Origin of the sequence: uncultured Paracoccus sp., assembly GCF_947487305.1 — a bacterium.
Taxonomy (GTDB): Bacteria; Pseudomonadota; Alphaproteobacteria; order Rhodobacterales; family Rhodobacteraceae; genus Paracoccus.
Window position 1 is genome coordinate 1 of record NZ_CANKWH010000010.1, and the last position, 57,671, is coordinate 57,671.

44 protein-coding genes (1 of these 44 running past the window's edge) are annotated in these 57,671 nt (G+C 65.6%); 23 read left to right on the forward strand and 21 right to left on the reverse strand.

Going from position 1 to position 57,671, the window contains the following annotated elements; all coding sequences use genetic code 11:
• Positions 1-160: 160 nt before the first annotated feature.
• The 4 genes from Q1A36_RS12975 to Q1A36_RS12990 form a co-directional block, all read right to left on the reverse strand.
• Entirely contained in the window at positions 161-3,688 is a 3,528-nt protein-coding gene (locus Q1A36_RS12975; RefSeq protein WP_299844637.1) for a hypothetical protein, read from the reverse strand.
• A gap of 25 nt (positions 3,689-3,713) precedes the next feature.
• Positions 3,714-8,486 carry a hypothetical protein gene (locus tag Q1A36_RS12980; RefSeq protein WP_299844640.1) on the reverse strand — a complete coding sequence of 1,591 codons (4,773 nt, stop codon included), beginning with the start codon at positions 8,484-8,486 and terminating at the stop codon, positions 3,714-3,716.
• 75 nt (positions 8,487-8,561) lie between these two features.
• The gene (locus Q1A36_RS12985) at positions 8,562-12,563 is read right to left on the reverse strand and encodes a CshA/CshB family fibrillar adhesin-related protein (RefSeq protein WP_299844643.1); all 4,002 of its coding nucleotides are present in this window, start codon (positions 12,561-12,563) and stop codon (positions 8,562-8,564) included.
• A 3-nt stretch (positions 12,564-12,566) separates the two neighbouring features.
• Entirely contained in the window at positions 12,567-12,797 is a 231-nt protein-coding gene (locus tag Q1A36_RS12990; protein ID WP_299844646.1) for a hypothetical protein, read from the reverse strand.
• A gap of 843 nt (positions 12,798-13,640) precedes the next feature.
• Between Q1A36_RS12990 and Q1A36_RS12995 the strand changes: the two genes are divergently transcribed.
• From Q1A36_RS12995 to Q1A36_RS13025, 7 genes are all read left to right on the forward strand, one after another.
• A complete protein-coding gene (locus Q1A36_RS12995; RefSeq protein ID WP_299844649.1) occupies positions 13,641-14,690 on the forward strand; it encodes a phytanoyl-CoA dioxygenase family protein in 1,050 nt (349 codons plus the stop codon).
• Between the two features lie 256 nt (positions 14,691-14,946).
• A complete protein-coding gene (locus tag Q1A36_RS13000) occupies positions 14,947-15,801 on the forward strand; it encodes a transketolase (protein WP_299844652.1) in 855 nt (284 codons plus the stop codon).
• Positions 15,798-16,832, forward strand: a complete 1,035-nt coding sequence (locus Q1A36_RS13005) for a transketolase family protein (protein ID WP_299844655.1) — start codon at positions 15,798-15,800, stop codon at positions 16,830-16,832. The genes Q1A36_RS13000 and Q1A36_RS13005 overlap by 4 nt, the downstream gene beginning before the upstream one ends.
• 24 nt (positions 16,833-16,856) lie before the next feature.
• Entirely contained in the window at positions 16,857-17,609 is a 753-nt protein-coding gene (locus Q1A36_RS13010) for an SDR family oxidoreductase (protein WP_299844658.1), read from the forward strand.
• A gap of 63 nt (positions 17,610-17,672) precedes the next feature.
• Complete coding sequence (locus Q1A36_RS13015; RefSeq protein ID WP_299844661.1) at positions 17,673-18,641, forward strand: TRAP transporter substrate-binding protein; 969 nt, start codon at positions 17,673-17,675, stop codon at positions 18,639-18,641.
• Positions 18,638-19,201 (forward strand): TRAP transporter small permease subunit, encoded by a 564-nt coding sequence (locus Q1A36_RS13020; protein WP_299844664.1) that lies wholly within the window; start codon positions 18,638-18,640, stop codon positions 19,199-19,201. The genes Q1A36_RS13015 and Q1A36_RS13020 overlap by 4 nt, the downstream gene beginning before the upstream one ends.
• Before the next feature lie 12 nt (positions 19,202-19,213).
• Complete coding sequence (locus Q1A36_RS13025) at positions 19,214-20,470, forward strand: TRAP transporter large permease subunit (RefSeq protein ID WP_299844666.1); 1,257 nt, start codon at positions 19,214-19,216, stop codon at positions 20,468-20,470.
• Positions 20,471-20,521: 51 nt separating this feature from the next.
• Here the strand turns inward: Q1A36_RS13025 and Q1A36_RS13030 are convergent, their stop codons facing one another.
• The 5 genes from Q1A36_RS13030 to Q1A36_RS13050 all read right to left on the reverse strand — a co-directional run bounded on the left by Q1A36_RS13030 (position 20,522) and on the right by Q1A36_RS13050 (position 26,383).
• Complete coding sequence (locus tag Q1A36_RS13030) at positions 20,522-21,505, reverse strand: LysR substrate-binding domain-containing protein (protein ID WP_299844669.1); 984 nt, start codon at positions 21,503-21,505, stop codon at positions 20,522-20,524.
• 114 nt (positions 21,506-21,619) lie between these two features.
• The gene (locus Q1A36_RS13035; RefSeq protein ID WP_299844672.1) at positions 21,620-22,747 is read right to left on the reverse strand and encodes an acyl-CoA dehydrogenase family protein; all 1,128 of its coding nucleotides are present in this window, start codon (positions 22,745-22,747) and stop codon (positions 21,620-21,622) included.
• Positions 22,747-23,934 carry an acetyl-CoA C-acyltransferase gene (locus Q1A36_RS13040; RefSeq protein ID WP_299844675.1) on the reverse strand — a complete coding sequence of 396 codons (1,188 nt, stop codon included), beginning with the start codon at positions 23,932-23,934 and terminating at the stop codon, positions 22,747-22,749. The genes Q1A36_RS13035 and Q1A36_RS13040 overlap by 1 nt, the downstream gene beginning before the upstream one ends.
• A 10-nt stretch (positions 23,935-23,944) precedes the next feature.
• Entirely contained in the window at positions 23,945-24,712 is a 768-nt protein-coding gene (locus Q1A36_RS13045; RefSeq protein WP_299844678.1) for a 3-hydroxyacyl-CoA dehydrogenase, read from the reverse strand.
• A 3-nt stretch (positions 24,713-24,715) separates the two neighbouring features.
• Positions 24,716-26,383: an acyl-CoA synthetase gene (locus Q1A36_RS13050; protein ID WP_299844681.1), complete on the reverse strand. Its 1,668-nt coding sequence runs from the start codon at positions 26,381-26,383 to the stop codon at positions 24,716-24,718.
• 130 nt (positions 26,384-26,513) lie between these two features.
• Between Q1A36_RS13050 and Q1A36_RS13055 the strand changes: the two genes are divergently transcribed.
• The 4 genes from Q1A36_RS13055 to Q1A36_RS13070 all read left to right on the forward strand — a co-directional run bounded on the left by Q1A36_RS13055 (position 26,514) and on the right by Q1A36_RS13070 (position 29,248).
• The gene (locus Q1A36_RS13055; protein WP_299844684.1) at positions 26,514-27,527 is read left to right on the forward strand and encodes an AraC family transcriptional regulator; all 1,014 of its coding nucleotides are present in this window, start codon (positions 26,514-26,516) and stop codon (positions 27,525-27,527) included.
• Between the two features lie 67 nt (positions 27,528-27,594).
• Complete coding sequence (locus tag Q1A36_RS13060) at positions 27,595-28,155, forward strand: hypothetical protein (RefSeq protein ID WP_299844687.1); 561 nt, start codon at positions 27,595-27,597, stop codon at positions 28,153-28,155.
• Positions 28,152-28,700, forward strand: coding sequence for a hypothetical protein (locus tag Q1A36_RS13065; protein WP_299844689.1), 549 nt, complete (start codon positions 28,152-28,154; stop codon positions 28,698-28,700). Before Q1A36_RS13060 ends, Q1A36_RS13065 begins: the two co-directional genes overlap by 4 nt.
• Positions 28,697-29,248 carry a hypothetical protein gene (locus tag Q1A36_RS13070; protein WP_299844692.1) on the forward strand — a complete coding sequence of 184 codons (552 nt, stop codon included), beginning with the start codon at positions 28,697-28,699 and terminating at the stop codon, positions 29,246-29,248. Before Q1A36_RS13065 ends, Q1A36_RS13070 begins: the two co-directional genes overlap by 4 nt.
• Here the strand turns inward: Q1A36_RS13070 and Q1A36_RS13075 are convergent.
• From Q1A36_RS13075 to Q1A36_RS13115, 9 genes are all read right to left on the reverse strand, one after another.
• A complete protein-coding gene (locus Q1A36_RS13075; protein WP_299844695.1) occupies positions 29,220-30,509 on the reverse strand; it encodes a hypothetical protein in 1,290 nt (429 codons plus the stop codon). The genes Q1A36_RS13070 and Q1A36_RS13075 overlap by 29 nt on opposite strands.
• 91 nt (positions 30,510-30,600) lie before the next feature.
• The gene (locus tag Q1A36_RS13080; protein WP_299844698.1) at positions 30,601-31,431 is read right to left on the reverse strand and encodes a sulfite exporter TauE/SafE family protein; all 831 of its coding nucleotides are present in this window, start codon (positions 31,429-31,431) and stop codon (positions 30,601-30,603) included.
• A 3-nt stretch (positions 31,432-31,434) separates the two neighbouring features.
• Positions 31,435-32,184: a DUF1028 domain-containing protein gene (locus Q1A36_RS13085; protein WP_299844701.1), complete on the reverse strand. Its 750-nt coding sequence runs from the start codon at positions 32,182-32,184 to the stop codon at positions 31,435-31,437.
• A gap of 3 nt (positions 32,185-32,187) precedes the next feature.
• Positions 32,188-33,978 (reverse strand): gamma-glutamyltransferase family protein, encoded by a 1,791-nt coding sequence (locus Q1A36_RS13090; protein ID WP_299844704.1) that lies wholly within the window; start codon positions 33,976-33,978, stop codon positions 32,188-32,190.
• A 13-nt stretch (positions 33,979-33,991) separates the two neighbouring features.
• Positions 33,992-34,858 carry an ABC transporter permease gene (locus Q1A36_RS13095; protein ID WP_299844707.1) on the reverse strand — a complete coding sequence of 289 codons (867 nt, stop codon included), beginning with the start codon at positions 34,856-34,858 and terminating at the stop codon, positions 33,992-33,994.
• A complete protein-coding gene (locus Q1A36_RS13100) occupies positions 34,858-35,802 on the reverse strand; it encodes an ABC transporter permease (protein ID WP_299844710.1) in 945 nt (314 codons plus the stop codon). The genes Q1A36_RS13095 and Q1A36_RS13100 overlap by 1 nt, the downstream gene beginning before the upstream one ends.
• Before the next feature lie 73 nt (positions 35,803-35,875).
• Entirely contained in the window at positions 35,876-37,378 is a 1,503-nt protein-coding gene (locus Q1A36_RS13105) for an ABC transporter substrate-binding protein (RefSeq protein WP_299844713.1), read from the reverse strand.
• On the reverse strand, positions 37,375-38,502 hold the full coding sequence (locus Q1A36_RS13110) for a dipeptide ABC transporter ATP-binding protein (protein ID WP_299844716.1): 1,128 nt from the start codon (positions 38,500-38,502) through the stop codon (positions 37,375-37,377). Before Q1A36_RS13110 ends, Q1A36_RS13105 begins: the two co-directional genes overlap by 4 nt.
• A complete protein-coding gene (locus Q1A36_RS13115) occupies positions 38,499-39,509 on the reverse strand; it encodes an ABC transporter ATP-binding protein (RefSeq protein ID WP_299844719.1) in 1,011 nt (336 codons plus the stop codon). The genes Q1A36_RS13110 and Q1A36_RS13115 overlap by 4 nt, the downstream gene beginning before the upstream one ends.
• A 450-nt stretch (positions 39,510-39,959) precedes the next feature.
• Here Q1A36_RS13115 and Q1A36_RS13120 point away from each other — a divergent pair, with 450 nt between their 5' ends.
• The 5 genes from Q1A36_RS13120 to Q1A36_RS13140 are packed head-to-tail and all read left to right on the forward strand — an operon-like array spanning position 39,960 to position 44,841.
• Positions 39,960-40,940 (forward strand): TRAP transporter substrate-binding protein, encoded by a 981-nt coding sequence (locus Q1A36_RS13120; RefSeq protein ID WP_299844722.1) that lies wholly within the window; start codon positions 39,960-39,962, stop codon positions 40,938-40,940.
• A gap of 57 nt (positions 40,941-40,997) precedes the next feature.
• Positions 40,998-41,597: a TRAP transporter small permease gene (locus Q1A36_RS13125; RefSeq protein WP_299844725.1), complete on the forward strand. Its 600-nt coding sequence runs from the start codon at positions 40,998-41,000 to the stop codon at positions 41,595-41,597.
• Positions 41,597-42,883 (forward strand): TRAP transporter large permease, encoded by a 1,287-nt coding sequence (locus tag Q1A36_RS13130; RefSeq protein ID WP_299844728.1) that lies wholly within the window; start codon positions 41,597-41,599, stop codon positions 42,881-42,883. The genes Q1A36_RS13125 and Q1A36_RS13130 overlap by 1 nt, the downstream gene beginning before the upstream one ends.
• Before the next feature lie 4 nt (positions 42,884-42,887).
• Entirely contained in the window at positions 42,888-44,075 is a 1,188-nt protein-coding gene (locus Q1A36_RS13135; RefSeq protein ID WP_299844731.1) for a CoA transferase, read from the forward strand.
• The gene (locus Q1A36_RS13140; RefSeq protein WP_299844734.1) at positions 44,068-44,841 is read left to right on the forward strand and encodes an enoyl-CoA hydratase; all 774 of its coding nucleotides are present in this window, start codon (positions 44,068-44,070) and stop codon (positions 44,839-44,841) included. Before Q1A36_RS13135 ends, Q1A36_RS13140 begins: the two co-directional genes overlap by 8 nt.
• A gap of 7 nt (positions 44,842-44,848) precedes the next feature.
• On the opposite strand, the gene Q1A36_RS13145 is transcribed toward Q1A36_RS13140, so the two are convergent.
• Positions 44,849-45,532, reverse strand: a complete 684-nt coding sequence (locus Q1A36_RS13145; RefSeq protein ID WP_299844737.1) for a GntR family transcriptional regulator — start codon at positions 45,530-45,532, stop codon at positions 44,849-44,851.
• Entirely contained in the window at positions 45,529-48,429 is a 2,901-nt protein-coding gene (locus Q1A36_RS13150; RefSeq protein ID WP_299844740.1) for an FAD-binding and (Fe-S)-binding domain-containing protein, read from the reverse strand. The genes Q1A36_RS13145 and Q1A36_RS13150 overlap by 4 nt, the downstream gene beginning before the upstream one ends.
• Before the next feature lie 118 nt (positions 48,430-48,547).
• Here Q1A36_RS13150 and Q1A36_RS13155 point away from each other — a divergent pair, with 118 nt between their 5' ends.
• Entirely contained in the window at positions 48,548-49,738 is a 1,191-nt protein-coding gene (locus Q1A36_RS13155) for an aminotransferase class V-fold PLP-dependent enzyme (RefSeq protein WP_299844743.1), read from the forward strand.
• A gap of 8 nt (positions 49,739-49,746) precedes the next feature.
• Here Q1A36_RS13155 and Q1A36_RS13160 read toward each other — a convergent pair whose 3' ends face one another.
• Positions 49,747-50,172 carry a heme-binding protein gene (locus Q1A36_RS13160; protein WP_299844746.1) on the reverse strand — a complete coding sequence of 142 codons (426 nt, stop codon included), beginning with the start codon at positions 50,170-50,172 and terminating at the stop codon, positions 49,747-49,749.
• 1,209 nt (positions 50,173-51,381) lie between these two features.
• Here Q1A36_RS13160 and Q1A36_RS13165 point away from each other — a divergent pair.
• The 6 genes from Q1A36_RS13165 to Q1A36_RS13190 all read left to right on the forward strand — a co-directional run.
• Entirely contained in the window at positions 51,382-54,087 is a 2,706-nt protein-coding gene (locus Q1A36_RS13165) for a molybdopterin cofactor-binding domain-containing protein (RefSeq protein ID WP_299844749.1), read from the forward strand.
• Positions 54,084-54,605 carry a (2Fe-2S)-binding protein gene (locus Q1A36_RS13170; RefSeq protein ID WP_299844752.1) on the forward strand — a complete coding sequence of 174 codons (522 nt, stop codon included), beginning with the start codon at positions 54,084-54,086 and terminating at the stop codon, positions 54,603-54,605. The genes Q1A36_RS13165 and Q1A36_RS13170 overlap by 4 nt, the downstream gene beginning before the upstream one ends.
• A complete protein-coding gene (locus Q1A36_RS13175) occupies positions 54,602-55,540 on the forward strand; it encodes a hypothetical protein (RefSeq protein WP_299844755.1) in 939 nt (312 codons plus the stop codon). The genes Q1A36_RS13170 and Q1A36_RS13175 overlap by 4 nt, the downstream gene beginning before the upstream one ends.
• Positions 55,537-56,208, forward strand: a complete 672-nt coding sequence (locus Q1A36_RS13180) for a Crp/Fnr family transcriptional regulator (RefSeq protein ID WP_299844758.1) — start codon at positions 55,537-55,539, stop codon at positions 56,206-56,208. Before Q1A36_RS13175 ends, Q1A36_RS13180 begins: the two co-directional genes overlap by 4 nt.
• An 82-nt stretch (positions 56,209-56,290) precedes the next feature.
• Positions 56,291-57,187 carry a LysR family transcriptional regulator gene (locus Q1A36_RS13185; protein WP_299844761.1) on the forward strand — a complete coding sequence of 299 codons (897 nt, stop codon included), beginning with the start codon at positions 56,291-56,293 and terminating at the stop codon, positions 57,185-57,187.
• 86 nt (positions 57,188-57,273) lie between these two features.
• On the forward strand, positions 57,274-57,671 hold the 5' portion of the coding sequence (locus tag Q1A36_RS13190) for a formate dehydrogenase subunit gamma (protein WP_299844764.1). It continues 79 nt past the right edge of the window; 398 of the gene's 477 nt are visible here — the first part of the coding sequence; it begins with the start codon at positions 57,274-57,276; its stop codon lies beyond the right edge, outside the window.

Genomic DNA, 57,671 nt, shown 5'->3' on the forward strand with positions numbered 1-57,671 from the left:
TTCCGCTCCTCTCCCAGCCAGGAAAGCGTAGCGGAAAACTCCAGCTTCAAACGGTCCAGTTTCCGGGGATCAGATCACATGGCGGAGTAGCTCAATCCTCGAACGTCAAGCAAGCCTGATGGCGCGGTTTCGGTACCGCCGCGCATCAGCTCATTTCGGGTCAGAACTTCGCGATGACGTTCAGGAACAGCCCCCTGTCATCGGAGGTGAGATCCGCCAGATCGTCGGAATAGTCGCCGAAGTTGTAACCGACCCCGACCTCCATATTGTTGCCGAAATGGCGGTAGGCGGCGGCGAGGACGCCGAGCTCGGTGGTTTTCGCCTGTTCGAGATGCAGTGCGCGGGCTTCCATCAGGATGTCCCAGTTATGCACCAGGTGGTAGCGGGCGTTGACCACCGCCAGCCAGGCGTCATTGTCATAGAAGCCCGAGGAACTGGTCGAGGCGCTTTCCGACAGACGCCCGCCCAGCTTGCCGCCAAGCGACCATTGCTGGTTCAGGTCATATTCGGCATCGACGGTGAAGATATGGCTCTTCTGGCGCGGGCCGCGATTGTCGGTGCCGTCGACGGTCTGCCCATACATGTCGTAGTAGTAGCGATACTTGAACAACATGTTGAAGCGGTCATTGGTGATCGGCCGCACGGCGTACCCGACCACCACATCGGTCAGCCGCCCGTCGCGGATCGAGCTTTCGTCGGTATCGGTATCGGCGAGATCGACATAGCCCAAGAGCGTGCGGGACTCGTCGATCTTGTAGGTGGCGTTCGCGGTCAACAGGATGGTGTCGGCATCGCGGTCATCCACGCGGGGGGGAACGATCTCGTCACCGCGCTCGCGGCGGAATTCCAGCCGGCCCGAGGCTGTCAGCTGTTCGTCCTCGTACTTCGCGCCGAGGCTGATGGCATGGCGCTTGAAGTCGCCGCTGCGATCGTCACGGATCTGGCCCACATCCAGCCCGAAGCTGTAGGTCAGGAACTGATCGGGGCTGTAATCGACGCCATAGCTACTGGTCAGCGAATCGCGGTCGCTCTCGATGTCATAGGTGTTCTCGCCGAAGAAGGCGGTGGTGTCATTCACCTGCCGGCGGCCGCCAAAGACGAACTTGCCCTTGCTTTCGCTCAAGCTGTCGAAGGTGCCGGTGCGGTCGAAATCATCCGGGTCGAGCTCGTAGCCAAAGTAAAGGCTGCTGCCATCCTCGCGCTCGTATTCGGCGCGGATGTCGGCACCGACGCCAAGCGTACCATCCGAGACCTCGCCGGCGACGGTCCAGCCATTGCCGAAATCGCGTTCGATCCCGAGGCCGAGGCGGTTGTTCCGCTCCAGCCCCTCATTGGCCAGAGTGGCTTGCGCCAGAAGCGACCAGCTGAAGCGCGGGGTGACCTGGCGGGTATAGCGCAGCGCCATGTCGGTGCGATTGCCGGTCTCTTCAGGGCTGCGGCGCCGGACATGCTCGACGCCGAGCGCGAGCGTGTTCACGCTGTCCGGGCTCCACAGCACTTCCGCCCCGGCCTCGCTGTCGCGGCGGTCCTGATCGTTGCGGAAGTCCTCGGCATAGACCCGCCAGGCCAGCCGCTCGGAGGCCTGGATATCGGCGTCAAACCCCCAGAGCCGCTCGCCGGTGCCGACGGTATAGTCAAGCGAGGTGAAGCCCGCCTGACGGTCCTCGAAATAGGCCGAGACCGTGCCTTCGGTTGTCAGGCCCAGTTCCTGAAGGTCCAGCTCGGTCTCCAGCCGGATGGCGCGCCCGGTGCCGTCATCGGCATCGGTGCTGTCATAGATGAGCCCGCCATCGGTCGAGCTGCGGAAGCCATAGCCCGGCCCCTCGCTCTTGGCATATTCGGCCTCGACATAGCTATTCTCGCCGAGGCGATAGTGCAGGTCGGCACCGTAAGCCTTCTGGTCGGCGGTGCCGGTGTCCTCTTTCTGGGCGGTGGCGCCAAGGCGCAGGTCATCCGTCACCCAGCCCTCGACCCGCCCCCCCAGCGTGGCACCCTCGACCGAGAGGCCGACCGGGGTATATTCGTATTGAACCACAAGGTTCAGTTCCGCATCGCCGCCCGGATTGGTCACGACCACGCCGCCGCCCGAGGAGGATCGCAGCGGTTGCGCCAGGCGGATGCTGCCCTGCAGGTAATTCACCTCGTAATCGGTGCCGGCCACCAGATAGCGGCGGTCGATCACCCGGCCCGAATCCGGATCGCGCAGTTCGACGCTGACCACCTCCGAGCCGCGGGTGATGTCCTGCCGGCTGAGGAAATAGATCGAGCCGCCGGTGCCGCGCAGCACGTCGCGCTGCGGCAGGTTGTCGGGGCGCGCGGCATAGAACGTCGCCTGCGCGCGTGGCTCGCCATGCGTGGTCTGTGCCTGAGATTCCCAGTGGGCATTGGCACCATAGAGCACCCGCTCGTTGCGCAGATACTCGGTATTCTTCAACTCGGCCTGGGAGTTGCCCCAGACGGCGTAATTCTTGTCCTTCTCGACCCGGACATAGATCTTGCCCTGGGTTGGGGCGTCCTCGACGATGGACGACCCATCGCCATAGGTAGGGTAATATTCGTTCGGATCGATCCGGCGCAGCAGGCTCGAGGGGTCCTTCTCGTCGAAGCTGGAGAAGAGATCGCGGATGTCATTGTCACGCGTATCGGCGGCGACGGTGAACTCGACTCCGTTCGCGTTGTAGCCGTTCACATAGAAGGCCAGCCGCCCCTCGGTATAGGTGTCGCGGGTGCCGTCGATATCCTTCACCCCCACCGTGGCATCGGTCAGGGCGGTGTAGAACATGTCATAGCGCGGGATCTCGATATCGCGCGAGAAGCTGAGCTCCTGCACCGGATCGACGACCTTGACCTCGATGGCGTGCTCGCCGACCGGCAGGATGCGTTGCAGGGCGAAATTGCCTTTGGAGGCAGGACGGATCGCCTCGCCCAGGGCATAGACGGTGCCGTCGGGATCGACATTCTCGCCCGAGACGGTGACCGCCCCGCCCTGCACCGGGATGGCGCGGCGGGCGGTGGCGTCGGTGCCTTCCTCGGCCAGTTCCGACAGCCCGCGATCATCGGCGATGGAGAGCGGGATATCCACGGTCTCGTCATAGCGGCCCTGCGCGTCATAGACGCGGTGGACGATGACGACGCGGTCGCCCTCGGGCATGGTGAAGCTGGCCTGACCGTTCGGATCGATTGGCAGGATGGCCAGCGTGCGCCCGGACGAGCCGCGACCGGCCCGGTCGATGACCCGGATCTCGCCCCGGCTCACATAGGCGGGATAGTTCAGCCGGCTGGTGACGGTGACGGTCTCGCCGGGCTCCAGCGGACGATCGGAATCGCTGCGCTGCACATCCAGCCGCTTTCTGGCACCGAGGCTGTCGAAGCTGACCTTTATGTCGGCGGCGTCCAGGGCCAGGTCGGTCTGCCGGATCACGTCCTCGACATCGGGATCGCCCGAGACCGGGGCGCCGTCGATGACGATCTGGAAGCCGGTGCCACCCATCGAGGGCGGCGGGCCGGCAACCATCTCGGTATTCTCGCCCGCCGGCATGGTGACGGCGGTGCCGGCCTCGGGCCGCTCGCAGGATTCGGGTAGGGTGCCGCCCGAGAGCGCGCAATCGGTATCGGGGATCGGCTGCGCCAGCACGCCGCTTGCCATCAGGGTCAGCAGGGCAGTGCCGCAGAGCAGGCGCGTGATCATTCTGGGGTTCAACATGTGCCGTGCCTCACTGAATCTGCTTCGAGGTGCGCTCGATATTCAACTTGTAGCGCCCTCGATCCCGCCACAGCTTGGTCAGCAGCTGCTCGACCGCGTCCAGCCGCGCATCGATCAGCCGCCGGTCCTCGCCCCGGTGGTAATACGAGAGACGGATCACCCCCGGCGTGCTGCGGATACTTTCGACCAGCTGGGCGATGCCATCGCTGAGCGGTCGGGTCATCTCGGCCGAGCCGGGCTGGAAGGCGGCATCCATCAGATCCACATCGGTCACCTTGCCGACCCCGACGCCGAAGTTGATGCGCACCATCTTGCCCGCCGTGGCTCGCACGACGCGCGGGTTTTCCGTGGTGACGCGATAGCCCGTCGGCAGCGAGCGGGTGTCGAGCTTCAGCGAGATGTTCTCGCCGGTGCCGCCCGGCAGCGCCGCGCAGGGCAGGCTGAAGCGGCCATGCTCGTCCGTGGTGATCAGCTCGCCCGCCAGCGTCACGACCCGGGCGCCGGCCATGCCGGCCTCGCCCTCATCCTGATAGCCGTCCATGTCGCGGTCGTCGAAGACCTTGCCGATCACGTCGCTGCAATCGAAGACATGTTCGGCGCGCCGGGTGATCTCGGCCTCTGCCACGTCCGAGATGGTCTCGCCCTCGTCATCGGTGGCCCAGGTCCGGTTCACCGCCGTCTCGCCGGCCTCCATCGTTGTCACCCGCGCATCGAAGGTGATGACCAGGCTCTCGCCCAGGGCGATGTCCATGGGCGACCAGACCAAGCTGCGGCCGGCGACCTCGGGATCGACCTCCTCGCCCGCAATCCGGGCGCTGTCAGGCACGTATTGCACCGCCGGCGGCAGCTCATCGAGAATCCGGGCATCGATGGCATCCACCGTGCCGGTATTCTCGAAGGTCAGCGTATAGGTGATGATCTCGCCCATTTGCGGGTTCTGGTTGCTGACCGATTTCGAGGCATCAAGCTCGGGATCGTCGGTGATGAGCAGCATCACCGTCGGCCCGTCGGGGCCCGCATCCGGGTCGGTGGGATCGTGGGACAGGTCGGTCACACGTGCGCCCTGCGGATCGGTGCCCGAGGCGGTGGCGATGTTGTCCACGCGGCCACGCTCGAGATCGGCCTGGGTCAGCGCATAGACCGCCGTGAAGGTGGTCTCGTCGCGGTCGCCCGGCGCCATGCTGGCGATCGGCCCGCCGGTGACGGCGACCAGATCGTCGTCGATGCTGACGTCGGTCAGGGTGACGTTGCCGGTGTTGATGACGGTGAAGCTGTAGCTGATGGTATCGCCCAGCTCGGCAATGCCATCGCCGCCATCGTTCAGGGTCGCAGTCTTCTCGACCGACAGTTCGGGCATGGCGGGCAGCAGGACGATGGTCGGATCATCCGGGTTGCCGTCGCCATCCGGATCGGCATTGGTCGGGTTAGCCGGATCGTCCGAGACATCGATATAGGTCACGCCCGTGGGATCGGTGCCGCTGACGCTGGCCGAGTTCTCGAACTCGCCGGCATCCAGATCCTCCTGCGTCAGCACATGGACGGCACTGAAGGTGGTGCTGTCCGTGGCCCCGGCCGCAAGGCTGGCGATCGGGCCGCCGCTGACCGTCACCTGCGGGTCACTGACCGTCACATCGGTCAGCGGCACGGTGCCGGTATTGCGGACGGTGAAGGCATAGGTGATGCGGTCGCCGACATTGGCCACCCCGTCACCGCCATCATCCAGCGTCGCGATCTTGTCGAGCGAGATCCCCGAAGCGGTAACCAGAATGGTCGCCGTCGCCGTCGAGCAATTCTCGGGGTTCAGGATCTCGCAGATCGTATACTCGTAGGAATAGGTGCCGGCAGTGGTTCCGGCGGCGATGGTGATGGTGCCGTCGGGGTTCATGGTGATCGAACCGGCGGCAGGGGTCGGCGCGGTACCCGGAGTCAAGGTGATGTCCGCCGGATCCAACGCCACGCCGTTCAGCGTGTCATTCAGCAGAACCGAGGGCAGGTCGCCGCCGCTCTCGCCCGCGATGGGCTGGTCGGACAAATCATCATCCACCGCCGCGATGACCGACAGGCCGATGGTTATGGTGGCCGTCGCCGTCGAGCAGTTCTCGGGGTTCAGGATCTCGCAGATCGTATAGGGGTAGGTATAGGCGCCGGCGGTGGTGCCGGGGGCGACCGTGATGGTGCCGTCCGCGTTCATGGTGATAGACCCGGCAGCCGGAGTTGGAGCCACACCCGGGGTCAGGGTAATCGCCGCCGGATCGACCGGCGCGCCGTTCAGCGTGTCGTTGCCCAGAACCGAGGGCGTATTCCCACCATCCGCGCCGTTGATCGGGTCGAAGGGATCATCCTCTGCCACGAGCGGCGCGACATCCACGGCCACGATGGCCACGGCCGCCGAACAGTTCTCTGGGTTCAGGATCTCGCAGATCGTATACTCGTAGCGATAGGTGCCAGCGGTGGTTCCGGCGGCCACGGTGATGGTGCCGTCCGGGTTCATGGTGATAGACCCGGCAGCCGGAGTTGGGGCCACGCCCGGGGTCAGTGTGACCGCAGCCGGATTGACCGCCACGCCGTTCAGCGTGTCATTGGCCAGCACCGAGGGCGTGGTCGACTCTACAAATCCGTTCAGCGGACCAAAGCTGTCATCCACCGCCAGGATCGGTGCAGGTTCGACCACAATGGTCGCGGTGGCGGCCGAACAGTTCGACGGGTTCAGGATCTCGCAAATCGTATAATCGTAGGTATAGCTGCCTGCGGTGGTTCCAGCGGCGACGGTGATGCTGCCATCCGCGTTCATGGTGATCCTGCCGGCAGCCGGGGTTGGCGCCACGCCAGGGGTCAGGGTGATCAGCGCCGGATTGACGGGCGCACCGTTCAGCGTGTCATTGCCGAGCACCGAGGGTGTGGTGGTGGTGACAAAGCCGTTCAGCGGACCATAGTCGTCATCCACGGCATCGATGGGCGCTGCCTCGACCACAATGGTCGCGGTGGCTGTCGAGCAGTTATCGGGGTTCAGGTTCTCGCAGATCGTGTAGTCGTAGCTATAGGTGCCTGCGGTGGTCCCGGCGGCGATGGTGATGAAGCCATCGGCATCCATGGTGATCGAACCGGCAGTCGGCATCGGCGCCGCACCCGGGGTCAGGGTGATGTCGCCGGCATCGACGGGCACGCCGTTCAGCCGGTCATTGAGCACCACCGGGGCCGTCCGCGTCTCGACAAAGCCGTTGACCGGGCCATAGCTGTCATCCACCGCCAGGATCGGTGCCGGCTCGACCACGATGATCGCAGTGGCGGTGGCGCAGTTATCGGGGTTCAGGTTCTCGCAGATTTCATAGTCGTAGCTATAGGTGCCGGCGGTGGTTCCTGCGGCGACGGTGATGGTGCCATCGGCGTTCATGGTGATCGACCCCTCGACCGGACTCGGTGCCGTCCCCGGAGTGAGGGTGATTGCTGCCGGATCAACCGCCGCGCCGTTCAGCGTGTCATTGTCCAAGACCGAGGGCGTGGTGGTCTCGATAAAGCCGTTCAGCGGGCCATAGCTGTCTTCCACGGCCACGATCGGTGCAGGTTCGACCACGATGGTCGCGGTGGCGGTCGAACAGTTCAGCGGGTTCAGGTTCTCGCAGATCTCATAGTCGTAGGTATAGGTACCTGCGGTGGTTCCGGCCGCCACAGTGATCGTGCCGTCGCCATTCATGGTGATCGAGCCATCGGCCGGGCTCGGGGCCGTGCCCGGGTTGAGGGTGATGGCCGCCGGATCGACCGCCGCGCCGTTCAGCGTATCGTTGTCCAAGACCGAGGGCGTGGTGGTGGTGACAAAACCGTTCACCGGACCATAGCTGTCATCCTCGGCCTCGATCACGGCGGGGGCGACCACCACGGTGGCGATGGCGGTGTCGCAGTTCGTCGGATTCAGGTTCTCGCAGAGGGTATATGGATAGGTATAGGTCCCTGCCGTGGTCCCTGCGGCGACGGTGATGGTGCCATCGGCGTTCATGGTGATCGAGCCGGCGGCCGGGGCGGGGGCCGTGCCGGGGGTGACGGTGACATTGCCCGGAATGACGGGCTCGCCGTTCAGCGTGTCATTCGCCACGACCGAGGGGGTGGTGGTCGTCACGAAGCCGTTGATCGGGCCAAAACTGTCTTCGACGGCATCGATCACCGCTGGCACGACCGTGATTGTCGCTGTGGCGGTGTCGCAGTTCGTCGGGTTCAGGTTCTCGCAGACGGTATAGGCGTAGGTATAGGTCCCCGCCGTCGTCCCTGCGGCAACGGTGATGGTGCCGTCCGGGTTCATGGTGATCGACCCCGCCGCCGGCGTGGGCGCAAAGCCCGGCGTGACGGTGACATTGGCCGGAACGACCGGCACCCCGTTTAGCGTGTCATTCGCCACGACCGAGGGGGTGGTCGTCGTCACAAAGCCGTTGATCGGACCAAAGCTGTCATCGACGGCATCGATCACCGCCGGTGCGACCACGACGGTCGCGGTGGTGGTCGAGCAGTTTGTCGGGTTCAGGCGCTCGCAGATCGTATAGGGATAGGTATAGGTCCCCGCCGTGGTGCCGGGCGCGACGGTGATGGTGCCATTGGCATTCATGGTGATCGAGCCGGCGGCCGGGGTCGGCGCCACGCCCGGGGTCAGGGCGATCTCCGCCGGATCGACGGGATCGCCGTTCAGCGTGTCATTGGCCAGCACCGAGGGCGTGGTCGCGCCCACCAAACCGTTCACCGGGCCATAGCTGTCGGTCTCGGCCACGATAGGCGCCGGGGCGACAATGATGGTGGCCATTGCGGTGTCGCAGTTCGTCGGCGTCGACCGTTCGCAGATCGTATACTCGTAGGTGTAGGTGCCGGCGGTAGTTCCTTAGGCGATGGTGATGGTGCCGTCCGGATTCATGGTGATCGACCCGGCAGCCGGCGTCGGTGCGGTACCCGGGGTCAGGTTGATGTCGGCCGGATCGATCGCAGCGCCATTCAGCGAGTCATTCACCAGAACCGACGGGGTGGTGGAGCCGAGATAGCCATTGACCGGACCATAGGCGTCATCGACAGCGTCCACGGTGGCCTCGTCGACGATGATCGTCGCCGTCGCCGTATCGCAGTTCGACGGGTTCAGGATCTCGCAGATCCTGTACTCGTAGGTATAGATGCCCGCCGTGGTATCCGGCGCGACGGTGATGGTGCCGTCCGGGTTCATGGTGATCGAGCCGAAGGTCGGCGCCGGTGCCGTGCCCGGCGTCAGCCTGATCAGCGCCGGATCGACCGGCGCGCCGTTCAGCGTGTCATTGGCCAGAACTGTCGGCAGGGTGGCGCCGTTGAGGCCACTGACCGGGCTCGGCGCGTCATCCGCCGCATCGATCGGCGCGGCAGCGACGGTGATGGTCGCGGTGGCGATGCTGCAGTTCGCCGTATTGGCGATGTCACAGATCGTATACTCGTAGGTATAGGTGCCGGCGGTCGTCCCGGCGGCGACGGTGATCGTGCCGTCGTCGTTCATGGTGATCGAGCCGCGGGTCGGCACCGGCGCCGCACCCGGCACCAGGGTGATGTCGGCCGGATCGACCGCCGCACCGTTCAGCGTGTCATTACCCAGAACCGAGGGCGTGGTGGTGGTGACGAAGCCGTTCTGCGGGCCGAAGCTGTCAGCCACGGCCTCGATCGACGATTGCTCGACCACGATCGTGGCCGTGGCGGTGTCGCAATTGCTCGGGTTCAGCCGCTCGCAGATGGTGTAGCTGTAGGTATAGGTCCCCGCCGTGGTGTTCGGCGCCACGGTGATGGTGCCATTCGGGTTCATGGTGATCGAGCCGACAGATGGCGTCGGCGCGGTGCCCGGGGTCAGGGCGATGGCTGCCGGATCGACGGGCGCCCCGTTCAGCGTGTCATTGCCCAGAACCGAGGGCGTCGTGCCGCCATCCGTGCCGTTGAACGGCGCCGGCGTGTCATCCACCGCGTTGATCGGGGCGGCGGCGACCACGATGGTGGCGCTGCTGGTGCTGCAATTCGTCCGGTTGGCGATGTCGCAGATCGTATACTCATAGGTATAGGTGCCGGCAGTGGTCCCGGGGGCGACGGTGACGGTGCCGTCCGCATTCATAAGGATCGAGCCGGCGGCCGGGGTCGGCACGATGGCGCTCGGCGTCAGGACGATATCGGCCGGATCGACCGGCTCGCCGTTCAGGGTGTCATTCAGCAGCACCGAGGGCGTATTGCCGCCGCCCATGCCATTGACCGGCGCGGTGGTGAAGTCATCCGGGTTCGCCACGATCACCGATTGCTCGACCACGATCGTGGCGGTGGCGGTGTCGCAGTTGGTCGGGTTCAGCCGCTCGCAGATGGTGTAGCTGTAGGTATAGGTGCCCGCGGTGGTGTTCGGCGCGACCGTGATGGTGCCGTCCGCGTTCATGGTGATCGAGCCGACCAGCGGAGCCGGCGCGGTGCCCGGCGTCAGCGCCACGGTGGTGGTCGTCGCCGCCACGCCGTTCAGCGTGTCATTGGCCAGGACCGAGGCAGTGGTGCCGCCATTCGTGCCGTTGAGAGGCGGCGGCGTGTCGTTCACCGCATCGATCGGCGCGGCCGTGACCACAACCGTCGCGGTCGCGGTGTCGCAATTCGTCGGGTTCAGCCGCTCGCAGATCGTATAGGGATAGCTGTAGGTCCCCGCCGTCGTCCCCGGCGCGATGGTAATGATCCCATCGCTGCCCATGGTGATCGACCCCGCCGCCGGCGGCGAGGCCAGCGTGCCCGGCGTCAGTGCCACGGTCGTGGTCGTGGCCGCCACGCCGTTCAGCGTGTCATTGGCCAGAACCGAAGCCGTCGCACCGCCATTGGCGCCGTTCACGGCGGGCGGCGCGTCGTTCACTGCATCAATCGGTGCAGGCGAGACCACAACCGTCGCAACCGCCGTGTCGCAGTTCGTCGGGTTTATCCGGTCGCAGATCGTGTAGGAATAGCTGTAGGTCCCGGCCGTTGTGCCGGGCGCCACCGTGATGATCCCGCTCGGGTTCATGGTGATCGAACCAGCCGCAGGCGTCGGCGCGGCACCGGGCGTCAGCGTCACATTCGACGTTGTCGCCTGCGTCCCGTTCAGCGTGTCATTGGCCAGAACAGACGCCGTCGACCCGCCATTCGCGCCATTGATCGCCGGAGGCGCATCATTCACCGCATCAATCGGCGGAGCACTCACAACAACCGTCGCAATCGCCGTGTCGCAGGAGGCCGGAATCACCGTCGAGCAGATCGTATAGGGATAGCTATAGGTTCCCGCCGTCGTCCCCGGCGCCACGGTGATGGTGCCGTTCGCATTCATGGTAAGCGACCCGGCGGCCGGGGTCGGCGCGGTGCCCGGGGTCAGCGTCATGTTCGAGGTGGTGGCCGCTACGCCATTGACGGTGTCATTGTCGAGAACCGAGGCGGTGGTGCCACCCGCAATGCCGTTGATCGGCGAGGCAGAGTAGTTGTCGTTGACCGCGTCGATGACCAGCGTCTGCGAAACGATGCTGTAGTCCTCGACCTCGCCGTCGCGTGCCACGGTGGCCGAACCGGCGCTGCCAAGCGATTGCGAGGTGATGCGGAAGCGCGCGTAATAGGTAGTTGCGGTGGGAACCGCAGTGCCGATGGTCCAGGTCAGGGGACTGCTCAGCACGCCGCCACTGACAGAGGTGCTGGCAAATTCGCCGGTGTCGAAGATGTCGTTGCGGTTGAAATCGATCCAGGCATGCAGCGTGCCGGTGCCACCCGCGGTGACGGCCGAGGTCGGGATGGTATAGGTGGTCGCGCCGGCATAGAGCGGCGGCATGGTGACACCGGTCTCGTCATCGAAACCATCGGTGTCATCGCCCGTGGCGGTGGTATCGGACTGCATTCCCAGCTCGGAATCGCGCTGCTGGGCACCCAGATAGATCCCCGCGCCATAGGTCAGCGTCGCGCGGGTAATGTTCTCCTGAGGTGTCAAGGTCGTCGGCGTGCCTCCGCCCGTGGCACTGGCAATAAGATAGTGACCGTTATTGGTATAGTTGGCCGGCGCGTCGCCATAATCGAAGGGAACGAACAGACCGAAAGCCAGGGCCTCGCCGCCCCCTGCGAACATCGACACGCTGATCGAGGTGACGTTCTGTGCCAGCGCAAGAATAGTGCCGTTCTCGCGGTTGCCGGCCGCTGTGTTGTCCTCCATGTAGACAGTCTGTCCGCCATTCGAGAAGCGGACGTCCAGCGACCCTGACCCCTCGATGACCTGCCACGCGGTCCCTGACGTCGTCCAGGTTGCGCTTTCAGCCGGGCCCCCCGTATCCTCGGCCTCGGCGACGACGATACTGGTCGGCACGCTGACCCCGCCGACGGTCGTGCTGAAACTGATGCTGTAGCTCGGGTCCTCGCCGTTGACGGTGTTGCCAAGTCCGATCGGGTTCACCCCGGGATAGAGGTTGTCCAGCACGTCGCCTTGCCAACTGCCGGTGTTATAGGGGGAGATCGAGACATTTCGGGGCGAAATCGTGGCCGTGAGCGACAGGCCGTTCGACAGGGTCCAGCTCTTGGTAACACTCTGGTTGGCAGGAAAGCTCGTGTTGTTCGGGCAGGACCAGTCAAGCCAGAAGATCGAGTCGCGGAAAACCCCCGTACCGCCGGCAGAGGCATAGCCCGAGCCGGTTCCCGTCCCCACCTCGGTGCCGCAGTTGATCTGTGCCGAGGCCGTGTCCGCCGTTCCGGCCAGTCCCGCGATGGCAATCAGGGCGGCGGCAGCGGCGCGACGCAGGGTCGATCCATGGCGCCCAATTACGGCTGACCAGCCGGCGCGCGACGGGGCCGCCTCGATCTCGGCAGTGTGGTCAGTGCGGGAGCTGAAACGCAGGAATTTTCCGATGGACATGGTTCAGCTCTCCGACGTGGCCGGCACGGTGCTGGGCACGACCGGGTAGATCTTCTTGGTCTCGATGGTGAAAGTCTCGCCGAACCGGGTCTGGTGGCGAAGGTGGCGCAGTTGCGGGAGACTCGTGGGCAGGACATTCTGCCGCATGGTAAGCCGGCAGCCCTGCACGTACAGGGGATGGGCTGCAGTGCCGGCCAAAGCCGGTTCTAGCGTGGCCTCGCGCGGCCAGAACAAGGACCGCTCCTGCTGCACCGGTAAGGCGCCGCAACCTGAGCGGGTGTTCTGTGGTCCGTCGAAGCCACATCTGACGCCAAGGCCAGTTGCTGCCAACAAAATAGTTACCCCGTCCCCCGGTGCCCGCCGGTTCGCGGCGGATCAATCAACAAAAAGTTAACCATGTTGAGGGGTTTTGAGCAGGTGTTTGCCCAACTGGCTACTTGCCTAATTAGCCAGTGTTGCAGTCCTGCATCGATGCACAGTCTGCAAGATGTTAATACTAATGGATAAATATGCCTTACTTAACAATATTCTAACTTGCGCCTTGAGGTAGGGGGCAGAGACAAGTGTCGTTACGTAACTCTCGACCGCCGGACCGCCATCTGTTGCAGCGATAGGCAACCTTTGTATGGCGATACTCGGCTCTGCCCTTCCTCCGGCCCTTCCTGCCGACGAAAATTGCAACCTATACTGGTGTTTTTGGATGATTCGGTGGCAAACTCGTTCCGCTGAACGACCGGTCAACTGATCTCATGGTGGCAGGATGATGCTTCGAGGGCTCGTCGGGCGCGGATAGTCGGTCAGCGGCAAGCAGGTCACTCGCCGTCCGTCTGGTGCCGGATCGATTTTGGGTTGCCCGAGCGAACGCAGCAGTCGGGGCTGGCCAAGCATGGCCTGGACGCCAGACCGGGCAGGTCGGCTTGCCCGGCGGATCGCGCAACGCCCAGGTCAGGTTCTGGCCTGTTGCCGCGTGGCATAAGCGACCCGGAAATGCCGGTAAACCTGCACAGTCGTAACGATTTCGCTATTGCCAATCAGACATATGCCCCCGACACTCGGGGCAGAAGTATTATTTGGAGAATGACATTGAACTTAACAGCCGGGAACCGAGCACAGGCAGAAGAGGCCTCGTCGGCAGTGATTGAAGAGCAAATCAAGTCGCCTGGGGCAAAGGTCTATCCGTCTGCGCGGGCGCAGCGCCCAATCGGGCTTTTCTACGATGAGTTGTCGCGCGGCGTGAACCCGTTCAGTCTTATCGAAACTGCAGGTGTTGCCGACGCATCCGACACAACCGAGCATATTTCAAATCTTTTCAATCGCTTTGGAATCGTCAAGGTGCGGGGCCTCTATTCCCCGCAGCGGTCGAAAGAGCTGCACGAACATTGCATCGACTTTTCGGACCTGAAGCCACTGGATTTCAGGGATGTCATAACCCGCAAAAGGAAGGGTGCAACTGGTGGAGCGCCGGTTCTGAAAGATGAGCGGTTCTGGCCCTATGCGGGCGACCCCAAGATTCAGCAGGTTATTCAGGCCGTGCTTGGGGAGCGCAGCTTCGAATTTGGATCCGCAGTCGCGGTGCATTACTCGGCACGGGGTCTTCATCGCGATTTCCGCATGCTGGTCGAGAATGATACCTCGCCCTATTCAGCCAAGAAACCCACCGAGCGCATCGTGCGCATCCTTCATTACTGCGGGCTTGCGGGCGGGGCGCTTGGATATATTCCCTTCTCGCATGACGAAGAGAAGTTTGCCGCGCAAAGCAGGCGCATCGCGCTGAAGCATGATACCCAATGGTTCGACCGCCACCGCGAGGTGCTGACCAAGGTTCGGCAGACCCGCAACTTTGTCGATGCGGACGAAATCGAACGCCATGTCTGTTGGGTCCATGCTGACCCGGGCGACGTCGTCATTTCCAACTCTGCAATGCTGCATTGCGGGGAGTATCTGACCGGCCCACGATATTTCTTCGTGTCCACCTATGCGGCGAGTAACCCCGAGACTCTCGCACTCGCCACCAATCAGGCGAGGACCGACACCGCGCGCAAATACCACCGGTACATGAGTGAACGCGGGTTCAAGGGAAGCGAGGATATTCTCGAAGCCGCGCGAGGCGCGGCGCAAGCTGTCTAGCAGCCGCTCCGAAGTCTTGGGACAGCAATGAAAAGCGCCCCTCGGGGCGCTTTTTCCGTCCGGGTCCGAGGTTCGGTTCAGCAGTGACCCGGGAAAAGGGACAGCGAAAATGGGCTGACCCTTATCGGCTTCCATCGGCAAGATCGCAGCGCAAATCATGAAGCGCAGCTAAACAATTTACAAAGAATCGATACAAGACTTGGCCCGGCGATTCGGCGCATGTTTCCCCTACGGCACAAGCCGATCGGAGGAACTCATGACAGTCGAAAGCCGCTCTTTCGCGGCGTCCAACACCTCGTTGGCGCTGCGGGCATGGAATATTCGCCGCAAGGCCCTGTTGATGGGCGAGGTGCAGGGACAGGGCTATATCGGCCAGGCGCTTGGCGTTGCCGATGTGCTGGCCGCATCCTATTTCCACGCGCTGAATTATGACCCCAAGGACCCGGAATGGGAGGGGCGCGACCGTTTCCTGCTGTCCATTGGGCATTACGCCATCGCGCTTTACGCCGTGCTGATGGAGGCCGGCATCCTGCCCGAGGACGAGCTGGAAACCTATGGCATGGATGACAGCCGCATGCCGATGTCGGGCATGGCGTCCTACACCCCGGGGATGGAGATCACCGGCGGGTCGCTGGGGCATGGTCTGGGGATCGCCGTCGGCATGGCGATGGGGCTGAAGCGCAAGAACAGCCCGGCTTTCGTCTATAACCTGATGTCGGATGGCGAGCTGGGCGAGGGCTCGACCTGGGAGGCGGTCATGTCGGGCGTCCAGCACAAGCTGAACAACCTGATCTGCCTCGTGGATTTCAACGACCAGCAGGCCGATGGCAAATCCACCGCCGCGCTGGCGCAGGGCGACGAGCTCGCCAAGTGGCAGGCCTTTGGCTGGCACGCGCAGCGGGTGGACGGCAACGATCTCGACGCCGTGGTTGCGGCCTTCGACGCGGCCCGCGCCAGCAGCCATCCGGGGCCGCGCGTCATCATCTTCGACACCACCATGTGCAAAGGGGTCGATTTTCTCGAGACCCGCGACATCACGCATTTCGTCCGCGTCGAGGCGGATGAATGGGCCAAGGCCCTGGCCGTTCTGGAAGAGGGGAAGCCGCAATGACGCTGGCATCGATGACACGCAAATACGAACCGCGTCGCCTGCGCGAGGGGCCGCGCGTGGCCACCACGGCGATGATCGCCTCGCTGGCCGCCGAAGGCTATGAGACGGTGACGGCGCCCTTTGGCCACGCGCTGGTCGAGGCGGCGAAGACCGACGACAAGATCGTCGGCCTCTCCGCCGATCTGGCCAAATATACCGACCTGCACATCTTCGCGCAGGCGATGCCCGACCGCTTCTATCAGATGGGCATGGCTGAGCAGTTGCTGATGTCGGCCGCCGCTGGTCTGGCGCGTGAGGGGTTCAACCCCTTCGCCACCACCTATGCGGTCTTTGCCAGCCGCCGGGCCTATGACTTCATCGCCATGGCCATCGCCGAGGAGAACCTGCCGGTCAAGATCGTCTGCGCCCTGCCGGGCCTGACCACGGGTTACGGGCCGAGCCACCAGGCGACCGAAGATCTGGCGATCTTCCGGGGCCTGCCGAACATGACGGTGATCGATCCCTGCGACGCCGATGACATCATCGGCATGGTGCCGCAGATCGCCGCCCATGACGGCCCGGTCTACAGTCGCTTGCCGCGTGGCAAGGTGCCCTCGGTCCTGACCCGCCACAAGCCGGATTACAAGTTCCAGCTGGGCAAGGCGCAGGTGATCCGCGAGGGCAAGGATGTGCTGGTCATCTCGACCGGGTTCATGACCATGCGGGCGCTGGACGCGGCCGTCGCGCTGGAGCGCGATGGCATCAATGTGGCAGTGCTGCACGTGCCGACGATCAAGCCGCTGGATAGGGAAACCATCCTCGCCGAGGCCCGCAAGGGCGGCCGGCTGGTCGTCACCGCCGAGAACCATACCGTTGTCGGTGGTCTGGGCGAGGCTGTTGCCACCACGCTGATGACCAATGGCGCCACCCCCGCCTTCCGCATGATTGGCCTGCCGGACCAGTTCCTCGAGGCCGGCGCGCTGCCGACGCTGCACGAGATGTACGGCCTGACGGTCGACAGCATCACCAACCGCATCAAGGGCTGGCTGTAAGCCCCGAAAGAGAAGGAGAAGGCCATGGGCCTGTTGGACGGAAAATATGTCATCGTGACGGGGGCGGCCTCGCCGCGCGGGTTGGGAAAGGCCACGGCGCAGCTGTTCGCCGATCAGGGCGCGACGGTTGCAATCCTCGATCTGAACGCGGATCAGGCCAAGGCCGCCGCCGCCGATCTGGGCGAGGGGCATGTGGGCCTCGCCTGCAACGTGACCGATCTCGAGGCCTGCAAGGCGGCGGCGGATGATCTGCTTCAGCAATGGGGCCGGATCGATGTGCTGGTCAACAATGCCGGCATCACCCAGCCCCTGAAAGTCATGGATATCGGCCCCGGCAATTACGACGCGGTGCTGGACGTGAACCTGCGCGGCACGCTTTACATGAGCCAGGCGGTCATCCCGGCGATGCGCGAGCAGAACGAGGGCAGCATCGTCAACCTGTCCTCGGTCTCGGCGCAGCGGGGCGGCGGCATCTTTGGCGGGCCGCATTACTCGGCGGCCAAGGCGGGGGTTCTGGGTCTGACCAAGGCGATGGCGCGCGAACTGGCGCCGCAGAACATCCGCGTCAACGCCGTCTGCCCGGGCTTCATCGCCACCGACATCACCGCCGGGAAACTGACCCCGGACATGATGGAGGGCATCCTGGCCGGCATCCCCATGGGCCGTGCGGGCGAGGCCAGCGATGTCGCCGGCTGCTGCCTGTTTCTCGCCTCGAACCTCTCGGCCTATTGCACCGGCACCGAGGTCGACGTGAATGGCGGATCGCTGATCCACTGACAAACCCGCCTGCCGCGAGGAGGCGGCGGGCATCCATCACCAGTCTTACCGGGAGGTATCATCATGAACCGCAGCATTCTTGGCGCCATCCTGTGCAGCACCGTCTTTGCCGGTGCCGCCAGCGCCGACACCATCATCCTCGCCCATGCACAGCCGCCGGGAAACCCGCGCTCGCTGGCCGCCGATTTCTTCGCCGAGAAGGTCGCCGCCTGCAGCGAGGGCCGGATCGAGGTCAATGTCGCAGGCGCCGCGACCATGGGCGATGATGTCGAGGCGCTGACCTCGACCTCGGCCAATGTCATCCAGATCACCGCCAACAGCCAGGGCGCCACGGCGCAGATCATCCCCGAGCTGAACGTCATCGGCCTGCCCTTCCTCTTTGCCGACGCGCCGAGCGCGTGGAAGGTCATCGATGGCGAGATCAAGACCCAGATCGACGAGCGCGCGCAGGCCGCTGGGCTGAAGCTGCTGGGGCTGTGGGACAATGGCATCCGCCATGTCAGCCACCTGTCGAAGTCGATCACCACGCCCGCCGACCTCAAGGGCGTGAAGATCCGCACACCCCCCGATGACATGACCATTGCCATCTTCAACGCGCTTGCCGCCAACCCCGCGCCGCTGACCTTTGCCGAGCTGCCGACCGCGCTGCAATCGGGGGTGTTCGAGGCGCAGGAGAACCCGCTGACGAACATCTACTCTTCCAAGATCCACGAGATCACCAAGTTCATCTCGCTGACCGGGCACAAGTACGAGACCTCGCCGCTTCTGGCCAGCATGGCCTGGTGGTCGTCGCTCTCGCCCGAGGACCAGGCCTGCGTGCAGGCGTCGGCAGACGAGGCCACAGCGTTCCAGCGCCAGACCGCGACCGAGCAGGAGGCCGAGGTCAAGCAGAAGCTGATAGACGAGGGTGCGACCGTGACCGAGATCGCGGACCGGCAGGCCTTCGTCGACGCGACCGCGCCGGTCTATGACGAATACCGCGCCAAGTTCCCCGAACTGGTCGACACCATCACCGCAGAGGCCGCGAAATGAGCGGCGCGGTGCAACCGGACCCTGACAGCAACGGAGGGCGCCCCGCGCCCTCTGCCCTGCAGGGGATCGTGCGTGCGCTGGATGTCTCGGGGCAGGTGATCTGCGTCGGCACGCTGATCATCCTCTTCGTGGCGCTGATGGTGAACGTGGTGCTGCGCTATGTCTCGGGGCAGGGACTGGGCTGGGCCTATGACATCCATGCCATCCTGCTGCCCTGGATGATCGCGGGCGGGGTGGTGATCGCCACGGTCTACAGCCGCAACATCGCCATCACCATCCTCCCGAACCTGCTGTCGGAACAGGGCAGGAAGCTGCTGTTCATCATCATGACGGCGCTGACGCTCTTGATCTCGGTCTTCGTGGTCTGGTCGTCCTTCCCGATCATCCGTGCCGCGCAGTTCCAGAAGATCACCGCGCTTGGCGGCATCAGCCAGCTCTGGGGCTATGCCAGCATTGTCTACGGCTTCGGTGGCATCGCCATCATCTGCGCCTGCGACCTGATCGCGGTGACGATGGGCCGGGTGCTGCGCGATGTCGAAACCGCATCGAGCCTCAGCTGAGGAGGATTTGACATGACCCCCATTCTCGTCTTTGCGTTCTTCGGCCTGATGGCGCTGTCGGTGCCGGTGGCCCATGCCATGCTGGGCGGCACTGCGCTGGCCCTGCTGATGGACGGCAAGCCCCTGGCGGTGATCGCGCAGCGGCTTTACGCCCCGACACAGGCCTTCCCGATGCTGGCCATCCCCTATTTCATCCTTGCCGGATCGTTGATGATGCACGGCAAGTTCGGGGAGTATCTGGTCAATATTGCCCGGCTGATCGTCGGTCGCTTTCGCGGTGGCCTTGGCCAAGTCAGCATCCTCGGCTCGGTGATGTTCGGCGGTGTGTCCGGCTCGGCCGTGGCCGATGCCTCGGCCATGGGCAATGCGCTGATCCCGGTGCAGGTGCGCGACGGCTATCCCGCGCCCTTCGCCGCCGCGATCAACGCCTCGTCCTCGACCGTATCGGTGCTGATCCCGCCCTCGATCCCGCTGATCCTCTTCGGGCTGGTGGCCAATGTCTCGATCGTCGACCTGTTCGTCGCCGGTATCCTGCCCGGGCTCTTGCTGGCCGCCGGGATGATGGCGATGGTCTGGTATGTCGCCCGCCGCCGTGGCCTGCCGGCCGCGCCGCTTCCCGGTGGCTTCCGCGCCTTCAAAAGCCAGATCGTCTTTGCGCTGCCCGCCCTTCTTATGCCCATCTTCATCATCGGCACCCTGCGTTTCGGCATTGCCACCCCGACCGAGGTCAGCGTTCTGGCCGTCGCCTATGCCCTGCTGATCGGCATCTTCTTCTATCGCGATGTGACGCCCCGGCTGATCTGGAATGCACTGGTCGAAACCGGAATGATGACCGGCGCGGTCATGCTGATCATCATGGCCTCGGGCACGATCCAGTGGATCCTGACCGCCGAGCAGGTGCCGCAGAACCTCGCCGCCTTTGTCGGCACCCATCTGACCGAGCCGTGGATGGTGCTGATCGCGCTGAACCTGGTGATGCTGGTGATCGGCATGTTCCTCGACCTGCCCGCCGCCGTGCTGCTCCTGGCGCCGCTCTTCGTCACCATCGGCAACACCATCGGGCTCGACCCGGTGCAACTGGGCCTGATGATGGTGATCAACCTGTCGGTCGGCCTCTACACGCCGCCGATCGGGACGACGCTGTTCATCTCGATGGCGATTGCGCGAACCGGGATCGGCGAGACCTCGAAGGCGCTTCTGCCCTTCTATCTGGTCGCGGTGGTGGTCCTGCTGGCCTTCACCTTCATCCCGGGACTGACCATCTACTGAGGCCGGGACCAGATCACGGATGCCGGGCGGTGACGCCCGGCATTCGCCTGTCTAACGCTCGTCCGGCCCGGCAAAGGTCGCCCGACGCTCGAACCGCGTTTGCAGCCCGCGCCCGTCCAGCCAGTGCCGCGCCTCGGTCATGTGCTGGGCGCCCTTGTTCCTGATCCAGTCCGAGAACAGTTTGACCGCCCGGCGCCCGACATGGCGATGCGGGCAGACCACCCAATAGCCCGGAAACTCGATCACCTCGAATTCGGGCGAGACCGGCACCAGCTCGCCACGGCGCAATTCCTCGAAGGCCAGTGTCATGCTGTCGAGGATCAGCCCGCCGCCATCCTTGGCCATCTGCACCGACATGCTGGAGCGGTCGAAGCGGCAGGGATAGGACATCGAGGCGCCCGACACGTCATTGCGCGGCAGCCAGTAATCCCACCGGTAATAGGCCTTCACGCTGTCGATCAGCCGGGCATGGCGCAGCTGCTCGCGCGGGTCGTCCGAGATCGCCTGCAATCGGGCCAGATAACCGGGCGAGCACATGGGAAAGACGAAATCATGCACGATGCAATCGGTATGCAGTCCTTCCCAATCCCCCTCGCCATAGCGCAGGTCCATATCGACGACCTCGGTGTCGAACTCGGTAAAGCTGGGGGTCGCGTCCACCCTCAGATCCCAATCCGGGTTCTGGAGACAGAAATCCGACAGCCGCGAGGCCAGCCAGCGCACGCCGAAGGAAGGGCTGACCCGGATCGACAGGTGATGCGTTTCCCGCTGCCGCACGATGGCCGCGCGCACCTCGCGGATCGACTGGAAGGCCTGCGAGGCGGTCTGGAACAGCCGCTCGCCATCGATGGTCAGGCGCAGGTGGCGCTTTTCGCGGTGAAACAGCTTCACCCCGAGGCTCTGCTCCAGCAGCTTGATCTGCTGGCTGACCGCCGAGGCCGAAACCTGCAATTCCTCGGCCGCGCGCATCACCCCGCCAAGCCGGGCAACGGCCTCGAAATGCGCCATGGAGAGCAGGTTCAGATCACGCGCCATGCCGGATGCCTGAGAGGAGCTTATGGATCTGTTCATGTAGGCTTATGAAATCTGGGGCCGTCAAGCCGGCGCGAATGTGCTGCGGGCCGACGGGATCCTGCGTCGGCCCGTCCTTCATAGTCCCCGCGCGATAACCATGCGCTGCACCTCGCTGGTGCCCTCGTAGATCTGGCACACCCGCACATCGCGATAGATGCGTTCGACCGGGTAATCGGCCAGGTAGCCATAGCCACCATGCAACTGGATCGCCGCCGAGCAGACCTTTTCTGCCATCTCAGAGGCGAAAAGCTTGGCCATGGAGGCCTCGGTCAGGCAGGGCTTGCCGGCCTCGCGCAGGGCCGCCGCCCGCAGCACCATCAGCCGGGCGGCGTCGACCTGGGTCGCCATATCGGCCAGCTTGAAGGCCACCGCCTGATGCTCGATGATCGGCTTGCCGAAGGTGATCCGTTCCTTCGCATAGGCCAGCGCCCCCTCATAGGCGCCACGTGCCATGCCCACCGCTTGCGAGGCGATGCCGATGCGCCCGCCTTCGAGGTTCGCCAGCGCGATCTTGTAGCCCTCGCCTTCCTCGCCAAGACGGTTTTCTACCGGCACGCGCATGTTGGTAAAGGCCAGCGCGCAGGTATCCGAACTGTGCTGGCCCAGCTTGTGCTCGACGGTGACAACCTCGTAACCCGGCGTGTCGGTCGGCACGATGAAGGCCGAGATGCCCTTCTTGCCGGCCTCTGGATCGGTCACGGCAAAGGCGATGACCACCTTGCCATTCTGGCCCGAGGTGATGAACTGCTTGGCGCCGTCGATGACATAGTGATCGCCATCGCGCCGCGCCCGCGTCTTCAGTGCCGAGGCGTCCGAGCCGGTATGCGGCTCGGTCAGGGCAAAGCCGCCGATCCATTCGCCCGCCGCCATCTTCGGCAGAAAGCGCGCCTGCTGTTCGTCGGTGCCGTATTTCAGGATCGGCACGCAGCCGACCGAGGAATGCACCGACATGATGGTCGAGCAGGCGCCATCGGCTGCGGCGATCTCCTCCAGCGCCAGCGCATAGGCGACGACCCCGGTTTCCGAACCGCCATGCGCCTCGGGCACCAGCATTCCCAGAAAGCCCAGCTCGCCCATCTGGGTCAGTTCCTCGCGCGGGAAGGCATGGGCGCGATCACGCGCCGCCGCGCCGGGCAGCAAAACGTTTTGCGCAAACTCGCGCGCCATGTCGCGGATCTGTTCCTGTTCTTCGGTCAGTTGCATCAGTTCAGCCTTTCGATGGCAACCGCCGTGGCCTCGCCGCCGCCGATGCACAGGGTCGCCACGCCGCGATCAAGCCCGTTGCGCTCAAGCGCGTTCAGAAGCGTCACTATAACCCGCGCGCCCGAGGCGCCGATGGGATGCCCCAGCGCACAGGCGCCGCCGTTGATGTTCACGATGTCATGGGAAAGGCCGAGATCCTGCATCGCCGCCATGGCCACGACCGCAAAAGCCTCGTTCACCTCCCACAGATCGATATCGCCGACGCTCAGGCCGGTCCGCTCCATCAGCCGGTGGACCGAGCCGATGGGCGCGGTGGGGAAGAGGTTCGGCTTGTCGGCATAGGTCGCGTGACCAAGGATGCGGGCGCGGGGCGTCAGCCCGCGACGCTCGGCCTCGGAGGCGCGCATCAGCACCAGCGCCGCCGCCCCGTCCGAGATGGACGAGGAATTCGCCGCCGTCACGGTGCCGTCCTTGCGGAAGGCGGGCTTCAGCGTCGGGATCTTGTCGAGACGCGCCTTGCCGGGCTGTTCGTCGAAATCGACCGTCACCTCGCCCTTGCGCGACGAGATCGAGACCGGCACCACCTCGGCGGCAAAGGCACCGCTTTCGATGGCGGCTTGCGCGCGGGTCAGCGAGGCGATGGCGTAGTCGTCCTGTGCCTGACGGGTGAACTGGTAGTCCTGTGCGCAATCCTCGGCAAAGGTGCCCATCAACCGGCCCTTGTCATAGGCGTCTTCCAGCCCGTCAAGGAACATGCTGTCCATCACCTGACCATGGCCCATGCGATAGCCGCCGCGCGCCTTGGGCAGCAGGTAGGGGGCGTTCGACATGCTCTCCATGCCGCCCGCGACGATCACATCGGCGGAGCCGGCAAGGATCAGGTCATGGGCCAGCATCGCCGCCTTCATCCCCGAGCCGCACATCTTGTTGATGGTGGTGGCCCCGGCCGTCAGCGGCAGGCCCGCTGCCAGCGCCGCCTGACGTGCGGGCGCCTGACCCTGACCGGCGGGCAGCACGCAGCCCATGATGATCTCCTCGACCGCGCCGGCATCCAGCCCCGCGCCCTTCAGCGCGCCGCCAATGGCTGCGCCGCCAAGCGTGGCCGCCTCGACCCCGGCGAAATCGCCCTGAAAGCCGCCCATCGGCGTGCGCGCGGCACCCACGATGACAATCGGATCCCTGTCCATGATGATCTCCTTATTTCGGGGCCATGCGCAGCGCGCCATCCAGCCGGATGACCTCGCCGTTCAGCATCTGGTTCTCGATGATATGCCCGACCATGGCAGCAAATTCCGCCGGACGGCCAAGGCGCGAGGGGAAGGGGACGTTGGCGCCCAGACTGTCCTGAACCTCTTGCGGCAGGCCGGCCATCATCGGCGTCTCGAAGATGCCGGGCGCGATGGTGACGACGCGGATGCCGTGGCGGGCCAGTTCGCGCGCGGCGGGCAGGGTCAGCGCGGCCACGCCGCCCTTCGACGCGGCATAGGCCGCCTGACCGATCTGCCCGTCAAAGGCCGCGATCGAGGCGGTGTTGACGATCACCCCGCGCTCTCCGCCTTCGCCCGGCGCATTGCGCGACATCGCATCCGCTGCCAGCCGCAGCATGTTGAAAGTGCCGATGAGGTTGATCCCGATGGCGCGGGCAAAGCTGTCCAGCGCATGGGGGCCTTCGCGGCCAACGATCTTCTCGCCCGGTGCCACACCGGCGCAATTGACCAGCACATCGACCCGGCCAAAATCGGCGATGGTTGCGGCAATGGCCGCCTCGCCATCCGCAGCGCTGGTCACATCGGTCTGCACAAAGCGCGCGGCCTCGCCCAGTTCCGCCACCAGCGCCTCGCCCGCCGCCGCGTTCACGTCCAGAGCGACGACCTTGCCGCCGCCGGCCACCGCCATCCGCGCCACCGCCGCGCCAAGGCCCGAGCCGGCGCCGGTGATGAGAAATACCTTGTCCTTGACCTGCATTGTTCAGGCTCCTTGCTGTTCTTCGAGTTTGGCGATTTCCGCCTTGCGCAGGATGAATCGCTGGATCTTGCCGCTGGGGGTCTTGGGCAGATCCTCGACGAATTCGACCCGGCGCGGATAGGCATGGGCCGAGAGGCGCTTGCGCACATGCTGCTGCAATTCCTCGGCCAGCGCCGGGCTGCCGGCAAAGCCCTTGGCCAGCACCACAAAGGCGGTGACAATCTCGGTGCGCTCGGGGTCGGGAACACCGATCACCGCCGTCTCGGTCACGGCGGGATGTTCGATCAGCGCGCTTTCCACGTCGAAAGGCCCGATGCGATAGCCCGAGGAGGTGATGACGTCATCCGCCCGGCCGATGAAGCTGACCGAGCCGTCGGGCTCGAATTCGACGCTGTCGCCGGTGCGGTAATAGCCGCCCGAGATCGCCGGGGTGGGCTTGTTGTGATAGCCGGTGAACCACAGGATCGGCGAGTTGGCGATGTCGATGGCCAGTTCGCCCGGCTGGTTCGGGCCAAGCTCGTTTCCGGCCTCGTCCAGCACCGCGACCCGGTAGCCCGGCATGGCCAGCCCGGCCGAGCCGGCGCGGACCGGGTGATCCAGCCCGTGATGGTTGTTCACGCACATGCCAAGCTCGGTCTGGCCGTAATGGTCGAAGATCGGCACCGCCAGATGGGCATCGAACCACCGGATCACCTCGGGGTTCAGGGGTTCCCCGGCACTGCTGACCACGCGCAGCTGGCCCTTGACCGCCTCGGCAGCCTCGGGGCCGGCGGCCAGCAGCAGGCGGAAGGCGGTGGGCGAACCGGCAAGGCTGGTCACGCCCAGCTTTCCGATGATGCGATAGGTGCTCTCGGCCGTGAAACCGCCCTCGTAGAGCGTCGTCGCCCGGCCCAGCAGCAGCGGCCCGCAGATCGCGTAGTAAAGGCCGTAAGCCCAGCCCGGATCGGCGATGTTCCAGAAGATGTCGTCCTCGCGCAGGTCGATCGCCTCGCGCATATAGGCGCCAAAGGCCAGAAGCGCGCGCAAGGGCACTGGCACGCCTTTCGGTGCGCCCGTGGTGCCCGAGGTCGACATCATCATGAAAAGATCGTCGCCCTTGCGCATCACCGGGGTGAAGTCGGGCGCGGCCCCCGCCATGCCGGCGCGGAAATCCCCGTCGCCCGCCGGCAGCGCCTGACCCTCGGCCAGAACCGTCAGCACGGTGGGGCAGTTTTCCACCTCGTCCAGCTTGCCGCGATTGGCGCTGTTGGTCACGACCAGTTTCGCGCCGCTGGTCTGGAAGCGCTGCTGGATCGCAAGTGAGCCGAAGGCGGTGAACAGGGGCTGGTAGACCGCCCCCAGCCGCCATGCGCCCAGCACCGTGGCGACCAGGTCCACCGTGCGCGGCAACAGCCCCGCCACCACATCGCCCGGCCCGACCCCCTGCGCCCGGAACAGGTTCGCGGCGCGGGCCGAGAGATCGCGCAGATCCTCGAAGCTGTATTCGGTCAGAACCTCATCCGCCGACAGGCAGCGCAGCGCCACCCGGTTCGTGCCGGTGTGACGGTCGCAGCATTCGACGCAGGCATTCAGCCCGGTCTGCAGATCGCCCTGCAGGCTGGCAATGGCCTCTTCGATGCGGAACGCGGCGGCGGCCTCGGTGAGGCTGGGGCGGTTGCTTCTGTCGGACATGGGCTCCTCCTTCCCGGGTCTGGCACCGACGGGCGAGCCGCCGGACTGGGGCGGACTCTACCCGATTCAGGATTGCAAACAATGACAGCGACGGCCAAATTGGCTGATCGGAATTGCCATAGGTGGGGGCATGGAACGTCGGCAGATCTCGCCCGGTTTCGTCGAGGATGCACTGGCGCCGCTGCGCCAGCGTGGCCTCGATCCGCGCCCCTTGCTGGTCGCGGCGGGCATTGATCCGGCGCTGACGCAGCCGGTCAGCAACCTGCAATATGGGCAGGTCTGGCTGGCGATCACCGATCTGATCGGCGACGAGTATTTCGGCAATGGCGCACGCCCCATGCGCCCCGGCAGCTTCCAACTGCTGTGTCACGCGGTCCTGCACGCCGGCACGCTTGACCGCGCCCTGCGCCGGGCGCTGATGTTTCTCAACGTGGTACTGGACGATCCGACCGGCGAGTTGCGGGTGAAGGATGGCGAGGCCGAGATCGTTCTGACCGACCAGAACGGCCCCCGCAGCGCCTTTGCCTATCGCAGCTATTGGCTGATCCTGATGGGCGTGGCCTGCTGGCTGGTCGGGCGGCGCCTGCCGCTGATGCGGGTGGATTTCGCCGGCCCGGCGCCGGCGAACCGCCGCGACTATCACCAGTTCTTCGGTGCGCCCGTCACCTTCGACCAGCCGCAGAGCCGCCTGACCTTCTCGGCCCGCTACCTGGGCCTGCCGACGATCCGCGACGAGAAGGCGCTGAAAAGCTTCCTGCGCGGTGCGCCCGCGAACATCCTGCTGCGCTATCGTCACGATCAGGACCTGACCACGCGCATCCGCAGCCGGCTGCGCGCCACCCCGCCCGAGGATTGGCCCGATTTCGACGGCATTGCCCGCGACCTGCGCCTGTCGCCCGCCACCCTGCGCCGACGGCTGCGCAGCGAGGGGCAGGGTTTCGCGGCGCTGCGCGAAGAGATGCGCCTGCGGCTGGCACAGGACCGGCTGCGCGGCAGCGAGGACAGCGTGGCCGAGATCGCCATGGCGCTTGGCTATCGCGAAGCCAGCGCCTTCTATCGCGCATTTCGCAAATGGACCGGCGTGACCCCGGCGGAATATCGCACGGCGGGCGAAGGCGCGCAGGCCGTGCCTGACCCCGATTGAGGCGAGCCCGCGCCGCCGCCCCTCGCGGCCTCTTGCACCCTTTCGCCGATCACGTCCAAATACCCCCATGTCCGAGGCACCCAAACCCACCCTGCTTCGCCGGCTCTGGCTTCGCGCGCTTGCGACGGCGGGGGTGACGGCGGCGGTATTGCTCAGCTGGTGGTGGAAGGTCGAGGATGCGCGGACGCCCGAAGATGCCCCGGCTGCGGCCTTCGGGGCGGCGCTCGACCTGGGGCGCACCGCCTTCACGCCGGTCGCGCTGGACTGGCACCCGGCAGAGGGCAAGCTGGTGTTGAGCGCCGTGATCGAGAACCGGACGGGCGAGACGCAGGTGGCGGTCTTCGGCGGTCCGCCCCATCCGCCGCAGCTGGTTCTGGACGGCGTCCCGCAGGACCCGCCCCAGATCATCCTGCGGCGCGATGACGAGCCGCTGCAGGACCTGCAGCCGCGCCTGTCCGAAGAGATCGCGCTGGTCTGGCCGGCTCCGCCCGACTGGCAGCTTGCTCCGGTCCGCATCGATTTCGACCGGCAGGCCTTCAAGCTGCGCGACAATCTTTATGGTCAGTCCAGCTGGCTGGGCTTTTCGCGCACCGCCCGGTTGACGGCGACGCCCGGGATCGTCCCATGATCCGCATTGCGCCCCTGCTGACCGCCGCCGCCGCTGCCGTGCTGCTGGCGGGGATGATGCTGACCAATCCCGACTACAACAGCGCCGTGCGCCCGTTCGAGACTCGGGTTCCGCCCGGCGAGACCGGCCAGACCCGGCTGATCGGGGGGCGGATCGAGGGCTGGCGGACGGCGGATCGCATCAGCTTTCCCGCCTTCGGCTCGCTGCGGCAGCGCGACACGCAGGCCATGTTCCTGATCGTCGATCTGAAGCTGTTCGGCACCACGGACTCGACCATGCTGCGCGCGGGATGGATCGGTGCCAGCGGACGGCGCTATGACACGACCGCGCGCATCAGCGGCGCTTTCCTGCAGATTCAGGACCTGTGGTTGCAACCGGGGCTGGAGAGCAAGGCCATCGCCATCTTCGAACTGCCAGAGGATGAGATCGCGGGCGGCGCGCTGATGCTGTCTGACCGGATCGATGCCCCGCTGGACGGGCGATTGCGGCTGGCCGCGCCGGTCGATGCGCCGTCCCATGTCGATCATCTGGAGCTGGACGGATGAGGCAACTCGGATGGATCGCGCTGACCGTCCTTTGTCTGGCGCTGACCGTGCTTCTGGTCGTCTGGCCCGACCTGAGGGAATTGCGCCGGGGCAAGGTATGGACGGTCACTGCCATCGATGCCGCCAGCGCAGATCTGGCCGGCGTCACGGTGTCGGTCGATGCGGCGCGGGCCATGGTGCTGCCCGGATCGCCCGACCGGGCGGTCCTGTATCTGCGCATGGGCCTTGCCGGTCAGCCCGAAACGCTGCGGTCATGGCTGGCCTGCGATATCGGACTGAGCGACGGCCGGGGCCGCATCTGGCGGCCGCTGACCAATGTCGCGGGCCTGGAGATCATCGCCGCGCTCGGGGACGAAGGCGACACGACGAACAACTGTGACCAGTCGCGGATCATGGCGCCTGAGGATGGCAGCCCGTCGATGTCGGTGCAGGCGTTCCTGGTGCCATCCGACTTGCTGGACGAGTTGCGCTTGCGGATCACGGGCTTCGCGGTCCGGCCCGAGGCGCTGTCCCTGCCCGTCAGGCCGGTGCTGCGTCCGCCGCTCTAGCCTGCGCGCGCAGCGCCAGTTCCAGCCCGGCGGCGAGGATGCAGAATTGCAGCGGGCTGACCAGAAGCCCGCCCGCCGGCGCCCCGGGTGCGTTGAACAGTGCGTTCAGCGGCACCGACAGCACCTGCCAGGTCAGCATGTCCTGCGGCCCGATCAGCCGGGCGATGCCGACCCAGGCCCAGTTCCCCAGCCAGTCGACCAGCCGCCACAGCACCAGAACCGAAGCGGTCAGGGCGAAACCGGCCGAAGCGGCCAGCAGCACCCCGTTCATCACCGCGTTCCAACGCTTGACCACGCCCATCCAGAAATGGCCGATGAAATCGGTGACGGGCTTGGGCAGTGCCTTCCAGCGATCGATGGCCCGACCGGCAACGCGCAGGGTCTGGGCATCCGCGCCGTGCAGGTCATGGCCATAGACGATGGCCCCGAGATTGAACCAGACGAGCGGCAGAAGCCCGTACCAGAAGAGCGATTTCAGCATCGGCCAAAGCTGGAAGCCCGGCGCCCAGTCCACCGGGCGCAAGCCGGCATCGCTGATCGCCGCCGAGGCCGCCGGAATGATCTGGCGCAGCATTTCGCCTGGCTTGGGCAGGGTCGCCAGCCAGCCGGCGAATTCGTTCTTCCAGCTGCCGATGATGTAGAGACCCAAAAGTGCCCAGGTCGCCTCGCAGGCCACGACCAGCATCGGCCAGAATCCCGCCTTGCTGCGCCCCTGCATCGCCTTGGCGATGCGGCGGATCGCCCAGATCAGCAGGACAGCCAGAATGACCCAGCCGGTCTGGCTGACCTCGAGCGCCGTGGGAGGAAGCTCGGGCTGGGTGAAATCGACCCGCGCCATCTGCGCGGCATAGAAGATCTGCGAATAGCTGCGCAGCGTATCGCCCAGGAAGCCCCAGCCGGCGTAATAGCCATAGAAGGGGATCAGGACGGCCAGCAAGGCGGCGGCGAAGACCCCGCCCTCCGGCGTGGTATCGGAGGCCGGGGCGGGCTGGCTTGCCGCTGCGATCCGGCGCCGCAGCCGCAGGCGCGGCAGACCGTCGCGCAGGATCAGGAACATCGATACCGCGATCAGCAGCTGCAGCAGGATCACCGGCGCGATGGCGAGCAGTCCCAGCAACCGGTCGACAAAGCCGATCTCGACCGCCAGCCTGAGCAGGACCTGATCCAGCAGCGCCCCTGCGGCCCAGATGGCGGACAGGACGACGCCGTGGCGCAGGAACAGCGACAGGCTAAGCCTGACATGCTGCCCGATAAGTCCCAACTCGCGCCCCAAGGTCCCTCGTCACGTCACCTGCCACGCCGGAAATGTGGCATGGATTGGCGGCGGAGTTAAGCGGAAAGGCCGCCCCGCTTCATCCCCCGAAGAGGTCGATGAACATGCGAAGCGAGGTCAGCAGCAGGAAGCCGCCAAAGGCCAGACGCAGCGCGCGGCGCGGGATGGAATGGGCGAGCTTCACCCCAACCTGCGAGAAGCTGGTGGTCAGCGGGATGATGACGGCGGCGGCCAGCAGGTTGACATAACCCAGCGAGAAGGGCGGCAGCCCCTCGATCCCCAAGCCGCTATAGGCATAGATCAGCGCGCCCGGCAGGCCGATGATGAAGCCGATCGCCGCCGAGGTGCCGACGGCGCGGCGGATGTCATAGCCGAGGAAGTTCAACAGCGGCACGCCGATGGTGCCGCCGCCGATCCCCATCATGGCGCTGATCGACCCGGCAAGGAGGCCGAAGAAGGCCCAGACCGGCTTCGAGAACCCCTTGGGCTCGGGGTCGGCCCGGCCCTTGCGCAGGATCATGTCGGCGGCGACGATCAGTGCCACGGTGGCAAAGACCGCGATCAGCACGTTGCCCGAGACATAGCCGCCGACAAAGCTGCCGATGACCACGCCGACAAGGATCGATGGTCCCCAAAGCCTGAGCAGCCCCATGTCGACCGCGCCTTTGCGGTAATGGCCCATGCCCGAGGCCAGCGAGGTGAAGACGATGGTGGCCAGCGACGTGCCGACGGCGACCTTCATGGCGATATCGGCCTCCATCCCGGTCAGGCTGAGGGCGAAATAGAGCGCGGGAACGATGACGATCCCGCCGCCCACGCCCAACAGGCCGGCAAGGATGCCCCCCGCCACGCCCGCGCCGACTGCGACGGCGGCCAGTTCCAGCAATGTGCCCGTGGTCAATCCGTCCATGTCTTACTCTCTTGTCGTGGCAAGGGATGCTGTCGCCCGACCGGCGGCGGCGCGTGCCGCCTCGGCCTCGGTGATGCGGCGATCTATGTCGGCGCGGTCGGTCGCGCCACTGAAATTCGCAGCCGTCGGCATGATTTCGGCGACAAACAGCAATCGTTCGCGTGCGACCGCCAGCAACCGGCGCAGCTCGGTCAGCGGATCGCCATGATCATCGACGCGCAGGTCGAGCCAGGGATAGGCCTCGCCCCGGTGGATCCGCAGGGCAGCGGCCTGCCGTCCGCGCCGGTCGCCGCCCGCATCCTCGCCGGCCTGCATGGAGGCCAGCATCCGGTCCGGGAAGTCGAGATCACCCCGCTCGCGCCAGACCCGCGCGGTCTCGGCCACGACCTCGGGGCCGGTCAGCATATTGCCGGCGACCGAATAGCCCTGGCCCAACTCATGCCCGGCCCAAGCGATGCAACTGGCCCCGGTATGGGCAACGCCCAGCCCCGAGGCGTCCAGCACGTGTGCCTGCCGCTGCGCCTGACCCCCATCGCGGGCGACGAAATCGGCCAGAACCTCGGCTGCCGCCTCGCCGGCCTCGAGCCGCCGCAAGCCTTCGACACCCCAGAGCGGGTTCACGAAAGCCTGCGTGGCGACGGCGGTGCGACACCCGATATGTGGCACCAGCGAGCCGCAGGCGAAAAAGCGGCTGGCGACCGCGATGCCGAGCGCGCCGGTCGTGGGATCACGGGCGATCAGCGAATAGGTCATGGCTCAGCGCCCCACCGCATAGGCCTGCATCAGCCGGGGCGTGGCGGCGGCGGTCAGCATCCCGTCAGGCTCGCGCCGGGCGGCAGTCAGGCGCCCGACCGTCCATTCCGCCGCAACCGTGACCTTGTGGCCGCGGGCGCGCAACTCGTCGATGACGGCCTCGCCGAAATTCGGCTCGACCATGATCTCGCCGGGCTTGGCCTCGCGCGGGTAGAAGCTCGACTGGAAATGCGCGGTATGGAACAGCGGCGCGTCCATGCCCTGCTGCATCTCCAGCCCGTGATGGACGTAGCGCAGGAACCAGATCAGCTGCCATTGATCCTGCTGGTCGCCGCCCGGCGTGCCAAAGGCGATGCGGGTGCCGTCCTTTTCAGCGATCGAGGGCGTCAGCGTGGTGCGGGGGCGCGACCCAGGGCGCAGCGAAGTCGGCAGACCCTCTTCCAGCCAGAACATCTGCGCCCGGCTGTTCAGCGGGAAGCCAAGGCCCGGAATGACCGGGTTCGATTGCAGCCAGCCGCCCGAGGGCGTGGCGCTGACCATGTTGCCCCATTGGTCGATCACATCGAGATGCACGGTATCGCCCCGCCGCTCGGTCAGATGCGCCATGGTCGGCTCGCCGGCGCTGGCCCCGCGCGCGGCCGAGAAATCGCGGGCGGCGCGGGCGATGGCGGCATCGGCCAGATGCTCGAGCCCCGGCAGGCGACCGGGGCGTTGATCAAGGCTGGCGCTTGCGCCGATCAGCTTGCGCCGTTCGGCGGCGTAGTCACGGGACAACAGGGTCTCGGTCGGGATCTTGGAAAAATCGGGATCGCCGTAATAGGCCTCGCGGTCGGCATAGGCGAGTTTCATCGCCTCGGTGACGGTATGGACGAACTCGGCGCCGTAGGGGTCCATCGCCGCCAGATCGACCCCTTCGAGGATGCGCAGCGCCTGCAGCAGCACCGGCCCCTGCGACCAGGGCGCGGTCTTGAAGACGGTCCAGCCGTGATAGTCGATGCTGAGGGGTTCCTCCCACGTGGCCTGCCAGTCGGCCATGTCCTCGCGCGAAAGCACCCCGGAATGCGCCTCGCCCGAGACATCCGTGACGCTGGCATCGGCAAGGTAGTCAGCAATAGCGTCCGCCACGAAACCTTGCGACCAGACCTTGCGGGCGGCGTCGATGCGGGCGTCGCGCGTCTCGCCCTTGGCCTCATCGACAATGCGCTGATAGGCGGCGGCGAGGTCGGGGTTCCTGAACAGCTCCCAATCCTTCGGCGCCTCGCCGTCCGGCAGCCATGTGGCGAAGCTGGTGGGCCATTCGTCGCGGAAGAAATCATGCAGCCCGGCGATGGTCGCCGCCACGCGGGGCAGGACCGGATGGCCGTCGCGGGCATAGGCGATGGCGGGGGCCATGACCTCGGCCAGCTCCAGGCTGCCATGATCGCGCAGCATCAGCATCCAGCCGTCAAAGGCCCCCGGCACCACGGTTGCCAGAAGGCCCGAGCCGGGGATCAGCCCGTCACCGAACAAGTCGCGGTAGTGATCCAGCGTGGCATCCTTCGGCGCGACGCCTTGCGCGCAGAGCACCTTGGTCTCGCCGGTTTCGCCCAGATGGATGATTGCCGGCAGATCGCCTGCCGGGCCGTTCAGATGCGGCTCGACCACCTGCAGGACCATGGCGCAAGCGACCGCCGCGTCAAAGGCATTGCCGCCCTTTTCCAGCATCCCCATGCCCACGGTCGAGGCCAGCCAATGGGTCGACGTAACGGTGCCGAAGGTGCCGCGGATGTCGGGTCGGGTGGTGAACTGGCTCATCTCGTCTCTCTTTTCAGTCTTCGCGGGGGTCCAGCGCGTCGCGCAAACCGTCGCCGAGCAGGTTGAAGCCCAGCACCACGAGGAAGATCGCGATGCCCGGCCACCAGGCCATCCACGGGGCCTGGGTCATGAAGTTCTTTGCGGTGTTCAGCATCGCGCCCCAGCTTGGCGCTGGCGGTTGCTGGCCGAGGCCGAGAAAAGACAGCGAGGCCTCTGCGATGATGGCGCTGGCGATGGTCAGGGTGGATTGCACCAAGACCGGCGGCAGCACGTTCGGGAAGATATAGCGGCTGAGTATCGTGGGCGTCGACAGACCAATGGCATGGGCGCTTTCGACGTAATCCTCGGCCGCCACGTTGATCGCCTGCCCACGGGTCAGCCGGATGAAGACCGGCGCGGCGGCGATGCCGATGGCGATCATCGCATTGGTCAGCGAAGGGCCGAGGAAGGCCGCGAGTGCAATGGCGAGGATCAGGAAGGGGATCGCCAGCAGCGCCTCGGTGCAGCGCGAGATAACGGCATCGGTCCAGCCGCCGAAATAACCGGCAAGGATGCCAAGCGGCACGCCGACGGCGATGGCGATGGCAACCGAGACGACGCCTGCCATCAGCGAGGCCCGCGCCCCCCAGATCATCCGCGACAGGATGTCCCGGCCGATCTCGTCGGTGCCGAAGGGATGAGCGGCGGAAGGCGCCAGCCGGATTGCACCCCAGTCGGTCGCTGCCGGATCGGGGATCGGCAGGATCGGCGCGGCCAGCGCCAGCAGGACGAAGATCAGCACCAGCGCGCCGCCGAACATGGCGCTGCGATGGTGGCGGAACTTGCGCCAGACCCGGCTTTGCGGGCGGGGCAGGACGGGATCGGAGGCCAGGTTGCTCATCAGCCGACCCTCAGACGCGGATTGAGAAGGAAATAGGCGGTATCGGCCAGAAGGTTCATCAGGATGAAGCCGATCGCCGTGACCAGCACCACGCCCTGCACCACGGCATAGTCGCGCACGAAGACCGCATCGACGATCATCTTGCCGAAGCCCGGAATGGTGAAGATCTGCTCGGTCAGCACCGCCCCGCCGATCAACTCGCCAAAGAGCAGCGCCGACAGCGTGACCACCGGGGTCAGCGCGTTGCGAAAGGCGTGGTGCATGATGACCGTGCGGTCGGGCAGCCCCTTGGCGCGGGCAGTGCGAACGTAATCCTGCCGCAGCACCCCCAGCATGGCCGAGCGGGTATGCCGCATCAGCGAGGCGGCCAGCGCGGTGCCAAGGACGAAGGCCGGCATCAGCATGGTGCGGATCGACTGCCAGGGATCGTCGGTCAGCGGCACATAGCCCGAGGCGGGCAAGAGCTGCCATTTCACCGAGACCAGCATGATCAGCATGATCCCCAGCCAGAAATTCGGGATCGACAGGCCCGACAGCGCCACGACATTGGCGAGGTAATCGGTGGCCGTGCCCTTCCTGACCGCCGAAAGGATGCCCGCCGGGATGCCGATCAGCACCGCGAAGATCATCGACATGACCGCCAGCTGGATCGTCACCGGCAGCTTTTGCAGGATCATTTCGGACACCGGCAGGCCGGTGCGGATCGAGGTGCCGAAATCGCCTCTGAGGGCATTCATTGCCCAGTGGAAATACTGCTGCCAGATCGGGTCGTTCAGGTGATAGACCTCGCGCAGCCGGTTCAGCGTTTCGGGGTCGCGATCCTCGCCCGCCAGCGCCAGCACCGGATCGCCGGGCAGCATCTTCTGCAGCGCGAAGACGAAGATCGAGATCAGGATCAGCGTCGGGATCGAGATCAGGATGCGGCGGGTCAGATGGGACAGCATGGCGCTTTCGGATCAGGGGCGGGGCAGGGGAAAGGGTGCCGGGCGGCGGAGTGGTGCCGCCCGGCGGTCAACGTCATTCCGTGAGTGTGACGTTTTCCAGTCGGATCATGCCGTCGGACATGGCGGTGAAGCCCTGCACCTTATTCGACAGGCCATAGAGCCAGGCCTCGTTGTAGAGGTAGAACAGCGGCAGGTCGGTCATCAGGATGACATTGGCCTGATGATACAGCTCCTTGCGCTTCGCCTCGTCGCTGGTGGCGCGGGCCTCGGCCAGTAGGCGGTCGACTTCGGGATTCGAGTATTTGCCGTCATTGAAGCCGCCATCGGTGGTGACGAAGCCATAGATATTGCCATCCGGGTCGATGCGGCCCGACCAGCCCACCTGGCTCGACTGGAAATTCCCCGCCGCCTGGTCCGACAGCATCGAGGCGAATTCCTTGGCGGTCAGCTTGATGGTGATGCCCGCCTCGGCCGCCATGGCCTGGATCATCTGCACCACCTGCTGATTTTCCGGACGGTTGGGGAATTGCATCTCCAGCGTCGCCCCACCCTCAAGCCCGGCCTCGGCCAGAAGCGCCTTGGCCTTTTCCACGTCGCGCGCGGGCACCGGGAAGGCCGGGTCGAAATAGGGGCTGACCGAGGAGACCGACTGGCTGGCAGCCGCGTTCAGACCCGCAAAGACCACCTGATTGATCGCCTCGCGGTCGATGGCCAGCGACAGCGCCTCGCGCAGCTTGGCCTCCTTGCCAAACGGATTGTCGGCCATGGCGCCGTTCTGGGTGTTGAAGGTGATGCCCTGGTAGCCAAGCCCGGTCGCCTTGGCGAAGGCGAAATTGGGGTTGTCCTCGACTGCCGGCACGTCGGTTGCGGCAAGGCGGTTGATCAGGTCCAGATCGCCCGATTGCAGGTTCGCCAGCCGCACGGTGCTGTCGGGGATCGGCAGATAGCTGACGCCGTCCAGCTTGATCGCCTCGGCATTCCAGTAGCCGTCGTATTTCTCCAGCTCGATCCTGTCCTGCGCCACCCGAGACTTGAACTTGAACGGACCCGAGCAGACCGGGTTCGCCGCCACGTCGCCCTCGAAGCTGGCGGGTGACAGCATCATCCCCGAGCGGTCGGCCAGCTGCGCCAGCAAGGGCGCATCGGGAGCCGAGAGGTGCAGCTTGATATGCGTCGGATCGACGACTTCGACCGAGGTGATCGAGCTGACCTCGGATTTGCGCACGCTGTCCTCGAGCGTTTGCGAGCGTTCGATATTGGCCTTGACCGCTTCGCCGTCGAAGGGCGTGCCGTCATGGAAGGTGACGCCCTCGCGCAGGGTCATGTCGATGGTCAGACCATCCTCGCTGACGGTCCAGTCGGTGGCGAGTTGCCCGGTCAGCTCCAGCTCGGGGGTCACGTCCAGCAGTTTGTCGCAGAGCGCGGTGAAGACGATGCGGCCGACAAAGGTGCGGCTCTTGTCGGGGTCCAGCGCGTCGGGATCGCTTTCCAGCCCGATGCGCAGGGTCTGGGCCTCGGCGGCCATGGCGGTCGTGCCCATCAGGGCGGCGAGAAGCAGGATACGGCGAAGGGTCATCTTGAGGTCTCCTGTTGGAAGGTCCGGTTCGGGTCATCGGCCGGGTTCGGCCCGGTCTCGTTGGCGGCAAGCGCCTGACGGTAGAGGGCAAAGCGGCGCTCGGCGCCTGCGGTCAGGCGGGCAGGGGCGGGCGCGGCACCGGTGTCGGCGGGAAGGTCGCGCCAGCGCAGGCATGCCACCTGCACCCCGTCGTCGGCATCCTCCAGCGGCGGACGCGCGCTGGCGCAGATCTCGGTGGCATGGGGGCAGCGGGTGCGGAAATGGCAGCCCGAGGGCGGATCGATGGGGCTGGGCGTTTCCCCCGCAAGCGGACCCTGCCCGGTCGAGCGGCCCGAGTCCGGTCCCGGGATCGCCGCCAGCAGGGCACGGGTATAGGGGTGGCGCGGGTGTTCGAAGATCTGGTCGGTGGGGCCGGTCTCGACGATCCGGCCCAGATACATGACGGCCACACGGTCGCTGACATGGCGAATGATGGCCAGATCATGGGCAATGATGATCAGCGTCAGCCCCAGCCGGTCGCGCAGTTCACCGAGAAGGTTCACCACCTGCGCCTGCACGCTGACATCCAGCGCGCTGACCGGCTCGTCCCCGATCAGCAGTTTCGGACCGGCGGCCAGCGCCCGGGCGATGCCGATACGCTGGCGCTGGCCGCCGCTGAATTCATGCGGATAGCGGTCCATATGCTCGGGGCGCAGCCCGACCTGCGACAGAAGCCGGCCAACCTCGGCGCGGCGTTCGTTGGCTTTCATCTCGGGCCGGTGCGTCTCCAATGGCTCGCCCACCAGCCGGGCGACGGTCAGGCGCGGGTTCAGCGACGAGAACGGGTCCTGAAAGACGAATTGCACATCCCGCCGCAGCGCCTTCAGCTCGGCCCCCTCGATCCCGGCGATCTCGCGTCCGTCGATGCGGATCTGTCCGTCCGAGGGTCTGGACAGCCGCATCAGCAGCCGCGCCAGCGTCGATTTCCCGCAGCCGGATTCGCCGACGATGGCGAAGGTCTCGCCCTGATGCACCGTCAGGTCGACGCCATCGACGGCGCGCAGTTGACGCTTGGGGCGGAACATCCCACCGCTGATGTCGAAGCGTTTGCTGAGGCTTCGTGCCTCTACCATGACAGGCTTCATGCCGACATCCTTCCTGCCGCGTCCAGCGGGGCGAAATGGCAGGCGGCGCGGTGGCCGGGGCTTACCTCGGCCAGCCGGGGCGTGGTGTTGCAGAGGGGCGCGGCGAAGGGGCAGCGGGTCGAGAAGCGGCAACCCTCGGGCATGGTCTCGATCGAGGGCACCATGCCGGGCACAGTCGACAGCCGCTGGCGCGGACCGCGTAGCGCGGGAACCGAGGACATGAGGCCGATGGTGTAGGGGTGCTGCGGGTCCTCGAAGATCTGCGCGACCGGGCCGGTCTCGACCACGCGGCCGGCATACATGACCGCGACCGTGGTGGCGATTTCCGATACGACTCCCAGGTCATGGGTGATCAGCACCGTCCCCATCGCCCGTTCGGCCTGCAATTCGGCGATCAGGTCGAGGATCTGCGCCTGAATGGTCACATCAAGCGCGGTGGTGGGTTCGTCGGCGATCAGCAGCGCGGGATTGTTGACCAGCGCCATCGCGATCATCACCCGTTGGCGCATGCCTCCCGACATCTGGTGCGGATAGTCCCTGAGCCGCCGTTCCGGTGCCGGGATGCCGACCCGGCGCAGCATCTCGAGCGCGCGCTCGCGCCCCGCCTCGCGGCCCGCGCCGGGATTGTGGCGTAGCCACCCCTCGGCGATCTGGTCGCCGATGCGATGGGCCGGGTTCAGGCTGGACATGGGCTCCTGAAAGATCATCCCGATCCGCCGGCCGCGCAAAGCCGCCAGTGCCGACTGGTCGTCCAGCGCGATCTCGGTCCTCTCGAACCGCATCCGCCCGCTGACCCCGCGCAGCAGATTGGGTGCCAGAAGGCCCATCACCGCCAGCGAGGTCAGGCTTTTGCCGCAACCCGATTCGCCCACGATGCACAGCGTCTCGCCCCGCGCGACGGTCAGCTGCACATCGTCCAGCAAAGGCGGCAGATCGGGCGCAAGCCTGAGGCTCAGCCCGTCAAGGCGCAGCAGGTCTGGCGTCGCAGCATCGCCGGCGGTCTGCATCAGGAATTGAACCAATTGATCATTGGTTCAGCATAGCGACATTTTCAGTCCCTGCAACCTCCAAGAGCGACTGAAAAGAACGCCGCGTGTCAATGTCTTGGAATTTCCCTGCCGGTGCATCTCCACCGCTTGGCCATATAGATGTTGACCGATTACAGAATCATTCATTATACATAATGCAAAATTACGCCGAATGTCGGGGAGGGCATCAGGTCGTGATCCGGGACAGAATTGTCAGCGTCAGAACCGCCCGCGCCGGTCATCCGCGCGGCCTTCGGGTGCGCTGACCATGACCCGGCGCGCCAGTGATCCGATCTTCCTGCCGCCGCCTTTCCATCCATGCCGTCGTCCCGAGCGCTTTGGCGCGACTGCGGCCTCTGGCCGGACTGTGACGCGGCCAGAACAGCGGGCAGCCGCACTGACAAGACGAGAAATCAGGGAGGAAGAACAATGAGGGTCAAGCAATTGCTGGCCGCCGCAGTGTTGGCGGCAACGGGGATGGTGACGCAGGCCGCAGCCCAGACCGAGATCAAGTTCGGCCATGTTGGCGAGCCGGGATCGCTGTTCGATCAAAGCGCGACCGAATTCGCCAAGCGCGCCAACGAGAAGCTCGGAGACAAGGCCAAGGTGGTCGTCTATGGCTCGAGCCAGCTGGGCGACGACAAGTCGATGCTGCAGAAGATCAAGCTGGGCACGATCGACATGGCGCTGCCCTCGACCATCATGTCATCGATGGTGCCGGTCTTCGGCCTGTTTGAGATGCCCTATCTGGTTCATGACCGCGAGCATATGGGCCGCATCCGCGACGAGATCGTCACCCCGACGCTGATCCCCGAGGCCGAGAAGGCCGGCTATCGCGTTCTGGGTGTCTGGGAAAACGGCTTTCGCCAGATCACCAACAACGCCCATCCGATCAACACGCCCGGCGATCTGAAAGGCATCAAGCTGCGCGTCCCGAGCGGTGAATGGCGGGTGAAAATGTTCCAGAGCTATGGTGCCAGCCCCAGTCCGATGTCCTTTTCCGAGGTCTTCGTGGCGCTGCAGACCGGGGTCATGGACGGGCAGGAAAACCCCTATGCCCAGATCTATCCCTCGCGCTTCTACGAGGTGCAGAAATACCTGTCGAAGTCAAACCACGTCTATACGCCCGGCTATGTCGTGGCTGGCCGGTCCTGGGACAAGCTTGATCCCGAGGTCCAGCAGGTGCTGCAGGACACAGCCGTCGAGATGCAGGATGTCGTCTACGAGATCGCGGCGGGGCTGGATACCGACCTGCTGCAGAAGCTGACCGAGGAGGGGATGGAGGTGAACGAGGTCGATACCGCCGCCTTCGTCGAGGCCAGCAAGCCGATCTATGACGAGTTCGCGGCCGCCATTCCCGGCGCGGCCGAGATGATCGCCAAGGCGCAATCGCTGGCCCCCGGCCAGTAACGCCTGCCGGGGTTCGCCCATCGGCGGACCCCTCGCTTTCCACCACGGGAGAGATCCATGACGACGCTGACCTTCCGGCGGGGATTCGAATCCCTGCTCGAGATCATCACGGCCCTGATCGTGGCGGCGATGACCCTGCTGATCGTGATGGGCACGGTCTATCGCTATATGGGATCGGCGCTCAGCTGGTATGACGAGGTGGCCTCGGTCGGGCTGGTCTGGATGACCTATTTCGGCTCGGCGCTGGCGGCGCTGAAGGGCGCGCATATTGGCTTTCCGGGCATCGTGAACGCCATGCCGGTGCGCTGGCGCGTCGCCGCCACGATCTTCTCCGAGGCTTGCATCTTCCTGTTCTTCGGCCTCGTGGCCTATGCCGGGCTGCAGGTGCTGGTGATCCTCGAGGGCATGACGCTGGTCTCGCTACCCAGGGTCTCGGTGCAGCTCACGCAGTCGATCATCCCCATCGGTGCCGCGCTGTTCATGATTGCCGAGGCCATGCGCCTGCCCGAGGTGATGCGCGACGCGCGGGGCCAGGGCTTCGTCGATCACGAGATCAAGGAGGCGCTTGGCGACATCTCGAACACGCCCTTGGAATCGGATGATGCCAGCGTGCCCTCGGCCAGCCATCGCCGTGCCAGCCAAAGCGGAGACGCCTGATGACCATTGGATACATGCTTCTGGGGATGTTCGTTCTGGCGCTTTTGAACGTCCCGATTGCGGTGGCGCTGGGGATCGTCGCGATCACCGCCATCGTCGTGGTGCAGGGCGTCGACATGCTGCCCAACCTGGCGCTGACCATGTATGACGGCGCCTCCAGCTTTCCGCTGCTGGCGATCCCGCTTTTCGTGCTGGCCGGGTCGATCATGAACGCCTCGTCCATCTCGCGGCGGCTGATCGCGCTCGCGTCGGCGCTGGTCGGCTTTGTCCGGGGTGGGCTGTCCTTCGTGGTCATCGGCGCCTCGATGTTCTTTGCCGAAATTTCAGGTTCCGCTGTCGCCGGTGTCGCCGCGCTGGGGTCGATCCTGATCCCGGCGATGCGCAAGAAGGGCTACTCCAAGGAATTCTCGGCGGCGATCTGTTCCTCGGCCTCGAGCCTCGCGATCATCCTGCCGCCCTCGATCCCGATGATCCTCTATGCGGTCATGGCGCAGCAATCGGTGGTCAAGATGTTCATCGCCGGCTTCGGTCCCGGGATCGTCGGCGCCATCTGCCTTGCCGTCGCCGCCTATGTGCAGGCGCGGCGGCATAATTTCCCGGTCGAGGAGCGGTTTCAGATCTCGAATGTCTGGCTGCGCTTCAAGGAGGCGGGCTGGGCGCTGATGCTGCCGGTGATCATCCTCGGCGGCATCTTCGGCGGCATCGTCACGGCAACCGAGGGCGCGGCGCTGGCGGTGGTCGCCGCGCTCTTCATCTCGGGCGTGATCTATCGCGAGTTCGATGTCCGCGCGCTGTACAAGGCACTGATCGACAGCGGGGTGCAGACGGCGGTGGTGATGCTGCTGGTGGCCTCTAGCTACCTGATCGGCGGCTTCCTGACCGAGGCGCAGCTGCCGCAGCAACTGGCGCAGGCCATCGGCGGGGTGACCGAGAACAAGTATCTGATCCTGCTGATGCTGAACGTCGCTTTCCTGATCCTCGGCATGTTCCTGCATTCGGCGGCGGCGATCATTCTGGTGGTGCCGATCGTCATGCCGATGGTGTTGGCCGCCGGGATCGACCCGGTGCATTTCGGGCTGGTGGTGACGCTGAACCTCGCCATCGGCCAGCAGACCCCGCCGGTGGCCTCGGTGCTGATCGCGGCCTGTTCCATCGCCCGCTCGGATATCTGGGAGACGACCAAGGTCAATCTGCCCTTCATCCTCGCCCTGCTGGCGCTGTTGATGATCTGCACCTACCTGCCCGGCGTCTCGCTGCTGCTGGTTCACCTGATCTATGGAGGCTGAGGCCATGAGCGATGCTGAACGACCCCTGCCGCTGAAGGGCATCCGCGTCTTGGACGTGAGCCAGGTGATGGCCGGCCCGTTTGCCTGCATGTTGCTGGGTGATCTGGGTGCCGATGTGATCAAGGTGGAACCCCCGACCGGCGACCAGACTCGCAGCGCCATGGGCTTCCGGTTGAAGGGCGATGACAGCCTTGGATTCCTCAACATGAACCGCAACAAGCGGTCCATCGCGCTGGACCTGAAATCCACTGACGACCGCGAGATCTTTCTGGAACTCGCGAAGACGGCGGATGTGATCGTCGAGAATTATCGCCCCGGCGTGGTGGCCAAGCTGGGCATCGACTACGACACGATCCGCGCGATCAATCCCGGCATCATCTATGCCAGCATCTCGGGCTTCGGTCAGACCGGGCCATGGTCGCAGCGACCGGGGTTCGACCTGATGGCACAGGCGGCCTCGGGGATCATGTCGATCACCGGCCATCCCGACGGCCCGCCGGCGAAGTCGGGGGGGCCGCTGGCCGATATCGGCTGCTCGCTCTTCGCGGTCTACGGCATCCTCTCGGCCTATATAGGGCGGCAGGCGGGCGGGCAGGGCCAGTTCATCGATGCCTCGCTTTACGAGGCCGGGTTGTCCTTCGCGGTCTGGGACATCTGCGATTTCTGGGGCACCGGGAACATTCCCGAACGGATCGGCACCGCCAACCGCATGGCTGCGCCCTATCAGGCGGTGCGCGCCAGCGACGGGTATTTCGTGCTGGGGGCGAATAATGACCGGCTGTACCGCCGGCTCTGCGAGACCATCGGGCGCCCCGAGCTGATCGAGCATCCCGATTACGCAACCAATGCCTTGCGCATGGCAAACCGCGAGGCGCTGATCGCCGAGCTGGAGCAGGTTCTGGTCACGCAAAGCCGGGACCATTGGGTTCAGGCCCTGCTGACGGCGGGCATCCCTGCCGGCTCGATCATGGATTACGCCGAGGCGCTGGGGAACGAGCAGGCCGAGGCGCGCGGCATGGTCATGCCCATTCGCCACCCGGTCGAGGGCGAGGTGAAGAATATCGGCTTTCCGGTAAAGCTGCGCGGCACGCCGCAGCAGGTCCGCCGCCACCCGCCGCTGCTGGACGAGCACCGGGCCGAGTTGCTGCGCGAGCTGGGCATGGAAAACCGCCGCGAGGCCGCCGATGTCTGAACCCGGCGATGTCAGGCTGCGGATCGACGGACCGGTCGCCCATGTGACCTTTGACCGGCCATCGGCGCGCAATGCAATGACCTTCGCCATGTATGCGCGGCTGGGGGAAATCTGCGATCAGCTTGCGGCACGCGACGACCTCAGCGCCATCGTCTTTCGTGGCGCAGGCGGGGCGTTTGTTGCCGGGACCGATATTTCCGAGTTTATCGCGTTCAAGGATGGCGCGGACGGTGTCGCCTATGAAGATCGCATCGATGCCGCAATGCTGGCCCTGACCCGGCTGCCGGCGCCGACGCTGGCGGTGATCGACGGCGCGGCGGTCGGTGGCGGACTGGCGATTGCCGCCGCCTGCGACCTGCGGATCGTGACGCCTGCGGCGAAGTTCGGCGTGCCCATTGCGCGAACCGTCGGCAACTGCCTCTCGGCTGCCAATATCGCCCGGCTCACGCGCGCCTTCGGTGATGGCCCGGTGCGCCGGATGCTGTTGCTCTCTGAATTTCTGGATGGCGAGACGGTTCACGGCTTGGGTTTTGCCAGTGCCTGCGTGGCAGCGGACCAGTTGCAGGCCGAGGCAGATCGCCAGATCGCACGGCTCTGCGAGGCCGCGCCGCTGACCATCGCGGCCTGCCGCGAGATCTTCGGCCGGCTCTCGGCCCGTGCCCCGGAGGACCGCGACATCATCGCCCGCGTCTATGGCAGCGCGGATTTCCGCGAAGGGGTCGCGGCCTTTCTGGACAAGCGCAAACCGGTCTGGTCGGGGCGCTGAGCCGCGGTCAGCCGCCCTGCTGTCCCAGCAGGCTTTCCCGCAGGGTGACGCTGGTCTTTTCCAGATGGTCCTTCAGGATCACCGACAGCGCCGCGCCATCGCGCGCCGCCAGCCGGTCAAGGATCAGTTCATGTTCGGCCATGGCCTGATCCCACCGTTCGCGGGTCATGTTCGCCATGTAACGCCCGCGCCGCACCCGCGTCGACAGCGAGCGGTAATGCACGGTCAGCGTGTCGTTATGCGCCGCCGCAAGGATCGCCTCGTGGATCTGCTGGTTCAGCGCGAAATACTCGGGCAGTTCGCCCGCCTTGTAATGCCCGAGCATCCGGTTGTGCAGCGCCCGGATCGCCTCGACCTCATCATCGGTGATCTGCTTGCAGGCCAGTTCCCCCGCCAGCGCCTCCAGCGCGGCCATGACCGGGAACATCTCGTCCAGATCCTCGACCGTGATGGCGCTGACCCAGGCGCCGCGATTGGGCTCCAGGTTCACCAGCCCGTCGGTCGCCAGCACCTTCAGCGCCTCGCGCAGCGGGGTGCGCGACACGCCGTAAAGCTCGCACAGATCCTTTTCGGGCACCTTCTGGCCCATCGGCAGCTGCCCCGAGACGATCATCTCGCGCAGCGCCTCGGTCAGTTCCTCGTGCAGCGAACGGCGGCGCAGCGGGGTTCCTGTGCGGGTGGTCAGGTTCATGCCAACGCCGTCTCCGCCAGTGACCGCTCGAACAGGCGCGCGACATGCATGGCGCGGCGCCCGGTGCCATCGGCGATCTGGTGACGGCACGAGGTGCCATCGGCCAGGACGATGGTTTCCGGCGCGGCGGCGCGAAGGGCGGGAAACAGGCTCAGCTCTCCCATCTGACGCGAAATCTCCTCGGTCTCGATGCCATAGCCAAAGGCCCCGGCCATGCCGCAACAACTTGTCTCGATCACCTGAATATCCGTTTCCGGCAGCAGGGCCAATGCCTTCTGGACGGCGGGCATGACATCCATCGCCTTCTGGTGGCAATGACCGTGCAGCAGGATGCGCGCGCCGGGCGGGCGCAGCGGCAGGTTCAGCCGGCCGGCCTCGTGTTCCTCGGCCAGGTATTCCTCGAACATCTTGGCGGCAGCGGCGATGCGGTCGGTTTCCGGCCCCGGCAGCAGCGCCGGGATTTCATCACGCAGGGTCAGCAGGCTCGACGGTTCCAGCCCGATGATGGTTCGCTCGGCCTCGACATGCGGTGTCAGGGCCGCGATCAGCCGGGCGGCCTCGGCGCGGGCGCGGTCGACCAGACCCACCGACAGGAAGGTGCGGCCGCAATTCAGTGGGCCGCCGCCATCCACGGGGCGCGCCACGGTGACGCGGCGACCTGCGGCTTCCAGCACCCGGGCAGCGGCGCGCAGGTTCTCGGGTTCGAACCAGCGGTTGAAGGGGTCGGCGAAGAGGACGACATCGGCGCCCTCGGCCCCCGGCAACTCGTCATCGCGGAACGGGCGCGCGGACCACTGGGGCAGGGGCCGCCGCGCCGAAAAGCCGGTCGGACCCTGCATCAGCCGCGCCATGAGCGGGATGCGGTTGCGCAGGTTCAGAAGACCCGAGAGCCGCGCGGCATAGGGGGCATAGACCGGCAGGAAGGCCACCAGCCGCTCGTGCAGGCTGAGACCGCGCGTTTTCACCCGCGCCGCCAGTACCTCGATCTTCATCTTCGCCATGTCCACGCCGGTCGGGCATTCGCGCTTGCATCCCTTGCAGGACACGCAGAGCTTCAGGCTCTCGGCCATTGCGTCCGAGGTCAGTGCATCCGGGCCAAGCTGCCCCGAGATCGCGAGCCTGAGCGTATTGGCGCGCCCGCGCGTCACATGCTGCTCGGCCCGGGTCACGCGGTAAGAGGGGCACATGGTCCCGCCGGCCAGCTTGCGGCAGGCGCCGTTGTTGTTGCACATCTCGACCGCGCCCTGAAAGCCGCCGCCCTGACCGGGCCATGCCGACCAGTCGAAGGCGGTTGCCAGCGGGGCAACCGCGTAATCCGGGGCAAAGCGGAACAGGCTGCGATCGTCCATCTTCGGGGCATCGACGATCTTGCCGGGGTTCAGCCGGCGCTCGGGATCGAAGCGGTCCTTCACCTCGCGGAACAGGCTGGTGATCTGGGACCCGAACATGCGTTCATGGAATTCGGAGCGCACGATGCCGTCGCCATGCTCGCCCGAATGCGAGCCCTTGTATTTCGCCACCAGCGCAAAGGCCTCTTCGGCAATGGCGCGCATCCGTTTGACATCGGCGTCCAGCTTGAGGTTCAGGACCGGGCGCACATGCAGGCAGCCGACCGAGGCATGGGCATACCAGGTACCCTTGGTGCCGTGGCGCTGGAATACCTCGGTCAACTCGCTGGTGTAGTCGGCGAGGTCGGGCAGTGCGACGGCGCAATCCTCGACGAAAGAGACGGGTTTCCCCTCCTGCTTCATCGACATCATGATGTTGAGGCCGGATTTGCGCACCTCGGCAATCTGGGTTTGCAACCGCTGGTCGGTGATCGTCACCACACCGCCCCAGCCCTTGCCCTGACCCCGCCAGTCAAAGCCCAGATCACCCATGCACTGCTCCAACAGCCGCAGCTTTTCGGCATTGGCGCCCGCATCGCCCTCGTCGAACTCCACCAGCAGCAGCGCCTCGGGGGTGCCCTGCACGAAACGTTCGATGGTGGGGCGGAACAGCGGGATCTGGCGCGAAAGGCCGATCATCGTGGCATCGACCAGTTCCACCGACAGCGGGTCAAGCGCCACCAGATGCTGCGTCGCCGCCATTGCCTGGTAGAAGCTGGGGAAATGGCAGACGCCCAGCACACGCTGGCCGACCAGCGGCCAGAGCCGCAGTTCGATCCTGGTGAAATAGGCCAGCGTGCCTTCGCTGCCGACCAGGAGATGCGACAGGTTGATCGGCTGGTTCGACGGCACCAGCGCGTCGATGTTATAGCCGCCGACGCGGCGGGTGAGTTTCGGGATGCGGTCCTCGATCAGTGCGGCATTCTCGCGGCCAAGGTCCAGCAGCGGGTCCACCAGTTCGGCGCCCGGCCCGCCCGACTGGTCCAGCGGGCCGAAGGTCGCCACCGTGCCATCGGCCATGATCGCCTCGATCGACAGCACGTTGTTGCGCATGGTGCCATAGCGCAGCGAGCGGCCACCGCAGGAATTGTTGGCCACCATGCCGCCGATGGTGGCGCGCGAGGCGGTGGAGACATCGACCGGGAACCACAGCCCATAGGGTTTCAGCGCGCGGTTCAGGTCGTCGAGCACGATCCCCGGCTCGACCACCACCCGGCGATTTTCGGGGTCCAGTTCGAGGATGCGGTTGAAATGCACCGAGTTGTCGAGGATCAGCCCGGAATTCACCGTCTGGCCGCATTGCGAGGTGCCGCCGCCCCGGCCGGTGACCGGCACGCCCGCCGCCCGCGCCGCGGCCAGCGCGATCTCGACATCCTCGCGCCCGGTCGGGATCGCCACGCCCTGCGGCATGATCTGATAGAACGAGGCATCGGTGGAATAGCGCCCGCGCGAGAAGGGGTCGAACAGGATCTCGCCCCGGAAGTCCTGCCGCAAAGCCTGATCCAGCATCCCGCCCCCTCGTCCAACGTCTCTCGTCACAAGCCTGTTGACTCAGGACTAGTCGAAATGAATATATAATGCAAAATTAAAAACGCAACTTGGGCATCTGGCCCAGAGGGAGGACAAGATGACCCAGCGCGCCGGCCGCCATTTCCTGCAGATCCCCGGCCCCAGCCCGGTTCCCGACCGCGTGCTGCGCGCCATCTCGGCGCAGGTGATCGACCATCGCGGCCCGGATTTCGCCGGCGTCGGGCGGCAGGCGCTGGACGGCATGAAGCAGGTCTTCAAGACCCGTCAGGATGTCATCATCTATCCTGCCTCGGGCACCGGCGCGTGGGAGGCCGCGCTGGTCAATGCGCTGTCCGAGGGCGACCGGGTGCTGATGTACGAGACCGGGCATTTCGCCGCCATGTGGAAGAAGATGGCCGAAAAGCTGGGTCTTGTCCCCGAATTCATCGCCGGCGACTGGCGCGGAGGCGCCGATCCCGATGCCATCGAGGCGCGGCTGCGGGCGGACAAGGACCATGAGATCAAGGCGGTCTGCGTGGTCCATAACGAGACCTCGACCGGCTCGGTCTCGCCCGTGGTCGAGGTGCGGCAGGCCATCGATGCGGCAGGTCATTCGGCGCTGCTGATGGTCGACACGATCTCGGGCCTCGCCTCGATCGATTTCCGCTTTGACGACTGGGGCGTCGATGTTGCGGTCTCGGGATCGCAGAAGGGGCTGATGCTGCCACCGGGGATTTCCTTCAACGCAGTCAGCGAAAAGGCGATGGCGGTCTCGGAAGCGGGCGGGATGCGGCGATCCTATTGGGACTGGCGCGAGATGAAGGCCAGCAATGCCACTGGCTATTTCCCCTATACGCCGGCGACCAACCTGCTGTTCGGGCTGAACGAGGCGATTGCCATTCTGCACGAGGAGGGGCTGGAGAACGTCTTTGCCCGGCATCAGCGGCATGGCGCGGCGACGCGCGCCGCCGTGCGGCAGTGGGGGCTGGAGGTGTTGTGCCAGCGGCAGGGACAGGAAAGCGGTGTGCTTACGGCGGTCATGATGCCCGAGGGTCACAGCGCCGATGCCTTCCGCGCCACGGCGCTGAAGCATTACGATATTTCGCTGGGCAACGGCCTGTCGAAGGTCGCCGACAAGGTGTTCCGCATCGGCCATCTGGGCGACATCAACGACCTGACGCTGATCGGGACACTGACCGGGGTGGAACTCGGGCTGCGCAAGGCCGGGGTGCCGCATCGGGCGGGCGGCGTCGATGCGGCGATGGCGGTGCTGGATGAGACCGCCGCGCCGGGGATCGCTGTCGAATAACGGGTGGCTCAGCCGCCATCCGCGACCAGACCGGCCGCCTCGATGGCGCGCTTGGCGCAGGTCTCGTCATTGTCGGAACTGTCGCCGGTGATGCCGACGGCGCCGATGATCCGCCCCTCGTGGCGGATCAGCACGCCGCCCGGCACCGGAACCAGCTTGCCGCCCGCCAGCGCATTCATCGACTGGATGAAATAGGGCTGGTCCTTCGCGCGCTCGAAAATGGTGCGCGAGCCGAGACCCAGCGCCACCGCCCCCTTGGCCTTGCCCTGCGCAATCTCGGGCCGCAGCGTGCTGGTGCCATCCTGCCGCAGCAGCACCTTCAGATTGCCGGCCGCATCGATCACCGCCACGGTGATCGGCTTCAGGCCCATCTCAGCGGCGATCGACAGGCAATCGTCGGCGATCCTGCGCGCGGTGGTCAGGTCAAGCTCCATGGTCGTCTCCTCTTCAACTCCTGCCGGGCATTTCGGCCCGGCCCGGCAAGGTTTGTGCGCGATAATAAGGGGACTGGCCAGAACCTCAGGGCCGGAGGTGGGAACAATCTGTGCCTAAAAGATGAGTCAGATGATCGTTTCGACTACTTCAAGGTTAATATTCTTAACGCAAGTGTCGTGCAGGCGACATTCGCTCTGCGTGTATCGGCTAGGTTGGTGGTGTAGCTAGTGCCGGTTCGGAAGCATCGTGACGGTTTCGCGTTCTCACCTCGTTTCCGTTTTTGTTCAAGGTGTTGTTGCCATTGTCGTTCGCCCACCAGCAGATGTTCCCTCAGACATCTTCCTTCGCGTTCCTTGGCGGGGGCGTGAAGGCCGACAATGATGACGCTCGGACCTGGTCGGGATCGACTTAACTGGGGTTGACCGACCAGGTCCAAAAATCCCCCCGCACCCGACGGTGCTGCGGCAGTGCAGCCCCGTTGTCAGCCGGGATGTGGTGGTTTTTCCGCCCGGTCTTTTCGACGATACTTCCGGCTGGCTTGGCAGCACCGGGCGGGCCGTCGACGGAACGGGCGGTTTTCGGAGGCGGCTTCCCCTGCTGCCGCTTGTCCGCTGCGCAGACCTGTCTTGCCCGAGTCCCCCCGGGCCGGACAGATCCGCTGATTTCGCCCGGCATCGACAGGAACCCTCCTGATGGTGTCGGGTGAAAGGCGTTGTGAGCGGATGACTTCGCGCCGGGATGGCCGAAGCCTCCGTCAAGTCAGGAACTCACGTGCGCCATCTTTGGCGCGGGTCGTTGGTGCTTGCGCCTCTGTAATCCAAAGGCTTTGGAACCACTCCCGATCCGCGACGAAACGCCGCGAACGCTGGCAAGGGGCCGGAAAAGCCCTGCGCTGGCCTCGATTTCTCCGCTCCCGGTTGTGATCTGGTCCGAATATTTTACTTGCGGCTGTTAACCTTTTTGTCTTTGATGGCAGGTGAACTACCTGTTTCAATTCGAGTATCGGACGATTTATCGGTCCCGCCCGCTTCGCTGCCAAAGACGGGAGCCAACAGATGTCCGCGTCTCGGACCAAGCCGGGTTTGGCCGGTGCCATAACGGCTGACGGCCGGTTGAGCCGGCGCAGTTTCATCGCATCCGCCAGCGGGTTGATCGCCGTTACGGTTCTGGGCCTTCCCCGCGCAGCGTCCGCGCATTCCACGCAGCCGATGACTTTCCCCCCGGGCGCGCTGGGGAAACCGGGCACCGCCACACAGCGCATCGACGGCCTTGCCAAGGTGCGCGGCGACAAGGTCTTTGCCCGGGACTATGCCGCGCGGGACATGCCGGGCTGGCCTGCCGCGCAATGGCACGCCCTCTATCTCTATGCGCTGACCACCGATCACGCATTTCTGGGGCTGGACCTGTCGGGACTGACCAAGGCCGCTCAGCCCCGGCGCATCGTCTATGGCGATGACATGTCGAAATCACTGCGCTCGCCCAAACTGGTCCGCCGCCGCGATCTGGCCATCGACGAGAAGCTGCAGCAGGCCGGGCAGACCGGCAAGCAGCGGCAAGGCTTCGACCGGCCGACCGGGCAGGAGTTTGACCTGATCGTGCAGCCGGGCGCGACTCCGAACTATCTCGGCCAGGCGGTCGCGCTGTTACTCTTCGACAGTGCCGCCGCCTGTCGCGCGGCGCAGCGCGAGATGCGCTTTCGCGATAGCGACTTTCAGGCCTATGCCGCAGATGTCAGCCGGTCCGAGAATATGGGAGAGATTTTCCCGCCCCAGACGACCTATGTGAAATACGATCTGAACGGCCAGCAGTTCAGCTATGCCAGCGCCGATCCCGAGAATTACCTGGCCGAGGTGCCGGGCTGGCAGGGCAGGATCGCCGCCGAGATCGCGGCCCATCCCGATTACATCACCCAGCCCATCGCCTGCGACATGCAGGCCACGGACCCGATGTTCCTCGAACCGGAAGCCGGGCTGGTCTGGTATGACGCCGAGACGGCGGCGCTGAACATCGTCCTTGGCACGCAATCGCCCGATGGCGATGTCCGCGACCTTGCCGGGATGTTCGGCTCGGCGGATTCCCCGGTGAAGGTCGAGGCGATCAACCTGACCCCCTGCTCCCCGGGCGGCGGCTTCGGCGGGCGCGACAGTTCACCCTTCACGCTGATGCTGGCGCTGGCGGCACCCTTTGCCGAAGGCAACCCGGTCCGTCTGGCGCTGGACCGGTTCGAGCAGTTCCGCACCGGGTTGAAGCGCCACGGCACCATCGTCAAGGGCGCGCTGACCGCCGCGCCCGACATGTCTCTGAAACTGGTCGAGATGAATTTCGCCTTCGACGGCGGTGGGCGCAAGAACCTCAGCCCCTATTGCGCGGCGCTGGCGGCGCTCTGCGCCGGCGGCGCCTATCAACTGCCGATGGCGAACATCTTTGCCGAGGCGCGGCACAGCCAGAACATCTCGGGCGGGTCGCAGCGGGGCTTTGGCGGCCCGCAGGCCTATTTCGCAATCGAGACCGCGCTGGATGATCTGGCGGCAGGGCAGGGCTGGGACCCTGTGGCGCTGCGCCGCGCCAATCTGGCGACAGAAACCAGCACCACGGTCGCGGGCGGGCCGATCGCGCAGGAATTGCGGCTGGCCGAGATGCTGGACCTTGCCGCGGCGCATCCGCTGTGGCGCGACCGTGCCGCGATCAAGGCCGGGTTCGCCGCGCGGGGCATTAGCTATGGCACCGGCCTTGCCCTGTCGCTGCAGGCCTATGGCACCTCGGGCGATGGCATGGTCGCGGCGGTCAGGATGGCCCCGGATGGCAGTTTCAGCGTGCAGTCCGATGCGGTCGACATGGGCAATGGCTCGGCCACGACGCTGGCCGTGGCGATCGGTGAGTATCTGGGCACCAATGCCAGCAGCATCGAGATGGCGGATTATGACCTCTTCGGCCAGACCGGATTGACGACAGATGATCCGGAAAAGCAGCGTTGGGCCAATCCGCGCTGGACGGCGAAAAGCACCGGCTCGTCATCGGCCTGCCTGACCGGGCTGCATCAGGTCCATACCGTCAAGGAAACGGCGCGCGCCATGTTCGAGGGCAGCATCCTGCCCGCAGCCCGGCGGCTCTGGCAGCTGCCCGACCTGGTGTCGAGCGACGTGGCATGGGTGGGCGGATTGCTGGTCGACATCAGGGGATTCATGCCGCCCCTGAGCCATCGGCAGTTGGCGCAGGACATCTACGCCAGCCTTGGCACCGACACGCCGCTGCCGACCGGTGCCTTGGGTCATGCCTATTTCCAGTCGGACTGGGCCGAGGCCGATTTCGATACAGCCGGTGGCAGGTTGCGCCTGCGCCTCGACGGTCTCGCCTGTTACGGCGCGGAGGGCGCGGCGCCCAAGCCGATCCCGCGCCAGAACACCATCGGCCCCGATGCCCTGACCACCCGCTATTCCCGCTATGTCTGGGCGCCCTGCCTGAACGTGATCGGGTTGACGGTCGACCGCGCGAATGGCCGGGTCGAGCTGCAGAACGTGCTGAGCGTCCTGAACGCCGGGCGCATCCATGTGCCGGAACTGGTCTCGGGCCAATCGCAGGGCGGGATCGCCATGGCCCTTGGTTATGCGCTGATGGAGGACATGCCGGAGGGGATGGAGGGGCCGGCCAACGGGCTCTGGAACCTGAACCGCTATCATTTGCCGCGCATGGCCGATCTGCCGCTGGCCACCAGCTATGCACCCGACCTTCGGGCACAGGAACTGGTGGTCCTGAAGGAAACGCCGGGCGATGGCCGGGCCGGGCGCGGCATTGCCGAGGCGGTCATGTGTTCGGTCGCGCCGGCGATTTCGAACGCGCTCTTCGATGCGGTCGGGCGACGCTATGCCTCGCTGCCGATCACGCCGCAGAAGATCCTGCAGGGGTTGGCGTCATGAGCATCCGTTTCACCGTCAATGGCCAGCCGCAAGAGGTCGCCGATACGCGCGGCACGGATCGGCTGATCGATTATCTGCATGACGACCTGAACCTGACCGGCACCAAGTTCGGCTGCGGCATCGGCGTCTGCCGGGCCTGCACCGTGGTCATGGCCAAGGCACCGAACCCCGCCGGCACGCAGATCGTCAGCTGTTCGACCCCGCTGTCACTGCTGGCGGGGGCCGAGATCACCACCATCGAAGGCGTCACGCCGAAAGAAGGACTACTGCCGATCCAGCAGGCCTTTCTCAGCCATTTCGCGTTCCAATGCGGCTATTGCGCGCCGGGCTTCGTGATGGCAGCCCAGCTGTTCCTCGAGGGGCTGGCGGCCCGGCCTGTTCCTGTTGACCAGCTGGACGCGGCGATCGCCCGCGCCATCGGCGATCATATCTGCCGCTGTTCCGGCTATGTACGGTATGCGCAGGCGCTGAAAGAGGTTGCGCTGTCGGTTCTGGCCCAAGGGGGCGACGCGACATGATCCGGGCGCTGCTTCTCGCAACGGCGGCGCTGCTGACGGTCGCAGCCGGTGTCTCGGCCCAGACCAGCCATCAGGCCTATGCCCAACAATGCCGGGAAGCCATCGGCGATCTGCCCGATTTTTCCTGCGCCGATGGCGTGCCGGTGCCGGTCACACAGGACGGGCAGGAGGTGCGAACTCCGGTGCCGGGCATGACCTGCGACCGGCCCTCGCTTCTGGACAATGGCACGGGTTCCGATGGCCAATGCGTGCCGCATTCCCGCATCCTGAACCTTTCGACCGACCGCATGATGGTTTCGGTCATGTGCCGTCAGAAGGTCATCCGCGCGGCGGACAGTCTGGACTTTGACGACATCGATGTGATCGCCCACAACCCAGCGACAGGGGCGACCTGCTGGTTCCAGGCTTCGGGCAGTGATGGGCAACCGGTGTCGGGCCGGACGGTGCGCTCGCCCACGGCGGGACAGGATGACGGTTTCTGGAAGGCGCCGGAGGACGTGGCCACGGATGGCTGTGGCAATTGCCATGACAACGACCCTTTCATGTATTCGCCCTTCGTCGGGCAGGTCATCTCGGAACTGCCGGCTGCGCCCTTCGGCCCCTATTTCCATGTCGGTCCGGAATTCGGCTTCGACGCATGGCCGACGCGGACCTTTGATCTCGCGGACAACACCTGCCTCTCGTGTCACCGCATCGGCACCGATCAGACCTGCGGCGCGCTGACCCGGGTGATGACGGGTCAGACCGTCCCGACCGGGGCCGACGCGCTGGCCCGCAGCTATGCCTTCACCCATGCCATGCCACCGGATTTCAATCAGGATATCGAAACTTGGACGACAATCTACGGCCCTGCCATCGACCAGATCCGCTCTTGCTGCCTCGATCCCGATCAGGCCGCCTGCCGACCGACCTTGCTGCCAGGGGCCGATCCGTGAGGAACAGCACGGCCTTCCCCAATCTCCTGCGCGCGAATATCCTGGCCAACCTGCCCGACGAGACCAGAACCAGTTTTATCGACCAGTGCCTCGTCCGCTGCCACAGCGCGCCGGTCGAGATCCTGACCCAAGGCGTGCCGGCGGCGGGGCTGTTTCTCGTCGCGCATGGCCGGGTCGAGGTCAGCCATTGCGATGAGGACGGGAACAGCTCGCTGATCTATATCGCCGGGGCCGGCGAGGTTCTGGGCGAGGTCGAGGCGCTGACCGACAATCCCTGCGCGGCAAGCTGCACCACGCTACCGAACACCACGCTTCTGTTCTGCCCGACCGCCCAGATCATCGAGCGCATCGGCTCGGTGCAGTTCTTCCGCAACATCCTGTCGACCATGTATGAACGGCTGATGCGCGACAACCGGCTGCTGATCATCAACCAGTTCTACACGCTGGATCAGCGGCTCTGCATCTACCTGGGTCAGCTGAGCAGCCCCAACCGTCCCGATGTCGAGATCAGCCAGGCGCAGCTGGCCGGGATGATCGGCTGCTCGCGTCAGGCCATCAACCGCAAGCTGGCGAAGCTGCAGGACGAGGGCCTGATAGGGCTTGGCAAGGGCAAGATCCGCGTGCTGGACCGCGAGGGGCTGGAACGGATGGGCGACGTGGTACGCTAGAGCGCGGAGCGGCATCTCGTGTGTTGCATCGGCCCGCGCCTTCGCCACAGCATGACCGGGGAAGCCGCGCCGGAGGATTCGCGTGATCGACAAGCTGGAAATGTTCCTTGCCGTCGCCAAGGAAGGCCATTTCGGCCGCGCGGCGCAAAGCCTCGGGATCACCCAGCCCTCGCTGTCCGCCGGGATCAAGCAGCTTGAGGGGCAGCTGGGCGTTCTGTTGATCCTGCGCGGCTCGCGCTATGGCGGGCTCACGCCCGAGGGCGAGAAGGCGCTGCTCTGGGCGCGTCGCATCGTCGGCGATGCCCGGCAGCTGCGCGAGGAAATGCGGGTGGCGCGGCACGGTCTGGCCGGCCGTTTGCGCATCGCCGTGATCCCGACCGCTCTGCCCTGGGCCGCCCGCGTCTCGGCGCATTTCCGCAAGGCGCATCCCCATGTGGAATTCACCTTCCTGTCGCGGACCTCGATCGAGATCCTGCAAATGCTGGACGGGCTCGAGGTGGATGCCGGGATCTCCTACCTGGACAACGAACCCCTGGGAAAGGTGACGTCGGTCAGGCTCTACAACGAGCGGTACATGATCATCGCCCGCGAGGATCATCCCTTTGCCAAGGCCGATTCGCTGCCCTGGTCGGCGCTGGACGGGCAGCCCCTATGCCTCTTGACCGCCGACATGCAGAACCGCCGGATCATCAATCGCGCCTTTGCCGAGGCCGGTATCGTGCCCCGGGTGGCGGTCGAGGCGAATTCGACCATCGTCATGGTCTCGCAGGTCCTTGCCGAGAATGCGCTGACCATTCTGCCCGAGGGCATCGCCGCGTTCCTGACCGAGGGAAAACCCTTGAAACTGATCGCCTTGGAGGGCGCGACGCCCAATCACGCCGTCGGCCTGATCGCCCCGTGGCGCGACCCGGAACCGCCGGCGATCAAGGCGCTGCTGACCGAGACAAGGCGGCTGGTCAGGGTCTCGGACGATAGTTGATGCCTATCGATTAACGGATCATCGATATTGATTTGGCGTGCGACTAACGGCTTAGCTGCCCCATCCAATTCGATGAAAGGCCAGCTATGCTTGATCGAGCGCAAGCCCCATCCACCGAGGAGATCCGCGAGGTCGTGACGCCGCTCGCCGGGCTCGAGGGTCCGCTGCTGCCGATGCTGCACGCCTTGCAGGACACCTATGGGCTGATCCCCGAGGGCGCCGTGCCGGTGCTGGCCGATCTCCTGAACCTTGGCCGGGCCGAGGTGCATGGCGTCATCAGCTTCTACCACGATTTCCGCGATCACCCGACCGGGCGGCATGTGCTGAAGATCTGCCGGGCCGAGGCCTGCCAGTCGATGGGTGGCAACGCGCTGGCTGCCGCGACGCTGAAGAAGCTGGGGGTCGACTGGCATGGGACCACCGCCGATGGCGCGGTGACGGTCGAGCCGATCTATTGCCTTGGCCTCTGCGCCTGCGCCCCGGC

Coding starts and splice junctions, on each gene's coding strand:
- Q1A36_RS12975 (WP_299844637.1), bottom strand. CDS start 3,688: ATGATCACGCGCCTGCTCTGCGGCACTGCCCTGCTGACCCTGATGGCA.
- Q1A36_RS12980 (WP_299844640.1), bottom strand. CDS start 8,486: ATGGCCACCATCATTGTCGCCCCGGCGCCTATCGTGGCCGAGACCGAC.
- Q1A36_RS12985 (WP_299844643.1), bottom strand. CDS start 12,563: ATGTCCATCGGAAAATTCCTGCGTTTCAGCTCCCGCACTGACCACACT.
- Q1A36_RS12995 (WP_299844649.1), top strand. CDS start 13,641: ATGACATTGAACTTAACAGCCGGGAACCGAGCACAGGCAGAAGAGGCC.
- Q1A36_RS13000 (WP_299844652.1), top strand. CDS start 14,947: ATGACAGTCGAAAGCCGCTCTTTCGCGGCGTCCAACACCTCGTTGGCG.
- Q1A36_RS13005 (WP_299844655.1), top strand. CDS start 15,798: ATGACGCTGGCATCGATGACACGCAAATACGAACCGCGTCGCCTGCGC.
- Q1A36_RS13010 (WP_299844658.1), top strand. CDS start 16,857: ATGGGCCTGTTGGACGGAAAATATGTCATCGTGACGGGGGCGGCCTCG.
- Q1A36_RS13015 (WP_299844661.1), top strand. CDS start 17,673: ATGAACCGCAGCATTCTTGGCGCCATCCTGTGCAGCACCGTCTTTGCC.
- Q1A36_RS13020 (WP_299844664.1), top strand. CDS start 18,638: ATGAGCGGCGCGGTGCAACCGGACCCTGACAGCAACGGAGGGCGCCCC.
- Q1A36_RS13025 (WP_299844666.1), top strand. CDS start 19,214: ATGACCCCCATTCTCGTCTTTGCGTTCTTCGGCCTGATGGCGCTGTCG.
- Q1A36_RS13030 (WP_299844669.1), bottom strand. CDS start 21,505: ATGGCGCGTGATCTGAACCTGCTCTCCATGGCGCATTTCGAGGCCGTT.
- Q1A36_RS13035 (WP_299844672.1), bottom strand. CDS start 22,747: ATGCAACTGACCGAAGAACAGGAACAGATCCGCGACATGGCGCGCGAG.
- Q1A36_RS13040 (WP_299844675.1), bottom strand. CDS start 23,934: ATGGACAGGGATCCGATTGTCATCGTGGGTGCCGCGCGCACGCCGATG.
- Q1A36_RS13045 (WP_299844678.1), bottom strand. CDS start 24,712: ATGCAGGTCAAGGACAAGGTATTTCTCATCACCGGCGCCGGCTCGGGC.
- Q1A36_RS13050 (WP_299844681.1), bottom strand. CDS start 26,383: ATGTCCGACAGAAGCAACCGCCCCAGCCTCACCGAGGCCGCCGCCGCG.
- Q1A36_RS13055 (WP_299844684.1), top strand. CDS start 26,514: ATGGAACGTCGGCAGATCTCGCCCGGTTTCGTCGAGGATGCACTGGCG.
- Q1A36_RS13060 (WP_299844687.1), top strand. CDS start 27,595: ATGTCCGAGGCACCCAAACCCACCCTGCTTCGCCGGCTCTGGCTTCGC.
- Q1A36_RS13065 (WP_299844689.1), top strand. CDS start 28,152: ATGATCCGCATTGCGCCCCTGCTGACCGCCGCCGCCGCTGCCGTGCTG.
- Q1A36_RS13070 (WP_299844692.1), top strand. CDS start 28,697: ATGAGGCAACTCGGATGGATCGCGCTGACCGTCCTTTGTCTGGCGCTG.
- Q1A36_RS13080 (WP_299844698.1), bottom strand. CDS start 31,431: ATGGACGGATTGACCACGGGCACATTGCTGGAACTGGCCGCCGTCGCA.
- Q1A36_RS13085 (WP_299844701.1), bottom strand. CDS start 32,184: ATGACCTATTCGCTGATCGCCCGTGATCCCACGACCGGCGCGCTCGGC.
- Q1A36_RS13090 (WP_299844704.1), bottom strand. CDS start 33,978: ATGAGCCAGTTCACCACCCGACCCGACATCCGCGGCACCTTCGGCACC.
- Q1A36_RS13095 (WP_299844707.1), bottom strand. CDS start 34,858: ATGAGCAACCTGGCCTCCGATCCCGTCCTGCCCCGCCCGCAAAGCCGG.
- Q1A36_RS13100 (WP_299844710.1), bottom strand. CDS start 35,802: ATGCTGTCCCATCTGACCCGCCGCATCCTGATCTCGATCCCGACGCTG.
- Q1A36_RS13105 (WP_299844713.1), bottom strand. CDS start 37,378: ATGACCCTTCGCCGTATCCTGCTTCTCGCCGCCCTGATGGGCACGACC.
- Q1A36_RS13110 (WP_299844716.1), bottom strand. CDS start 38,502: ATGAAGCCTGTCATGGTAGAGGCACGAAGCCTCAGCAAACGCTTCGAC.
- Q1A36_RS13115 (WP_299844719.1), bottom strand. CDS start 39,509: ATGCAGACCGCCGGCGATGCTGCGACGCCAGACCTGCTGCGCCTTGAC.
- Q1A36_RS13120 (WP_299844722.1), top strand. CDS start 39,960: ATGAGGGTCAAGCAATTGCTGGCCGCCGCAGTGTTGGCGGCAACGGGG.
- Q1A36_RS13125 (WP_299844725.1), top strand. CDS start 40,998: ATGACGACGCTGACCTTCCGGCGGGGATTCGAATCCCTGCTCGAGATC.
- Q1A36_RS13130 (WP_299844728.1), top strand. CDS start 41,597: ATGACCATTGGATACATGCTTCTGGGGATGTTCGTTCTGGCGCTTTTG.
- Q1A36_RS13135 (WP_299844731.1), top strand. CDS start 42,888: ATGAGCGATGCTGAACGACCCCTGCCGCTGAAGGGCATCCGCGTCTTG.
- Q1A36_RS13140 (WP_299844734.1), top strand. CDS start 44,068: ATGTCTGAACCCGGCGATGTCAGGCTGCGGATCGACGGACCGGTCGCC.
- Q1A36_RS13145 (WP_299844737.1), bottom strand. CDS start 45,532: ATGAACCTGACCACCCGCACAGGAACCCCGCTGCGCCGCCGTTCGCTG.
- Q1A36_RS13150 (WP_299844740.1), bottom strand. CDS start 48,429: ATGCTGGATCAGGCTTTGCGGCAGGACTTCCGGGGCGAGATCCTGTTC.
- Q1A36_RS13155 (WP_299844743.1), top strand. CDS start 48,548: ATGACCCAGCGCGCCGGCCGCCATTTCCTGCAGATCCCCGGCCCCAGC.
- Q1A36_RS13160 (WP_299844746.1), bottom strand. CDS start 50,172: ATGGAGCTTGACCTGACCACCGCGCGCAGGATCGCCGACGATTGCCTG.
- Q1A36_RS13165 (WP_299844749.1), top strand. CDS start 51,382: ATGACTTTCCCCCCGGGCGCGCTGGGGAAACCGGGCACCGCCACACAG.
- Q1A36_RS13170 (WP_299844752.1), top strand. CDS start 54,084: ATGAGCATCCGTTTCACCGTCAATGGCCAGCCGCAAGAGGTCGCCGAT.
- Q1A36_RS13175 (WP_299844755.1), top strand. CDS start 54,602: ATGATCCGGGCGCTGCTTCTCGCAACGGCGGCGCTGCTGACGGTCGCA.